Source organism: Tsukamurella sp. M9C (assembly GCF_020169415.1).
In the GTDB taxonomy this organism is placed as follows: domain Bacteria; phylum Actinomycetota; class Actinomycetes; order Mycobacteriales; family Mycobacteriaceae; genus Tsukamurella.
In genome coordinates, this window is sequence record NZ_JAIULG010000002.1 from 57672 (window position 1) to 114366 (window position 56695).

The following is a 56695-nucleotide window of genomic DNA, read 5'->3' on the forward strand; positions in this document are numbered from 1 at the left end:
CGAATGGCCGGTCAGCTCGTCGGTGATCGTGGCGGCGGTGCCCGTGACCTGCGAGGCGGCGCAGTGGGTGAGGATCGCCGCGCCGTGGCTCGCGGCGGTGCGGGCGATGCCCACGGTGAGCCGGGCGTCGTCGGTGAGCTGGCCGTCCCAGTTGAGGAGGCCACCCCGCAGGCCCGCGCGACGCACGGTGGGGGCCATCGCGATGACCTCTCCCGCGGAGATGCGGCGCGACCGGGCCAGCTCGGACGAAGGGGTGTGGGCGGCCAGGCGCAGCGCGTCCCCGGCGAGGAAGCCGACCCGGGTGAGCGCGGCGTCGCGGCGCCGGACGTCGCCGAGGAGTGGAACCAACTGGGGGAGAGGCCGGGTGAGGTGCGGAGCGATCACCCGGATCAGGGCGTCGCGTTCCACGGCACTCTCGTAGGCGATCCCGACTGCGCCGGAGGCGAGGTAGCGCAGGCCGCCGTGCACGAGCTTCGAGGACCAGCGGCTCGTGCCGAACGCGAGGTCGTGCTTCTCGACCAGCGCGACGCGCAGGCCGCGGCTCGCGGCGTCGAGCGCGACGCCGGTGCCGGTGACCCCGCCGCCGATGACAAGCAGGTCAACGGAGGGGTCGGCCGTCAGTGCGGCGAGGTCGGCGGAGCGGCGGGCGGCGGAGAGCCGGGAGGCGGGATCGATCGACTCGACGGTGGCGGTCACGGCGCGAGGTACCGGTCGATGAGGTCGAAGAGCTGGGCGTCGAGCAGGTCGGCGGACTCGGTGAACACGGGCCCGGTGAGCGCGGACGACCACGCGAGCTGCAGCACGACGGCCGCGTGCTCGGCGGGCTCGCCGGCGCGGATGCTGCCGTCGGCCTGGCCGGCGGCGATCCCGCCGGTGATGGCCTCCAGCTGGGCGCGCGACGTCCGGCCGGTGCGGTGCAGCAGGTAGGGCATGAGGAACTCGGGATCGAGCTCGATGATGCGGCGCAGCAGCGGGTGCGAGCGGGCAGCCGCGGTCACGTGCACGACGGTGCGCGCGACGGTCTCGCGGCCGGTGGCGCCGTCGAACAGGCCGACGCCGGTGAGCGCGGCGACGAACTCGCGCGTGGTCACGGCGGCGGCCAGGGCCTGGACGTTCGGGTAGCGGCGGTAGAGCGTGGCGCGGGAGACCTGCGCGGTGCGGGCGACGTCGGCCATCGTGGTGCGGCGGATGCCGATGGTGGCCATCAGGTCGCGCGCGGCGTCGAGGATCAGCTCGTCGTCGACGGCGTTGGCGGGTCCGCGCGTGGACGTTCCCCGAGGATTGAGATCCTGCGACATCATGTGTACAAATGTATCATGACTTCGTCCGAGGTGGATCTGCCCGTCGTCGCTTTCGAGCCCGGCCGCTGGGGTGATCCCGCGAACCCCATGCATCTGTCCGAGTCGGTGCTCGGCGCCCTCACGATGCTCGGCATCGACGGCGGACCCGGCGAGCCCGAGCAGCCCTTCCTCATGCCCTCGCGCGTCTCCGGCCGGGCCCTCGCGGCCCTGCAGAAGACGGGTGTGACCGTCGCCACCGACGACGCTACCCGGCTCGCGCACCTGCGCGGCTTCTCCACGCCGGACCTGCTGAAGTTCCGCGCCGGCGACACCTCCGACGCGCCGGACGCCGTGATCGTGCCGGCGACCGCGGAGCAGGTCGCCGAGGTGCTGGCGGTGTGCGCGGCCAAGGACCTGACGCTCAGTCCGTTCGCCGGCGGCACGTCCGTCACCGGCGGCCTCGCGCCCGAGCGCACCCTCCCCGTCGTCGCGCTGGACCTCCGCGGCCTGTCCGGCCTGATCGACCTCGACGCGGTCTCCCAGATCGCGACCCTCGCGGCGGGCACCCGCCTGCCCGAGGCGGAGCGCCTGCTCGCCGAGCACGGCTACGAGCTCGGTCATTTCCCGCAGTCCTACGAGGGCGCGACCATCGGCGGCTGCGCCGTGACCCGCTCCGCCGGACAGTCCTCGATCGGCTACGGCCGGTTCGACGAGATGGTCGTCGGGCTCACCGTCGCCACGCCGCAGGGCGTCGCCGAGATCGGCACCGCCCCCAAGTCCGCCGCCGGCCCCGACCTGCGGCAGCTCTTCCTCGGCTCCGAGGGCGCCTTCGGCGTCGTCACCGCGGTCCGCGTCCGGGTGCACCCCGTCCCGGCGGTCCGCCGGTTCTACGGCTGGCGCTTCCCCGACTTCGCGGCCGGATCCACCGCCATGCGCGCGCTGGCTCAGAGCTCCGTCCGCCCGACGGTGCTGCGTCTGTCCGACGAGGCCGAGACCGGCCTCAACCTCGCGAACCCCGGCGCCGCCGGCCAGGCCGCGGTCGGCGGCTGCCTCATGGTCGTCGGCTTCGAGGGCGACGAGCCCGACGTCGACTGCCGCGACGGCTACGTCTCCGCCCGCCTGATCGAGCTGGGCGGCGAGTTCCTCGGCGAGGAGCCCGGCGAGGCTTGGCGCGTCGGGCGGTTCCGCGGCCCGTACCTGCGCGATCCGCTGCTCGACGCTGGCGCGCTGGTCGAGACGCTGGAGACCGTGACCTTCTGGTCGAACGTCGAGCGGCTCAAGGCCGACGTGACCGCCGCGCTCACCGGCGCCCTCGGCGAGCAGGGCACGCCCGCCGTGGTCATGTGCCACATCTCGCACGTCTACCCGACCGGCGCCTCGCTGTACTTCACGGTGATCGCGAAGGCCCTGGAGGACCCGCTGGCCCAGTGGGGTGCGGCGAAGGTCGCCGCCAACGCCGCGATCCGCGCCGCGGGCGCGTCGATCACGCACCACCACGCCGTCGGCACGGACCACCGGGCCACCTACCTGGAGGAGATCGGCGACGTGCAGGTCACCGCCCTGCGCGCGGTCAAGGACGCCCTCGACCCGCAGGGCGTGCTCAACCCCGGGATCCTGCTCCCGTGACCGCCACGGACGTCATCGCCGTCCTCAACCCCATCTCGGGCGGCGGGATCGCGCGCACCCGGTGGGCCGCCGTCGCCGAGGAGTTGGCCCGCCGGGACGTCTCCACGGACGTCGTCGAGTCGACGTCGAGCACCGACGCGCGGCGGCTCGCTGAGGAGGCCGCCGCGTCGGGCGCGCTGACCGTCGCGGTCGGCGGCGACGGCCAGATCCGCGAGGTCGCCACCGGCGTCCTCCGCGTGCCGGGCGCACCCATGGGCATCGTCACCGCGGGCCGCGGCAACGACATGGCCCGCCACCTGCGCATTCCCGACGAGGCGTCGGCCATCGCCGACGTGCTCACCGACGGCCGCCGCAAGGACCTCGACGTGCTCACCGTCGGCGGCGAGATCGCCGTCGGCAACGTCTACGTCGGCCTGGACTCGGTGGCCACCGAGCTGATCAACAAGCTGCGCTGGATGGGGCCGCTCGCGTACCGCCTCGCCCCGGCGATCGCCGCGCTCCGCTGGAAGCCCGCCGCCTTCCGGATCGAGGTCGACGGTGCCGTCCACGAGGGCCCGGTGCACATGGTGGTGATCGCCAACTCCGGCTGGTACGGCAGCGGCCTGCACATGGTCCCCGCCGCGGCGTCCGACAACGGCCGCATCGAGGTGCTCGCCGTCGACGGTGCCGGGAACAAGCTCAAGCTCATCAGCGCGATGGGGGAGGCGAAGACCGGCGCCCACGTCGCGCGGGCCGAGGTCCTGACCTTCAGCGGCCAGGAAGTCGTCGTCAGCGCCGACCGCCCGATCCCCGTTCACGCCGACGGCGACTACCTGCAGGAGCTGCCCGTCACCGTCGGGATCCGCACCGCCGTCCTCCCGGTCCTCGTGCCCCGCTGACGCTCAGACGATCGCGGCGCGCAGGGTGTCCAGGCCCATGCCGCCGAGCGCCAGGGCGTCGCGGTGGAAGTCCTTGACCGTCGATCCGGGGTGCGCGGCGAGGTAGGCGTCGCGGGTCTGCTGCCACACGCGCTGGCCCACCGAGTACGACGGTGCCTGCCCGGGCCAGCCGAGGTAGCGGTGGTACTCGAAGCGCAGTTGCTCGTCCGACATGGCGACGTGCGAGCGGAGTAAGGCCCAGCCCTTGTCGTAGGTCCAAGCCCCGCCGCCGACCTCGGCGGGCGCCTCGAAGTCGCAATGCACGCCGATGTCGAGAACGACCCGCGCCGCGCGGAGGCGCTGGGAGTCGAGCATGCCCATGAGGTCGCCGTCGTCGTCGAGGAATCCCAGGTCGCGCATCAGGCGTTCGGCGTACAGCGCCCATCCCTCGCCGTGGCCGGAGGTGAACGAGTAGAGCTTGCGCCACCGGTTGAGCGGCGCGATCACGGCCTGCCCGATCTGCAGATGATGGCCGGGCACGCCCTCGTGATAGACGGTCGTCTTCTCCTGCCAGGTGTGGAACTCGGTGACACCGGGCGGCACGGACCACCACATCGAGCCCGGCCGGGTGAGGTCCGCGGACGGGCCGGTGTAGTAGATCCCGCCGTTGCTGCTCGGCGCGATCCGGCAGTCCAGGTGATGCAGCTCGGCGGGGATGTCGAAGTGCGCGCCCGCGAGCGCGGCCACCGACTCGTCCGACGTGCGCTGCATCCACTCGCGCAGAGCGTCGGTGCCCTGCAGCGCGTACCGCGGCTCGGTGTCGAGCCTCGCCAGGGCCTCCGCGACGGTCGCGCCCGGGTACAGGCGGGCCGCCACCTCGTTCTGTTCGGCGACGATCGAGGCGAGGAGTTGCCGGCCCCAGGCGTAGGTCTCCTCCAGATCGACGGCCGTGCCCAGGAACACTCGTGAGTGGAGCGGGTACGCCTCCCGCCCGACACCGAGGCCGCCGGGCTGGTCCACGGCGATCGCCGAGGGGGCGATCTCGGTCTCGAGCACCTCCGCGAATCGGCTGAAGGACGCGCGGATCTCATCGGTGAGGCCCGGCGCGACGTCGGCCGCCCGAGCGGCGTTGGCCGCGACCTGCTCGCCTGCCTCGCGGGCCTGCGCTAGTACTTCGCGGACCTGGAGCGCGGGGAAGGGCCAGGCCCCGTCGGCGAGGCGGGCCCGCAGGCCGGAGACGGCCGACTCGACCGCCTGCGGCACAGCCGCGAGGCGAGGCGCGAGGCGCGGGTCCCCGTCGGGCATGAGGTCGAAGACGTCGCGGATCGCCTGCAGTGGGGAGGCGATGACGTTGAGGTCGCCGACGGTCCGCCCCGCGTCCGCGAGCTCGATCTCGACGCCGAGCCGCTCGCGTAGCGCGTCCGCGGTGACCCTGTCGGCGTCCGACTCCGGCGTCAGTGTTGCGAGCTCGGCGAGCGTCTCGCGCGCGACGACGATCCTGGCGGCGACGCCCGCAGGGGAGAAGTCGGTGAGCCGGTCGTCGAAGTCGGTGATCCCCACCGCGGTGGCCTCGATCGGATCGACCTCGGCGAGCCGCAGGGCCAGACGGTCCGCCAGGGCGTCGATCGGCGTGGGGGTGGGAGTGGTGTCAGCCATGCCCCGAGGTTAGGGGAATCGTGGCCGGAAGGGGATCGGGTTGTTCGCGCACCGCTCAGTGCCTGCGGTCGCGGCGATCGGAGTACGCCGACGCGGCGCCGTTCAGCGCAGCGATGCAGAGCAGGGCCACGGCCGTGAGCGCCCAGAATCCGGGAGTGCCCCAATGCATGTGGTGCGCGAGCTCGAAGGTCTCCTTGAGCGCGATGAGCGCGGCGCCCGCGGCCACGATCATCCACGCGCGCGCGACCGCGAAGTAGCGGGCCAGGTTCGCCGACTGCGCCGGAGTCAGCACCGTCGTGAGGGTCCCGACGTACGCGGACTGGCGCTTGCGGGCGAGGTAGAGCGCGAGCGGAGGAAAGATCCACCAGACCGCGGACGGCCGCGAGGGCGGCGCCGTCGCGCGGACGGCCTCCCGCACCTCGGCGAGGTGCGAGCGCTCCCGTTCCAGCTCGAGGCGGGACTGCAGCAGCGGCCCCGCGACGAGCAGCCACCCGCCGAGGTAGGCGCCCCAGCGGATCAGCGTTTCGAGCACCGGATCAGATGGTGCCGCTGAAGGTGTCGCACTGCGCGGGGGCGCCGGTGCGGTAGCCCTGCGAGAACCACCGCACGCGCTGCTCCGACGTGCCGTGCGAGAAGGACTCGGGGTTGACGTTGCGGCCCGCGTTGCGCTGGATCGTGTCGTCGCCGATGGCCTGCGCGGTGGTGATCGCGTCGGAGATCTCCTGCTGCGTCAGCGGCTTGAGCATCGCGTCCGCGCCCTTGTCCGCGTGGGCCGCCCAGACGCCCGCGTAGCAGTCGGCCTGCAGCTCGACGCGGACCGAGCCGCCCTGCGCGCCCTTGCCCTGCTGCGCCTTGTTGATGTCGCCCAGCAGCGTCTGCACGTGGTGGCCGAACTCGTGGGCCACGATGTACTCCTGCGAGAACGGCGCGTTGGTGCCGCCCATCTTCTTGATCACGCGGTCCATGAAGTCGATCTGGAACACCGCGACCTGGTCGCCGGGGCAGTAGAACGGGCCGGTGTCGGCGCCCGCCACGCCGCACGCGGTGTTGATGGACTGCGCGCCCACGGGCATGATCTTGGTCCCGCCGCGCGGCGGCTGGTAGCCCCGCAGCACCGTCGGCCACACCTTGTTCAGGGAGATCGTGGTGGCCTTGATGCGGCACGCCGTGTCGCTGTTGGCCTGCTCGTAGGTGCAGTTCTTGAGCTTCTCGTCGAGCTGCTGCTCCGCCTGGGAGAGGCCGGGCCCCGCTTGCTGCGGCGCCTGCGTCATCCCGCCGGTGCTGCCGGTGAGGAAGTAGATGAGCAGGCCGATCACGACCGTGCCGATGCTGCCGCCGCCGATCACCATGCCGCGGCCCATGCCGCCACCGCCGCCGCCCGCACTGACGTTGCCGCCCTCGAGTGGCCCGTTGCCCTGAAAGGTCATGCGCACAGCATTCCATGACAGGGGTGAGATCGTGAACCGGTTCGCCCCGTAGCATGACAGGCGCTCGAAGATTCCCCGTCGAAAGGACACCCCGAAAGTGCTGCGCACTCACCTGGCCGGATCGTTGCGTGCAGAGGATGCCGGCACCGTCGTCACCCTCGCGGGCTGGGTGGCGCGTCGGCGTGACCACGGCGGAGTGATCTTCATCGACCTGCGCGACAGCTCCGGCGTCGCCCAGGTCGTCTTCCGCGAGTCGGACGTCGCCGAGCAGGCGCACCGGCTGCGCTCCGAGTACTGCGTCCTGGTGACCGGCACCGTCGAGAAGCGGCCCGAGGGCAGCGAGAACCCGAACCTGCCGTCCGGTGCCATCGAGGTCAACGTCGCCGAGCTGACGGTGCTCAACGAGTCGGCGCCGCTGCCCTTCCAGCTCGACGAGGAGCCGGGCGAGGAGGCGCGCCTGAAGTACCGCTACCTGGACCTGCGACGCGAGGGCCCCGCCGCCGCGATCAAGCTGCGCAGCCAGGCGAACGCCGTGGCGCGCAACATCCTGGCGCTCAACGACTTCACCGAGATCGAGACGCCGACGCTGACCCGCTCCACCCCGGAGGGCGCCCGCGACTTCCTGGTGCCTGCGCGTCTGCGCCCCGGCACCTTCTACGCGCTGCCGCAGAGCCCGCAGCTGTTCAAGCAGCTGCTCATGGTCGCCGGCATGGAGCGGTACTACCAGATCGCGCGCTGCTACCGCGACGAGGACTTCCGCGCCGACCGACAGCCCGAGTTCACCCAGCTCGACATCGAGATGAGCTTCGTGGACCAGGAGGACGTGATCGCCCTCGGCGAGCAGATCGTCAAGGCCCTGTGGTCGCTCATCGGCCACGAGATCCCCACCCCGATCCCGCGCCTGACCTACGCCGAGGCCATGCGCCGCTTCGGCTCGGACAAGCCGGACCTGCGCTTCGGCCTCGAGCTCGTCGAGTGCACCGAGTACTTCAAGGACACGCCGTTCCGCGTCTTCCAGGCGCCGTACGTCGGCGCCGTCGTCATGCCGGGCGGCGCGAGCCAGCCCCGTCGCCAGCTCGACGCGTGGCAGGAGTGGGCCAAGCAGCGCGGCGCCCGCGGCCTCGCGTACGTGCTGATCGGCGAGGACGGCGAGCTGACCGGCCCCGTCGCCAAGAACCTCTCGGACGACGAGCGCGCCGGCCTGGCCGCGCACGTGCACGCCCAGCCGGGCGACTGCGTGTTCTTCGCCGCCGGCCCCACCAAGACGATGCGCGCCCTGCTGGGCGCGGCCCGCGGCGAGATCGCCGACAAGCTGGGCCTGATCAAGGAGGGCGACTGGGCCTTCACCTGGGTCGTCGACGCCCCGCTGTTCGAGCCGGCCGACGATGCGACCGCCTCCGGCGACGTTGCCGTGGGCGACGGCGCCTGGACGGCGGTGCACCACGCCTTCACCAGCCCCAAGCCGGAGTCGGTCGACACCTTCGACACCGACCCGGGCAGCGCCCTGGCCTACGCCTACGACATCGTCTGCAACGGCAACGAGATCGGCGGCGGCTCGATCCGTATCCACCGCAAGGACGTTCAGGAGCGCGTGTTCGCGATCATGGGCATCGACGAGGAGCAGGCCCGCGAGAAGTTCGGCTTCCTGCTCGACGCCTTCTCGTACGGCGCCCCGCCGCACGGCGGCATCGCCTTCGGCTGGGACCGCGTCGTCTCGCTGCTGGCCGGCGCGCCGTCGATCCGCGAGGTCATCGCGTTCCCGAAGTCGGGCGGCGGCGTCGACCCGCTGACCGACGCGCCCGCGGCCATCACGGTGCAGCAGCGCCGCGAGTCGGGCATGGACGCCAAGCCGAAGAAGCCGGAGCAGGCCGCGGCGGACCAGGGCGCCGAGCAGAAGTAGCCGCGTGCGCCACATCCGGGTGATCAGCCCGCCCGATCGGACCGATGCGGTGCTCGCGCTGCTGCGGTCGCGGCCGGGCGTCACCCACATCACGCTGGCGCCCGGCACGTCGCTCGTCCCCGCGGGCGACGTGCTCAGCGCGGAGGTCACCCGGGAGGCCGCGCACCGCGTGCTGCAGGGCATCGAGGAGCTCGGCATCCCCGCCGACGGCGCCGTCACCGTCTCGACGCTGGACACGGTGCTCTCCGATGCCGCTGAGGCCGCGGAGAAGGCTGTGCCCGGCGACCCGTCGGACGCCGTGGTCTGGGAGGAGCTGACCGCCCGGACCCGCGAGGAGTCGACGCTCAACTCGACCTTCCTGGCCTTCCTGGTGCTCGCGGTCCTGCTGGCCGCCGTCGGCGTGGTGACCAACTCGCCGGTCACCGTGGTCGGCGCGATGGTCGTGGGGCCGGAGTTCGGGCCGCTCGCCGCGATCGCGGTGGCGCTCGCGACCCGTCGCCTGCACTTCGCGGTACGCCCCGTGATCGCGCTGTCCGTCGGTTTCCCCGTGGCGATGCTGTGCACCTGGCTGGGCGCGGAGGCCGCGCTCGCCGCCGACCTGTTCACCGTGGACGTCCTCGACTCCGCGGGCCAGGTCGACTTCATCTACCGCGTCGGGCCGTTCTCGCTCATCGTCGCGCTGCTCGCCGGCGCCGCCGGCATGATCTCGATGGTCACCGCGAAGTCGGCCGCCCTCGTGGGCGTCTTCATCTCCGTCACGACGGTGCCCGCCGCCGGCTACGCCGTGGTCGCCGCGACGGTCGGGGAGTGGCAGCGCGCCTTCGAATCGACGGGGCAGCTCGCGATCAACCTGGTCGGCATCGTCGTCGCGGGGGTCCTCGTGCTGGTCCTGCGGCCCGCCGCGTGGCGCGACATGCGGGAGCAGGTGGGCCTGTGAGCATCGACGCGCTCCGCGACCTCGACGCGGCCGGCCTGCGCCGACTCTCCGCGCGGGTCCGCGGCCTCATCGACGACGAGGGCATCACGTACAACGCCCTCGACGCGCTGCCCCCGGCCCACGACCCGGCCGTCCCCGGGGCGGCGACCGAGCCCGGGCCGTGGCGGCTCGACCCGCTGCCGGTGCTGCTCGGCGCGGAGGAGTGGGACGCCCTCGCCCGCGGCGTCGCGCAACGCTCGCTGTTGCTCGACGCGGTCCTCAAAGACTTCTACGGCGAGCAGCGCACCCTGCGCAGCGGCACCGTGCCGCCGGAGGTGCTCTTCGCGCACCCCGGCTTCATCCGGCGCGCCGTCGGCGTCCCGTCGCCGGGCCCGCGCTCGCTGTTCCTGCACGGCGTCGACCTCGGGGAGGCCGCCGGCGACGAGGTGACCGGCTACGTCGCGGTCGCGGACCGCACCCAGGCCCCGTCGGGCGTGGGTTACGCGCTCGCCGACCGCCGCGTGACCTCCCGAGCGCTGCCGCGCGAGCTCCGGGCCGAGACGCCGCGTCCCGTCGCGTCCTTCGCGGCGGCCCTGCGCGTCCAGCTCGTCGAGGCGGCGCCGCCCGGGGTCGACGATCCGACCGTCGTCGTGCTCAGCCCTGGCTCGTTCTCCGAGACCGCGTTCGATCAGGCCTACCTCGCGTCGGTGCTGGGCTTCCCGCTGGTCGAGGCGTCCGACCTGACGGTGCGCGACGGGGGCGTGTTCATGCGCTCGCTCGGCCGGATGAAGCGCGTCCACGTGATCCTGCGGCGCGTCGATTCCGAGTTCTCCGACCCCCTCGACCTGCGTACGGACTCGCAGCTCGGAGTCGTCGGGCTGGTGGAGATGATGACGCGCGGGGCGGTCACCGTCGTCAACACGCTCGGCTCGGGCGTCCTCGAGAACCCCGCCCTGCACGCCTACCTTCCGCAGCTGTGCCGCGACCTGCTCGACGAGGACCTGCTGCTCCCGTCGACGCCGACGCTCCACGCCGCGACCCCGGCAGGACGCGCCGCGGTCGACGGTCCGCTCGACGACCGGCTCGTGCTGAACTTCGCCACCGGCGAGCGGTTCGCAGGCGCGGCGCTCTCCGAGGACCGGGCCACCGACCTGCGACGACGGATCGCCGCCGACCCGACGGTGTGGTGCGTCAAGACGCTCGTGCCCTTCACCGGCCGGCCAGCCGTCGAGCGTGGCGCCGTCACCGAACGCGGCTTCGCCCTGCGCGCCTTCGCCCTCGCCCAGGAGTCCGGATACACCGTGCTGCCGGGCGGCCTCGGCCAGGTGCTGGTCGACGGTGCCGACGGCGCCCTGCTGCACTCGTCGGCCGCCCGCGACGTATGGGTGCCCTCGTCGGAGGAGCTGCGCGCCCCCGCTCGGGTGGCGACCGCGCCCCGCTCGGGCCGGATCGGCGCCGCCGCGAGCGGCCCCGTCGCGACGCCGCGCGTGCTCTCGGACCAGTTCTGGATCGGGCGGTACGCCGAGCGCGCCGAGGCCACCGTGCGGATGCTGTCGATGGCGCACGACCGGAGCCGCGAGTTCCGGCACCGGCCGTGGCAGGCGGGCGCCGACGTGCTGCAGCCGCTGCTCGACGCCGTCGTCGAGGCCACCGTGACCGATCAGCTCGGCCCGATCGTCGTGGAGGGCACGGAGCAGACGGACGTGCTCGCGCGCCTGCGCCGTCTCACCCTCGACGTCGACGTGCCGGGCAGCGTCGCGCACTCGGGGGTGCGGCTGCGGTCCTGCCTGCGGGCCGTGCGCGACCAGATGTCGACCGACACGTGGCTCGTGCTCAGCGGCGCTGAGCGCTCGCTCGGGCGGCTCGCGGCCGACCGCGACGACGCGGGGGAGCAGCTCGACCAGACGCTCGGCGAGGTCCTGGTCTCGCTGCTGGCCTTCGCCGGCCTCGGCCGGGAGTCGCTGGTGCAGGACCCGGCGTGGCTGATGATGGACGCCGGCCGCCGCATCGAGCGGGCGCTGCAGCTCACGGCGGTGACCCGGGCGATGGTGGTCCCCGAGAATCCCGCCGAGATCGAGGCGGGCCTGCTCGACGCGTACCTCGTGACGTGCGAGTCCGCCGTCACCTACCGTCGCCGGCACCGCGCCGTCCTCCGCGCGGGCGCCGCCGTCGACCTGATGTTCCTCGACGCGACCAACCCGCGCTCGCTCGTCGCCGCGCTCACCGCCCTGTCCGCCGACCTGGCGCAGCTGCCCGACGAGCTGCGCAGCGCGACGTGCGAGCGCACCGTCGGCGAGGTCCTGGCGCAGCTGGGGCGGTTCGACCTCGACGACGCCGAGACGATCGTCGACGGGCGGCGGTCGGAGGTCGAGGCACTGCTGGACGCCGTCGACGAGGGCGTGCGGGAGGTCTCCGACGTCCTCGAGCGGACGCGGTTCGCCCCGCCCGCCGCCGCACGGCCGATCTGGGTGGGGGTGCAGTCATGGGCCTGAGTTTCTCGCGCCGCACCGAGGACTCCCGGACCCGCCGGTACCGCGTGGTGCACGAGACCACGTACACCTACGACGCGGAGGTCACGTCCAGCTTCGGGCGCTGCTACCTCTCGCCGCGGGAGCTGTCCGACCAGCGGGTCGACGAGCACGCCATCATCGTCGGGCCCGAGCCCTCGGACCGCTCCGAGGGCGTCGACGCCTACGGCAACACCGACACCTACTTCCACGTGACCACGCCGCACACCCGGCTCCTCGTCCGCGGCGAGTCCCTCGTCGAGGTGGACCCGCTGGACCGGGCGATCACCGACGAGGGACCGGCGCTCGCGCCGTGGGAGTTGGCCCGGCCCGTCGGCGAGGCGGGAGCGCTCGCCGCGCAGTACCGGCTCGACCAGCGGCCGCCCGAGATCGACGACGCCGTGCGCGCCTACGCCGACGCGATCTTCACCCCCGGGAAGCCGCTGGTGGAGGCCGTCGAGGAGCTGACCACGCGGATCTACACGGACTTCGCTTACAAGTCGGGCGCGACGAACGTCTCGACCCGCGTCGGCACCGTGATGGAACGCCGCGAGGGCGTCTGCCAGGACTTCGCGCGCGTCGCGATCGCCTGCCTGCGGTCCAAGGGCCTCGCCGCGCGGTACGTCTCCGGTTACCTCGCGACCGAGCCGCCGCCCGGCCAGGACCGGGTCGTCGGCGCCGGCGCCACCCACGCGTGGGCCGCCGTATGGCTGCCCGGCGACGCGTGGTTACCGTTCGACCCGACCAACAACAAGTTCGTCGACGAGCGGCACGTGACCGTCGCCTGGGGCCGCGATTACGAGGACGTTCCGCCCCTGCGCGGCGTCATCTACACCGAATCGAAGGGATCGAAGATCCATGTCTCCGTGGACGTCGCGCCCCTGCCCGACTGAGGTAGGTTGGAAGTGATGGTCACCGCGCTGGGGTACGAGACGACGAGGGCGGCCCTTTCCGCGGTGGAGGGCCTGCTGGGTCGCCGGGTCGGCGCCTCCGTCGACCTGGGGGAACCCGAGGATCTGGGTGGTTCCGGCCGCACGCTCGTGATGCGCGTGCGGGTGCTGCACAACAACCCGCTGCTGCCGCGGTCCGTCGTGATCAAGCAGTTGCGCGCCGCCGACCACACTGACAAGGACCACTCGGAGGCCTTCGCCCGCGAGGGCGCCGCCTACAAGTTCGCGACCGCGCTGCCGGTCGACGCGCGGCCCGGTCCGCAGCTCCTGGCGTCCGATGCGGAGCAGCGCATCCTCGTGCTCCAGGACCTCGGCGAGGGCGAGACGATGGGGGACCTGCTGCGGCGCACGCCGTCGTCGGGCGCCGCCACGGTGCTCTCCGCCTGGGCGCAGGCCCTCGGCCGCATGCACGCCGGCACCTACGGCCGCGAGCGCGACCTGTCGGTGCTCGCCCGCCGCGAGCACACGGACTCGCGCCACGACCCGGTCGCCGGCGAGGCCGCCCGCGCCGCCGAGGCCGTGCCGGCCGCTGTCGGCGGGGTCGACGATGCCGCGCGCGCCGTGCTCGACGCCGCGGTCGCCCTCTTCACCGAGGGGCCGTTCCGAGCGTTCAGCCCGTCCGACGTCGGTCCCGACAACACCCACGTCGTGGGTGGCGCCGTGCGCTTCCTGGACTACGAGTGGGCCGGCTTCCGCGACGGCGCGCTGGACGTGGCCTACGCGCTGCTGACCTACCCGGACTGCACCGAGGACGGCCACGACCCCGACCTCGACGTCGCGATCGTGGAGGCCTGGCGCTCGGAGGTCGTGCGGCTGTGGCCGCGCCTCGCCGACGACGTCTCGCTCCGCCGCCACGTGACCACGGCCAAGCTGGCCTGGCTCACCCTGGCCACCTACTGGGCGCTCGGCCTCGATTCCGCCAGCCGGATCGACGCCGGCCACCTCGACAGCCTGCCGGCGTGGTCGTACGACGACCTCGCGGCGCGCTGGGACCGGCTGGCCGCGGCGGATCCGCGGGTCCGCGACTTCGCCGTCGCGGCCGCCGCGAAGGTCCGGGCGCTGTGACCCGCCCCGCGGAGGTCCGCACCCGGTGACCGGCTCCCTGTTCGGCGACGACGGGGACCTCGGAGCGCCACCCGAAGCACCCCCGTCCCGGGGACCGGTCGAGTTCGTCCCCACCCACGCGGGCACGCCGCTCGCGGTCCGCATGCGGCCCCGCGACCTCGACGAGGTGCTCGGGCAGGAGCACCTGCTCGGCCCCGGGACGCCGCTGCGCCGGCTCATCGACGGTGCGGGCGCGGCCAGCGTGATCCTGTACGGCCCGCCCGGCACCGGCAAGACGACGATCGCCTCGCTCATCTCCGGCGCGACGGGCCGCCGGTTCGAGGCGCTGTCCGCCCTCTCGGCGGGCGTCAAGGACGTGCGCGCCGTCATCGAGCTGGCCCGCCGCCGCCTCCTCGTCGACGAGCAGACGGTGCTCTTCATCGACGAGGTGCACCGGTTCTCCAAGGCGCAGCAGGACGCACTGCTCGCGGCCGTGGAGAACCGCGTCGTGCTGCTCGTCGCGGCCACCACCGAGAACCCCAGCTTCTCGGTGGTCTCGCCGCTGCTCTCGCGCTCCCTCATCCTGCAACTGCGCCCGCTCGAGCCCTCACACATCTCCGAGCTCATCGACCGCGCCCTGTCGGACCCGCGGGGCTACGACGGCGCGCTCACCATCGCCGACGAGGCCCGCGAGCACCTCGTGCGCCTGGCCGGCGGCGACGCCCGGCGCTCGCTCACCGCGCTCGAGGCGGCCGCGGACGTGACGCTGGGCGAGGGCGGCGACGAGATCACCCTGGAGGCCGTCGAGTCGTCGATCGACACCGCCGCCGTGCGGTACGACCGGGCGGGCGACCAGCACTACGACGTGATCAGTGCCTTCATCAAGTCGATCCGCGGCTCCGACGTCGACGCGGCGCTGCACTACCTCGCCCGGATGATCTCGGCGGGCGAGGACCCGCGGTTCATCGCCCGCCGCCTCGTCGTGCACGCCTCCGAGGACATCGGCATGGCCGACCCGCAGGCGCTGCTCGTCGCGACTGCCGCGGCGCAGGCGGTCCAGCTCATCGGCATGCCCGAGGCGCGGCTCGCGCTGGCGCAGGCCACGATCCATCTGGCCTCGGCGCCCAAGTCCGACGGGGTCGTCGCGGCGATCGGCGCCGCGATGGGCGACGTGGCGGCCGGCAAGGCCGGGCCGGTGCCGCCGCACCTGCGCGACGGCCACTACGCCGGCGCGGAGAAGCTGGGCAACGCCCAGGGCTACGTCTACCCGCACGGGGTGCCGGGCGGCGTCGCCGCGCAGCAGTACCCGCCCGACGACCTGGTCGGTGTCGACTACTACGCCCCCACCGATCACGGTTTCGAGCGGGAGATCGGCCCGCGGGTGACCCGGCTGCGCGGGATCCTCCGGCGTCGGTGACGCGACGGCCGGACCGGGCCGAGGAACGCACGTGCGCCGGGTGTCGGCGCGTCGGTAAGGTGGTTGGGTCGCTGTAACGCTCGAAGACACTCAGAACGCGAAGGATCGCTGTGCAGACCCATGAGATTCGGAAGCGGTTCACGGACCACTTCGTCAAGGCCGGACACACCCAGGTGCCGAGTGCATCGCTGGTGCTGAACGACCCGAATCAGCTGTTCGTGATCGCGGGCATGGTGCCCTTCGTGCCGTTCTTCCTGGGCCAGCAGACCCCGCCGTACGACCGCGCCACGTCGATCCAGAAGTGCGTCCGCACCCTGGACATCGAAGAGGTGGGCATCACCACGCGGCACAACACCTTCTTCCAGATGGCCGGCAACTTCAGCTTCGGCGACTACTTCAAGCGCGACGCCATCCGGTTCGCCTGGTCGCTGCTGACGAACCCCGTCGAGGACGGCGGCTTCGGGATGGATCCCGAGCGCCTGTGGTCGACGGTCTACCTGGACGACGACGAGGCCCGCGACCTGTGGCTCGAGGTGGGCCAGGTCCCCGAGCGCATCCAGCGCCGCGGCATGAAGGACAACTACTGGTCGATGGGCATCCCCGGCCCCGCCGGCCCGTGCTCGGAGATCTTCTACGACCGCGGCCCCGAGTACGGCGCCCCGGGTGGCCCCGAGGCCGACGAGGACCGCTACATCGAGATCTGGAACCTCGTCTTCATGCAGAACGAGCGGGGCCAGGGCGGCGGCAAGGAGAACTTCGAGATCCTCGGCGAGCTGCCGAAGAAGAACATCGACACCGGCATGGGCGTCGAGCGCGTCGCCTTCCTGCTGCAGGGCGTCGACAACGTCTACGACACCGACCTGCTGCGCCCCGTGATCGATCGCGCGCAGGAGCTCACCGGCCAGCGCTACAACGCCGGCGACGCCGAGCACGACCGCCTGTTCCGCGTCATCGCCGACCACACCCGCACCGCCGTCATGCTCATCCAGGACGGCGTGAACCCCGGCAACGACGGCCGCGGCTACGTGCTGCGCCGCCTGCTGCGCCGCGTCGTCCGCTCGGCCCGCCTCCTCGGCGCCACCGGCGAGACCATGGGCGACTTCGTCGACACCGTCATCTCGACGATGACGCCGTCGTACCCCGAGCTCGCCGACGACGCGCAGCGGATCCGCACCGTCGCCACCGGCGAGGAGCAGGCCTTCCTCAAGACTCTGGAGCAGGGCACCACCCTGTTCGGCAACGCCGTCGACGCCACCAAGTCCTCCGGGAAGACGATGCTCTCCGGCGACGACGCCTTCACCCTGCACGACACCTACGGCTTCCCGATCGACCTCACGCTGGAGATGGCCGCCGAGGCCGGCCTGCAGGTCGACGAGGAGGGCTTCCGCGGCCTCATGGCCGAGCAGCGCCAGCGCGCCAAGGACGACGCGAACTCCCGCAAGTCGGCGCTCGCCGACCTCTCGGTGTTCCGCGAGTTCCTCGACCGTGGTCCCACCGAGTTCACCGGCTTCGACGAGCTGGTCTCCGACGCCCAGGTCCTCGGCCTGGTCAAGGACGGCGTCCGCGTGCCCGTCGTGCACCAGGGCGACGACGTGGAGATCGTGCTCGATCGCAGCCCGCTGTACGCCGAGGCCGGCGGCCAGCTCTCCGACATCGGCACCATCACCACGGCCGCCGGCGCGCAGATCGTCGTCACCGACGTGCAGCGCGTCGCCAAGACGCTGTGGCGCCACCAGGGCACCGTCGCCTCCGGCGAGGTCTCCGAGGGCGACACCGTCACCGTCGCCGCCGACGCGGGCCACCGCCACGGCAGCACCCAGGGCCACTCCGGCACCCACCTCGTGCACGCCGCGCTGCGCCAGGTGCTCGGCCCCAACGCCGTCCAGGCGGGCTCGCTCAACAAGCCCGGCTACCTGCGGTTCGACTTCCGCTGGTCGGGCGGCCTGAACGACGACCAGCGCACCGACATCGAGCGCGTCACCAACGAGGCCGTCCAGGCCGACTACGCGGTGCACACCGACGTCACCGACCTGGAGACCGCCAAGCGGCGCGGCGCGATGGCGCTGTTCGGCGAGAACTACGGCGATCAGGTGCGCGTCGTGGAGATCGGCGGCCCGTTCTCGATGGAGCTGTGCGGCGGCACGCACGTCGCCAGCTCGGGCCTCGTCGGCCCCGTCACCGTGCTCGGCGAGAGCTCCGTGGGCTCCGGCGTGCGGCGCGTCGAGGCGTACGTGGGCCTCGACTCGCAGAAGTACCTCGCCAAGGAGCACGCGCTCGTCTCGGCGCTGTCCAGCTCGCTCAAGGTGCCCTCCGAGGAGGTGCCCGCTCGCGTCGAGTCGCTGGTCACCCGCCTCAAGGACGCCGAGAAGGAGCTCGAGAAGCTCCGCGCGCAGGCCGCCCTCTCGGCGCTGGCCGAGCTGGCCTCGTCGCCGGAGCGCGTCGGTGCGGTCCGACTCGTGGCCGCGAAGGCCCCGCAGGGCGTCACCGCGGGCGAGCTCCGCGGCCTGGTCACCCAGCTCAAAGGCCGGCTCGGCGCCGAGCCCGCCGTCATCGCGCTGTTCGCGGTCGACGGCGACAAGGTCCCGTTCGTGGTGGCCGCCAACGACGCCGCCCAGGACTTGGGCGTCAAGGCCGGTGACGTGGTCAAGGCCGCGGCGCCGTCCGTGGGCGGCCGCGGCGGCGGCAAGGCCGACATGGCGCAGGGCGCCGGCTCGGACGCCTCCGGGGTCGACGGTGCCCTCACCGCGGTCCGGGCCGAGGTCGCGCGGACGGTCGGCGCCTGACGGTGAGCGGCGCGGAACCCGCCTGGGAGCGGGGCCGGCGGCTGGCCCTCGACGTGGGCAAGGCCCGCATCGGCGTGGCCGTCTGCGACCCCGACGGGATCCTCGCGACGCCGGTCGAGACGGTGCGCGCCGCGAAGGACGGGTCGGACCTGCGCCGGATCGCGCAGCTCGTGGTCGACTACGAGCCGGTCGAGATCGTGATCGGCATGCCGCGCACCCTCCGCGGGGAGCACGGGGCGTCGGCGAAGATGGCCGAGGGCTTCGCGCGGCGGCTCGCCGGGGTTCTCGGTGCCGCGAGCACGACGCCGCCCCGGGTATGTTTTTTCGATGAGCGCTTCACCACCGTCACGGCGCAGCGGGCGCTGCGCGAGAACGGGGTGCGGGCGAAGGAGCAGCGAGCGGTGATCGATCAGGCCGCCGCGGTGGCCATCCTCCAGGGATGGCTCGACGAGCGGAGGCCGGTGTCCGGTCCCGAGGAGGTCGACGAGTGAGCGACGGCTGGAACAACGAGCGCGCCGATCCGGTGGCGGTCGGCGAGCAGCGGTCCACCCGCTCGGAGCGGCGCCGTGCGGCGCAACGCGAGCGGATCAAGCGCCGTCGCCGCGTCGCGCTGCTGTCGCTGATCGTCGTCTTCCTGGTCGTCATCGGCGGCGTGCTGTGGACGGTGCGCGGCTCCCTGTTCGGCGGCGGCTCCACGCCCGAGGATTACGCCTCCGGGCAGGCGGGTCCCGAGGTCGTGGTCCACATCGAGGGCCAGAACAACTCCGACTTCGCGCAGAACCTCGTGGACGCGGGCGTGGTGAAGTCCGTGGGCGCGTTCAACCAGGCGGCGGGCGACAAGCCGATCTCCGCGGGCTACTACGAGCTGCGCAAGTCGCTGCCGGCGTCGGAGGTCGTCACGATGCTGGTCGACCCGGCGCGGTCGCACCGCGTGGGCATGCTCAACGTCTCCGCCGGCGCCGTCCTCGACGACAAGCGCAGCAAGGACAACAAGGTCGCGCAGGGCATCTTCAGCCAGCTCTCCGCCGCCACCGCGCACACCGTCGACGGCGTGAAGAAGCAGACTCCGAAGGCCGAGTTCGTCAAGGTCGCCTCCGCCGCGTCGGTCGCCGACCTGGGCGTCCCGGAGTGGGCCGCCGCCACCGTCACCCGGCTCAAGGGCGATCACCGCCGCATCGAGGGTCTCATCGCGCCCGGCGTCTGGGACCAGATCGATCCCGCGGGGACGCCGACCGCCATCCTCAAGCAGCTCATCACCGCGTCGGCCAAGCAGTACGAGGCGCAGGGCCTGCTCACCGCGAGCCGGACGTCTCCCGCGAAGCTGGCGCCGTACCAGGTGCTGGTCTCGGCGTCGATCGTCGAGCGCGAGGTCAACCAGGCCGACGACTACCCGAAGGTCGCGCGGGTGATCCTCAACCGTCTGGCGAAGAACCAGAAGCTCGAGATGGATTCGACGGTCAACTACGGCGAGGCCGTCACCGGCATCGACGTCGCGGGCGAGAAACTGCTCAAGAAGACCGAGTGGAACACCTACGCCAAGACCGGCCTGCCGGCCACGCCGATCGGCGCCGTCGGCACCGACGCGCTGGTCGCGACGGAGAACCCCGCGCCCGGGCCGTGGCTGTACTTCGTCACCGTCGACAGCAAGGGCACCACGCTGTTCACCGACGACTTCGCCCAGCACGAGCGCAATCGGCAGAAGGCGTGCGACACCAAGTTCCTCACCGTCGGCTGCGGTCCGTGACGCGGCGCGCCGCCGTCCTCGGCAAGCCGATCACCCACTCGCTCTCGCCCGTCCTGCACGGCGCGGCCTTCGCCGCGCTCGGCCTGGACTGGACCTACGAGCGGATCGAGTGCGACGCGGAGGCGCTGCCCGGCCTCGTCGGAGGGCTCGGCCCCGAGTGGGTCGGCCTGTCGGTCACCATGCCGGGCAAGTTCGCGGCGCTGGAGTTCGCCGACGAGCGAACCGACCGCGCCGTGACGGTCGGCTCCGCCAACACCCTGGTCCGCACGGAGGTGGGCTGGCTCGCCGACTGCACCGACGTCGACGGCGCCGCCGGCCTCCTCGCCGAGTGCGGCGCAGCGGGGGAGTCCGCGGTCGTGGTCGGCGCGGGCGGCACGGCCCGACCGGTGTTCGCCGCGCTCGCCGAGCGGGGCTTCACCCGCACGACGGTGCTGGCCCGCTCGGAGGAGAGGGCACAGGGCGCGCTCGCGTGCGCCGAGACCTTCGGGCTGACGGCCGCCTGGGCGCCGCTGACCGCGGCGGCGGTTCCGCGGGCCGACGTGGTCGTCTCCACGCTGCCCGGCGCCGCCCAGCCCGACGACTTCCCGCTGATGGACGCGTTGTCGTCGGCGGCGCCCGCCGTCGCGGACGTGGCCTACGACCCGTGGCCGACCCTGCTCGTCGCCGCCGCGGACTCGAAGGGCGCACGCACCGCGGGCGGCCTGACGATGCTGCTGCACCAGGCCTTCCGGCAGGCCGAGTGGTTCACCGGCAGGCCCGCGCCGCGGGAGGCGATGGCGGCGGCGCTGGCCGCCGCGAGGGAGGCATCATGAGCACGGACTTCCGCTACCGCTTCCGGCCGCGGTACTACGAGATCGACCGCCAGGGCGTCATGTTCAACATGTGGTACCTCGGCTACGTCGACACGGCGATCGGCGAGTTCTACGCCGATCGCGGCACGCCGTACGAGGCCATGATCGCCGCGGGCTACGACTCGCAGGTGGTGCACGTCGAGCTCGACTACGCCGCGGGGCTGACCGACGAGGGCGACACCGAGCTCGTCATGCGTACCGGGCGGATCGGCACGAAGAGCTTCACGATCGAGTTCGTCTTCGTCACCGATCTCGACGCCGGCGAGCCGACCGAGGCCGTCGCCGGGCGGATCGTCTACGCCGTGATCGCCGCCGACGGCTCGGGCTCCATCCCGATTCCCGATGCGCTGCGCGAGGCCCTGCAGGCCTGACACACTGGCCCCGTGGAGTGGGGGCTCTTCGGGGGTGTCTTCCTGGCGTGGTGCGCCGCGCTGTGCTGGTTCGACGTGCGGGAACGGAGGCTCCCGAACGTCCTGACCCTGCCCGCCGCGAGCGTCGCTCTCGCCGGCTCGCTCTGGGCCGTGTTCGAGGGTGACTCCGCCCCGCTGGCCGGAGCCGCCGTCTGGACCGCGGTGAACGGCGCCGCCTTCCTCGCGCGCGGCATGGGTGCGGGCGATGTGAAGCTGGCGCCGGCCCTCGGTGCCGCCGTCGCCTGGTCGGGTGGCGTCCCCGCGGTACTCCTGGTGATCCTCGGCGCGCAGCTGCTCACGCTCGCCTGGGCGCTCACCACCCGCGACCGCACGGTGCCGCACGGCCCGCCGATGATCGCCGCCGCGCTGTTCGCGGGGTTCGCGACCTAGGGCCAGCCCGGTGCGGCCGGGACCGTTCCGGCGGCGACGGCGTCCGCCAACTGGGCGTGGTCGCGACTGTTCTGCTCGGCGTACGCGAACGCGAAGTCGGTGAAGGCGTCGGCCACGCGCGGCGCGGCGCCGAGGTAGCCGTCGATCTGCGCGGCGTCGCTGCTACGGGCGTGGGCGCGGGCGAGGACGTGGCCACAGGCCTCGGCGAACGCCGGGAGCCGGGGCGCGATGACGGCGCCGTCGGGGATCACCTTGCCGTCCCGGAACTGCCGGACGTAGTAGTCCATCCCGTCGATCGAGGTCCAGCCGACGAACATGTCCGTGGAGGCCTGGATGAGGCGCTGCCCCTGCACCACCCGCGCCCCGTGGGTCGAGTACCGGCTAGGCCCCAGGAACTGCTCGTAGACGGAGGGGCCGGCCTGTTTGACCTGGAGGAACAGCGCGTCGCCCGTGCGGCGTTCCTCGCTCAGCGTGAGGAACACCCGCATGCCGACGCTGCCGACGCCGACCACCTGCTGGACGGCGTCGACGAGGTCGTAGCGCGACCACAGGTGCGCGATGTGGTCGGCGATGCTCTCGCGGTACTGCGTGACGATCGTGTCGAGCTGTTCCGCGTACTCGCTGAGGGCGTGCGTGCGGTACGGCGGATCCTCGATGATCTGGCGGGTCCCGTCGACCAGCTGTGTGAACTTCTTGAGGGCCCCGCGCTGGGAACGCTTGTCGGCGCGCTTCTCGATCTGCTCCTCCACCCGATGCTCGTCGTCGGGCGCGAGATACTCGGCGAGCTGCGTGACGTCGACGTTGTCGTACCAGATGTCCAGCTCCGGCCACGAGGCGTACGTCGAGATCCACTCGCGATAGCCCTGGTAGCCGCGGCGCACCGCCTCGCGGGCGACCTCCGAGGTGAGCCCGTTGCTCTCGGCGAGGATGACCAGGCTGGTGAGGAACCGCTTGACGTCCCATTCGAAGGGCCCGGGCAGGGTCTCGTCGAAGTCGCGGAGATCGAACAGGAGGTTGCGCTCGGGGCTGCGCCACATGCCGAAGTTGAGGATGTGCGCGTCGCCGCAGAGCTGCACCTGCAGGTCCGTGTGCGGTGCGGACGCGAGGTCCGCCGCCATGACCGCGGCGGCGCCGCGGTAGTAGGTCCAGGGTGACGCCGCCATGCGGCCGTGCCGGATGGGCAGGAGGGCGGTGTCGCGGATCGCGTTCTGCGCGAGGATCGTCTCCAGTGCATCGTGGCCCCGGGTCTCGGGATTCCACATCCCGATGGCGCTGCGGGGCGCCTGCTTCCTGGCTGCCTTGCCCGCTGCAGCGGGTGCCGTCGCGTCTCCGGCGCCGGTGATCGGAGTGTTCATGATCGCAGTGTGCGTCCTCACGGGCCGCGTGCGGCGGCGAATGGCAGGGAATCTTCCTGCGATCTTCATATTCGGCGAACGCCGCCGCGCGATTCCCTTGGATCCACGGTGAGCGCAAGGGGTCACAGACGAAACCGCGCGGCATACCGTCGAATCCGTGACCGCACCGACCTCACGCCCTGTCCTCGGGATAGCCCTGGAGCCGTTCGGCTGGCATCCCGCAGCGTTCGCGGAGGTCGGCGCGGATCCACTGGAGGCCACCTCCGCGGAGCACTGGGTTGGGCTGGCCCGCTCCGCGGAGGTGGCCGCCGCCGACCTCGTGACCTTCGAGGACTCCTTCTCGCTCACCGCCCGCGACCGCCTCACCGGCCGGTTCGACGCCACCCTGCTCGCCGCTCGGGTGGCGCCCTCGGTCCCGCGGATCGGCCTGGTCCCCACGGTGACCGCCACCCATACCGAGCCCTTCCACGCCTCGAAGGCGATCGCGACTCTCGACTACGTCAGCGGCGGTCGCGCCGGGGTGCTCCCCGCCACCACGGGCGACGCGGCCGACGCGGCCCTCTTCGGCCGGAAGGCGCCGCAGGACGCGGCGTCGCGTGCCGCCGAGGCCCGCGAGTACATCGAGGTGCTGCAGGACCTCTGGGACAGCTGGGAGGACGAGGCCATCGTCAAGGACCTCGCCACGGGCCGGTTCGTCGACCGGGACCGGCTGCACTACATCGACTTCCAGGGCGAGAACTTCTCCGTCAAGGGACCGTCGATCACGCCGCGGCCCCCGCAGGGGCGGCCGCCCGTGATCGCGCGGGTCACCGACGCCGCCTCCGAGTCCGTGGCCGCGGGCGTCGACGTCGCGATCGTCCCCGCGGCACCCGACGATCAGCTCGTCGAGACCGCCCGGCGGCTCCGCGCATCCGGGGTGCCGCTGGTCCTCGTCGACGTCACCGTCCATCTCGCCGACTCCGAGCGCACCGCGCTGCGCCGCATCGAGAAGCTGGACCGGCGCGAGCCCGCGGACGACGACACGCACGTCTTCGCCGGCACGGGGGAGTCCCTGGCGCGCACCGTCTCCGAATGGCAGTCCCTCGGCTTCGACGGTGCCCGCCTGCGCCCCGGCGTCAACGCCGTCGACCTGCCCCGCCTGCGCTCCGCGTTCGCGCCGCTCCTCCCCGGAGCCCCGCGGACAGGAACTTTCCGCGAGATCCTCGGCCTCGCACCCGCGGTCAACCGTTTCGCCGCTGTGAAGGGAGCCTGATGACCGGGCTGAACGTCCTCGACCTCGCGCCCATCCCGGACGGCGGCACACCGTCGGACGCGCTGCGCAACACCCTGGACCTCGCGCGCCGCGCCGAGGACTGGGGCTACGGCCGGTACTGGGTCGCCGAGCACCACTTCGCGCACGTCGCGAGCGCCGCCCCGGCCGTGCTGATCGGCGAGATCCTGGCCCGCACCAGCCGGATCCGCGTCGGATCTGCCGCGGTGCTCATCGGCTTCACCACCGCGCCCGCCGTCGCCGACGCCTTCGGGGTGCTCGCCGCGCTGCATCCCGGCCGGGTGGACATCGGCCTCGGGCGGACGGGGCAGCGCCTGCGGACGCCCCCGCCGGGAGCGCCCGCGCCGAACCCCGCGATCGTCGCCGGCTACGAGCAGCTCTACCACCCGAAGGCGGAGCCCCCGAGTTACACCCAGCAGGTCGAGGACGTGCTCGACCTGGTCGGCGGCACGTTCAGCGCCGACGGGCACGCGCTGCGCTCGCCCGTTGCCGAGGCGGCCCGGGACGCGCCCGTGTGGATCTTCGGCAGCAGCGCGGGGGAGAGCGCGCAGCTCGCCGGTGCCCGTGGCCTGCCCTTCGTCGCCAACTACCACGTCAGCCCCTCCAGCACGCTGGAGGCGGCGCGGGCCTACCGCGAGGCCTTCCGGCCCTCCGACCGCCTCGCGGCGCCGCACCTCGTGGTGAGCGCCGACGTGGTGGTCGGCGACACCGACGCCCAGGCGCGGGAGCTCGCCGCCGGCTTCCCCGCGTGGGTGCACTCGATCCGCTACGGCACCGGCGCGATCGCCTACCCGCGCGACAGCGCCGGCCTCAGCGACGAGGAGCGCGCGAAGGTCGCCGACCGGACCGACACCCAGTTCGTCGGCGAGCCCGGCCGCGTCGCCGACGGGCTGCGTGCCCTCGTCGAGCGCACCGGCGCCGACGAGCTGGTGATCACCTCGGTCACCCACGACCACGCCGCGCGGCTGCGCAGCCACGAACTCCTGGCCAAGGAATGGGGCCTCCTGTGACCGCCGACCGCGCCGACGTCCCCGTCCGAGAGGGCGTGCACCGCAAGCCGATCCACCTCGCCGCGCATTTCCCCGGCGTCAATCACAACACCGTGTGGTCGGATCCCGCGGCCCGCAGCCAGGTGGAGTTCGACTCCTTCGTCCACCTCGCGCGCGCCGCCGAGCGCGCCAAGTTCGACTTCTTCTTCCTCGCCGAGGGGCTGCGGCTGCGCGAGCACCTCGGGCGCATCCACGACCTCGACGTGGTGGGCCGGCCCGACACGTTCACGGTGCTCGCGGCGCTGGCCGCCGTCACCGACCGGATCGGCCTCGCGGGCACCATCAACACGACCTTCAACGAGCCCTTCGACGTGGCGCGGCAGTTCGGCACGCTCGATCACCTCAGCGGTGGCCGTGCCGCCTGGAACATGGTCACGAGCTCCGACGCCTTCACCGGAGAGAACTTCCGCCGCGGGGGATACCTCGCGCACGCGGATCGGTACCACCGCGCCGACGAGTTCGTGACCGTCGCGCGGAAGTTCTGGGACGGGTGGGGCGACGGCGACGTCGTGCACCACGGGACGCAGTTCGACGTGCGCGGTTCGGCGCCGCTCCCGCCGTCGCCGCAGGGGCACCCCGTCCTGCTGCAGGCGGGGGACTCCGGCGAGGGACGCGACTTCGCCGCGGCGCAGGCCGACGCGATCTTCACCCGACACGGCTCGCTCGAGAGCGGACGTACCTTCTACGCCGACGTCAAGCGTCGTGCCGCCGATCGCGGCCGGACCCCCGACCATCTCAAGGTCTTCCCAGGTGCCGCCGCCGTCGTCGGCGATACGCCGGACGAGGCGCAGGAGAAGGCGCGCGACATCCGGCGCCGGCAGGTGAGCCCGCAGACCGCGCTCAATTTCCTCGAGCAGGTGTGGGGCCGGGAGCTGCAGTCCTTCGATCCCGACGGTCCGCTGCCCGACGTGGATCCGGTGTACGACGCCCCGGCGGTGCAGGGCCGCGTGCTGCACGCCGATCCCCGCGAGATCGTCGCCACCTACCGCGCCCGGGCCGAGGCCGGCGGCCTCTCCATCCGCGAGCTGGTCATCGAGCTCAACACCCGGCCCCAGTTCGTGGGGACGGCCCAGCAGGTGGCCGACGAGATCGACACCTACATCCAGGCCGACGCCGCCGACGGCTTCATCCTGGTTCCGCATCTCACGCCCACCGGGTTGGACGAGTTCATCGACGGCGTGGTCCCGCTGCTGCAGGAGCGGGGGGCCTTCCGTACCGAGTACGCGGGCACCACCCTCCGCGATCACCTCGGCCTGCCCGTCCCGGGGACGGCGTCGGGGGCGCAGCGCGCCGGTTAGCGCCTCTTCACTGGATTGCCTCGCGCGCCCGGCTGGAACCGGTTAGCGTGCGGCCATGAGCCGTGCGATGCGTCCCGATCTGTCCGGTGTCGACCCCCTCGTGGTCAACCTCACCCACCGCGTGTGCCTGGGCGACCTGCCCACCCGCGCCGCCCGCTCCTTCGGCGATCGCATCGCGCTCGTCGACGGCGGCACGACGGTGACCTACCGCGAGCTGGAGAGCCGCTCGAACGCCCTCGCCCGGGGCCTCCAGGCACGCGGGTACGGCCGCGGCGACGCGATCGCCCTGCAGCTGCAGAACCGGTGGGAGTTCGTGGTCTCCCTGTTCGCGTGCGCGAAGCTCGGCGTCGTGGCGATGCCGCTGAACCTGCTGCTCGGCCCGGGCGACGTCGCGTACCAGCTCGGCGACAGCGGCGTCCGCGCCGTCATCACCGAGGACGTCTTCGCGCCCGCACTCACCGCGGCCCTGGACGCCGCCGACCACCGGGTCGAGGCCGTCCACATCGTGGCCAACGGCGGCGGCGTGCTGCCCGCCGAGGTGGGCGGCGTCCCGTCGACCGCCTTCGCCGACCTGCCCGACGCGGACGACGCCGTCGTGGAGACGATCGTCGAGGACCGGGACATCCTGCACTGCCTGTACACCTCGGGGACCACGGCCCGGCCGAAGGGTGTGGTCACCAGCCATGTTGCGGTGCACATCTCGGCGCTGTCCTCCGCGGTCGCGCTCGGCGTGCGGCCCGACGTGCAGCCGGCGGTGCAGCCGATCGCGCTGCCGCTCTTCCACGTCACCGCCCTCGACGCCCTGCTCATGCCGATGCTCGTCACCGGTGGCACCGCGGTCCTCCTGCGCGGCTTCGACCCGGCCGCGATCGCGGGCGCCTTCGTCGACCACCGGGTCACGCACCTGACGCTGCTGCCGATGATGTGGGCGGCCCTGCTCACCCGCCCCGAACTCACCGACGAGAACACCGCGTCGCTCCTCACCGGCCTGTACGCGATGGCGCCGATGCCGGCCGAGCTGCTGACGGCGTTGCGGGCCCGGTTCCCCGGCGCCGCCATCATTCTCGGTTCCGGGCAGACGGAGACGACCCCGGCGTCCGAGGTGCAGTGGACCGGCCACCAGGGCGTCAAGGACGACTCCTGGGGCCCGGCGACCGTCTCGACCGACGTCGCGATCATGGGCGACGACGGTGCGCTGCTCCCGCCGGGTGAGGTCGGCGAGATCGTCTACCGCGCACCGCAGCTCATGGAGGGTTACTGGAACAACGCCGCGGCGAACACGGAGGCCTTCGCGCACGGCTGGTTCCACGGCGGCGACATCGGATACCTGGACGACGAGGGCGTCGTCTACTTCACCGACCGCGCGAAGGACATCATCAAGTCGGGCGGCGAGAACGTCTCCTCGGTGGAGGTCGAGCGCGTCCTGCTCGGCCACGACGCGGTCGCCGAGGTCGCCGTCGTCGGTACCCCGCACGAGCGCTGGGGCGAGGCGGTGACGGCCTTCGTCGTGACGTCTCCGTCGGGCGAGGCCGACGGTGACGCCCTCCTCGACTACGCCCGGCAGAACCTCGCGGGGTTCAAGGCGCCCAAGGAGATCGTCTTCGTCGACGCCCTTCCGAAGACCGCGACCGGCAAGATCCAGAAGAACCTCGTCCGGACCCTTCGGGAGACGCACACGTAGTCCACTTGCGCCAGTCGGACTAGTAGCACTGGTCCGACAGGTGTAAGATGAGCTCATGCGCACCATCACCAGCACTGAGGCGAAGGCCAAGCTGAACGCCGTGCTCGCCGAGGTCGAGCGGACAGGCAGTCCGATCACCGTCACCTCGCACGGCCGCGCGGTGGCGGTCATCTCGCCCGCGAGTCCTCGGACGCGCACGTTCGGACAGTTCCCCGGCCTCACCATCCCTGACGACTTCGATGAGCCCCTTCCCGACGATGAGCTCGACGCCTGGGATTCCGCTTCGTGACCGCCGTCCTGCTCGACACCAACGCTCTTCTGTGGCTGGTCAAGTCGCCTGAGCTGGTCGCCCCACAGGCGCTCGCCGTGGTCGGGGATCCCGGCAACGACCTGTTCGTCTCGGCCGCTTCCGCCTGGGAGATCGCGATCAAGACTCGCCTCGGTCGCCTCGACGGATCGGGAATCCTCTCGAGCTGGAAGGAGACGCTGGAGTCCATGGCGGCGCAGGAGCTGGCGATGGACTCGGCGGACGCAACCCTGGCAGGGCAGCTCAATTGGGAGCATCGAGACCCGTTCGACCGCATGATCGTCGCCCAGGCCACGCGTCGGGGGCTGGCGATCGCGACCAGCGACCGCGTCATCAGGCAAGGTGCCATGACACCGATCATCGCCACCACGTAGCGCCTAGGGCCTGTGACCGATCCGGTCAGGCCGCCGACGACAGGGCGGGCAGCAGGCCGCGTGCGTCGGTGAGGATCTGCTCGTAGTCGCGCACGTCGAACTCGTACGGCAGTTCCAGACGGAACTCGGTGACCGGCCCGGATTCCGGGGAGAACGCGGGGTCGGCGCCGAGCCGCTCGGCGATCTCCGCGATCGGCCCCACGAGATCCTCGGCGAACAGCGTGCGCTTGTCGCCGTGCGGCGTCAGCGTGCGGTCGTAGCGCGACCGCGCGTACTCCCGGTAGCGCGCGACGGTGGCGCGGTCGGCGCTGTCCGTCGGCACGATCACCCGCCCGACGGCGACCCGCTTGCCGGCCCCGCCGGCGGCACGGAAGGCGTCGATGAGGGTGGCCTGGACCGTGCCGAAGTCATCGGAGTCGATGCCTGCGGCCGAGACGATGTTGCCGGTCAACAGGTGTAAGCCGGCCTCGCCGGTCCACCGGGACGAGCCGAGCGAGGTTCCGCCGTACCAGGAGCGGTCCGCCAGGCCGGGGGTGTGCGGCTGCAGCCGGGGCCGCTGCACGTTGCCGGGGGACTCGATCCGTGCGGTCTCGTCGCCGAGGTACGCGCCGCGCAGGTGCTCGACGGTGCGCGCCACCCGCGCGTGCCCGAACTCGAAGGTGCGCCACTCGCCCTCGAAGACGACGTCGGCGAGCAGGTCCGCATGCGGCATCCCGGTGGAGAAGCCGGGCTGCAGCCTGCCCCGGGAGAGGGCGTCCGCGAGCGACAGGTCCTCGGCCAAGCGGAACGGGTTCTCGTAGCCGATCGGGATCACCGCGGTGCCCAGCTCGATGGTCGACGTGCGCTGCGAGGCCGCCCCGAGGAACACGGCCGCGGAGGAGATGCCGTGCTCGAGGTGGCGCTGGCGCACCCAGGCGCCGCGGTAGCCCAGGCGCTCGCCGAATTCGATGAGGCGCAGCGTGTCCTCGAGACCGGAGGCGGGATCGTCGTCGACGTAGTTGCCCGGCGTGAGGAAGGCCAGCGACTCGATCGCCATCGGTCAGAACCCCGCGGTCGGGTTGATCTCGGACTTCGGCAGTGCCGAGGTCGGGACCTTCCACTTCTCGAAGAGCCGCTGGTACTCGCCGCGCGCGATGAGCGTGTTGATCGCCTGCGAGATCGCGGGCGCGATGGGGGAGCCCTTGGCCGTCACGAAACCGACCACGGTGGTGGAGTACTCACCGAGGAACTTCGTGCCGGGCACCTTGTCCACCAGGTAGCGCAGCGAGAGCGTCGGCCCGAAGTAGGCGTCCACCTTGTTGTTCTGCAGGCTGAGGATCACGGCGCCCTGGTCGTCGAGGTACTGGACGGTGTACGCGGGCTTGCCCTTCGACGTGCACTGGTCGACGCCCTTCTCCAGGATCTGCTGGAAGGTGGTGCCCGAGCCCGTGACGATCTTCTTGCCGCACAGGTCCTCCAGCGTCTTCACGCTCGTCAGACCGGAGTTCGACGAGCCGACGAAGGACTGGCCGTCGTTGAGGTAGGTCGCGAAGTCGACGACCTCGAGGCGCGGCTTGGTGACGCCGAAGTTGCCCTGGCCCACCTGGTACCGGCCGTTCTGGACGCCCGGGATGATCGTGGAGAAGGTCCCGATCTCCTGCTTCCAGGTCACGCCGAGGGCCTTGGCGACGGCGTTGCGGAGGTCCACGTCCAGGCCCACCGGGTTGCCGTCGGGGACCTCCCCGGCGTGCGGCAGGTTGTTGATGCCGGGCTGCCGGGTGAGCCCCAGCGTCAGCTCCTTCGTGCCGGCCGGCAGCAGCGCCTGGGAGGCGGGGTCCACCGCGACGGACGACACGACGTCCTGCGTCGGGATCGGGTAGCTCGAGCTCTGTGCCGCCGGATCGGACGAGCCGCCGCACGCCGAGAGGAGCGTGGCGGCGGCGATCAGGGGCAGGGCGAGCAGGGCGCGGCTGCGCATGGGGTCTCCTTGGACTCGGATCTAGCGGGGGATCAGCGCACGGCCGCGAGGAATTCGCGGGTGCGGGGGTGCTCGGCATCGGCGAAGATCGCGTCGGGCCGGCCGGTCTCGACGATGCGGCCGTCGTCCATGAAGATCACGGTGTCGGCGACGTCGCGGGCGAAGCCGATCTCGTGCGTCACCACGACGAGGGTCATGCCCGACTCCGCGAGGTCCCGGATCACGGCCAGCACCTCGCCGACCAGCTCCGGGTCGAGCGCCGAGGTGGGCTCGTCGAAGAGCACGACGTCGGGACGCATGGCCAGGGTGCGGGCGATCGCGACGCGCTGCTGCTGGCCGCCCGAGAGCTGCGACGGGTACGCCTTTTCGCGGCCCGCGAGCCCGACGCGGGCGAGGAGCTCGCGTCCGCGCTCGGCGGCTTCGGCGGGGGAGACGCCGGTGGCGAGCTGCCCCTCGGTGAGGTTCTCCAGGACGGTGAAGTGCGGGAACAGGTTGAACTGCTGGAAGACCATGCCGATGCGGCGGCGTTGGCGCGCCACGTCCCGGGGGTGCAGTTCGCGGAGCACGGTGGCATCGCCGCGGAGGCCGGCCTCGCGGTAGCCGATCAGGTCGTCATTGACGCGGACGTACCCGTCATCGGGGCGCTCCAGGTGGTTGATGCAGCGGAGCAGCGTCGACTTCCCGGACCCGGAGGGGCCGAGGATGATGGCGACCTCGCCCTGCGCGACGTCCAGGTCGACGCCGCGCAGCACCTCGGTGCCGCCGAAGGACTTCCGGAGCCCGCGGACCTCGATCGCGCTCATGCCCGGTCTCCCGTCGTGCGGACGGTGCGGGGGAGCCGGGGCCGCAGACGGGCCGCGTCGGCGAGGATCTCGCGGAACGGTCGGGCGTCCCGTCGGCCCCGGTTGAACCGGCGCTCGATGAAGTACTGGCCCACGGCCAACACGGAGGTGATCACGATGTACCAGATGGTCGCCACCAGCAGCAGCGGCATCACCTTGAAGTTCTGGTTGTAGACCAGCTGCACCGAGTAGAGCAGATCGGTCACGGCGATGACGCTGACCAGCGACGTGGACTTGAGCAGCCCGATCAGCAGGTTGCCGGACGCGGGGATGATGGCGGGCATCGCCTGTGGGAGGACGATCCGGCGGAAGATGCGGCGCGGGCTCAGGCCCAGCGACCGCGCGGCCTCCGTCTGGCCCGGGTCCACCGAGACGAGGCCGCCGCGCACGATCTCGGCGGCGAACGCGGCCACGTCGATGGTGAGCGCGATGAACGCTGCGACCAGCCCGCCGATCAGGTGGGTGGTGTTGAACGTGACGAACTCGGGCCCGAACGGGATGCCCAGCGACAGTTTCGGGTACAGCGAAGCGAGCTGGAACCAGAAGAGCAGCAGCACCAACGGCGGGACGGACCGCACGAGCCAGACGAAGACGAAGGACACCGTCTGGAGCACCGGGCCGCCCCACAGCCGCATCGCCGCGAGCCCGATCCCGAGCACGAAGCCGGCAGCGAAGGTGATCGCGGTGAGCCACAGCGTGAGCCACAGGCCCTTGAGAACCGCCTCCTGCGTGAAGTAGTGGGCGACCGTGGGCCATTCGAAACGCTCATTGGTGACGAGCGTGTTCACCAGCATCGCGCCGAGGACGGCCACGACGGCGGCCGCGATCCATCGTCCGGGGCGGCGCCGCGGCACGAGACGCACCGGTGCCGCGGAGGTGTCCGTCGGCGGGCCCTGTGCGGCCCGCGACGGGGAGAGAATCGTTGTCGCCATGATGTCCGACCGTAAGTCGTTGGCGCGCAGAGAAGAAGGTTTTCAATCGCCCTGACCGGATGCGGCGATCCCGGAATCGAAGGCGAAGCGGACGGCGTGCGCACGGTCCCGGAGCTGCGCCTTCGCGAACAGATTGTTGATGTGCGTCTTCACCGTCGACTCGCTCACGAACAGCCGCGCGGCGATGTCGCGGTTCGCGAGACCGTCGGCGATGAGCCGCAGCACCTCCGTCTCGCGGGGCGTCAGGTCGGCGGGCGTGACCGCCGGGGGCGACGGTGCCCGCCCGGCCCCGGAACCCCCGGTCGCCGACGCCAGCAGCCGCTGCTGCACCTGCGGGTCGAGCACCGACTGTCCCGCGGCGGCAGCGGTGATCGCGGCGGCGATCTCCGCCCGCCCCGCGTTCTTGGTGAGGTAGCCGCGCGCGCCCGCCTGGAGCCCGCGCAGGATCGACTCCTCGTCGTCGAACGTGGTGAGCAGGACGACGGCGGTGTCCGGTGCGTCGGCGAGGACGCGCTCGGTGGCGCCGGCGCCGTCGAGGTTCGGCATCCGCAGGTCGGTGAGAAGCACGTCGGGGCGGTGCTCGCGGACCAGCGCGACCGCCTCGACGCCATCGCCGGCGGCCCCGACCACCGCGATCCCGGGCATCAGGTCGAGCATCGCGGCGAGCGCCTCGCGCACCGCGGCCTGATCGTCGGCGACCACCACTCGGATGTCGTTCACTCACAGCTCCTTGATCGGATCGGACGGGCGGGGCAGGACCAGGCGGACCGCCCAGCCGCCGTCGCCGGTCGGCCCGGCGTGCAGCGAGCCGCCGGCCTCGGCCGCGCGCTCACGCATGCCGATCAGCCCCATGCCGGAGCCGTGCACGGCGGTCGCGGTCCCGGCCCCGTTGGTCACGGTGAGCTCGGCACCGTCGGGCACGGGGGAGAGGCGGACGGCGACGGGCGCGCCCGCGGCGTACCGTCGGGCGTTCGTGATCGCCTCCTGGGCGACCCGCAGGACCGCCCGGGCCTGTACGTCCGTCAGCTCGACCGGTTCGGTCGCGACGGTCTCGTCGGGGCCGTCCGCGAGGGCGGCGAGCGTCGCGGGCAGATCGACGGTGTCCTCCCGCAGCGCGTGGACGGCGCCGCGGGCCTCGGTGACGCCGTCCGCGATCGCGCCGCGGGCACGCTGGACGGCGGCGCGGGCGTCGTCGGGCCGGTTCGCCTCCAGGAGGGCGTCGGCGAGCTCGAGCTGCATACCCGCGCCGGAGAGGGTGTGGGCGAGGACGTCGTGCAGGTCGCGGGCGATGCGGGCGCGTTCGGCGAGCGCGCTGCTGCGCGACTCGGACTCCGCGGTCAGCTTCGTCTGTTCCACGAGCTGTTCGAGCGCCCGGGTGCGTTCGCGGCGGCTGCGACCGGCGATGCCGGCCCACACCGTCGCGGTGACCGAGACGCCGATCCAGATCGCGTTGAAGTCGGTGGGGCCGGTGAGCGATGCGGTCGCGGTGACGCTGGCGCCGGCGAGCACCGCGAGCGGGACGGAGATGCGGGCCGGGAACGCGCCGCCCAGGTGGACCGTCGAGATGTAGAGCAGGACACCGAGCGCGCCGTTCGGCTGGAGCGCGAACAGGACGCCGGCGGCGACCACCGTCGCAGCCTCGGTCGCGACCCGCGCGGGCAGCGGGACCCGGTCCTCCGGAAGGCACCGGACGACGACGCCGGCCGCGGCGATCGTGAACAGGATGGCGGTCCACGGGCTGTCGCGGTGGAAGTCGAGGGTCGCGCCGGCGACCACGACGCCGGCCACCGCGATGACGAGCGTGATCCTCGTCCGCAACCCGTCCAGCACCTCGTCATGATGGCACGCGATCGTGCGCGGTGCTTCCGACCCGCCCGTCGTTCGGCGGACCGGGCGATTCGCGATGACTAACATCGAGTGTGTGCGCGTGACCCTGACCCTGGCGGCCCTCGCGGTCGTCTTCGCGGGTGCGTGGTTCGCCTTCCTCGGGTGGGATCACGAGTACTACGAGGTCGACGGTGTCGCGCAGGGCCCGTACCAGCCGTGGCAGGTGATCGCCTGCGGCGCCGTGATCGTCCTCGCGTGCACCGCGGCGTTCGCGTATCTGCGGCGCGTCTGGCTGCTGGCGGTGATCCCCGTGGTCGCCGTCGTGGGCTTCGCGGTGCCGTGGGCGGCGCGGGCGTCGCAGGACGACACGGGCCTGTGGGTGGTCGGGCTGCTGTTCCTCCTGGTGGGCGGGACGATGGGGCTCACCGTCTGGCTGGCGGTGGGCTACGCCGTCGTGGAGACGGTGCGCGCGGTTCGCGCCCGGCGCCGCGGTCCTGGAGTGGCGCCAGCGCCTCGGACGTAGGCGGGTGACGCCGCGCCCGGCGCGAGTGGGAAAATGGCCCGCATGTCTACGTCATCGATGTCCAGTGCCGCCGCCGACCTGACGGTGCACTCGATTATCGATGCCCGCGCGCGGCTCGCCGGGGTGGTGTCGGTGAGCCCGCTGCAGCACTGCGAGCGGCTCTCCGCGCTGACCGGGGCCAAGGTCTACCTCAAGCGCGAGGACCTGCAGGTGGTGCGGTCGTACAAGATCCGCGGCGCGTACAACCTCATGGCGCAGCTCACCGAGGCGGAGAAGGCGGCCGGGGTGGTCGCGGCCTCGGCCGGTAACCACGCGCAGGGCGTCGCCTTCGCGTGCCGGGCGATGGAAGTGCACGGCCGGATCTACGTGCCGACCACCACGCCGAAGCAGAAGCGGGACCGCATCCGCGCGCACGGCGGCCGGTACGTCGAGCTGATCGCCACCGGCGAGACCTACGACGCCGCGGCAGCCGCCGCCCAGGAGGACGTCGCGTCGACGGGGGCCACCTGGGTCCACGCCTTCGACGACCCGCGCACCACGTCGGGGCAGGGCACCATCGGCGTCGAGCTCGTCGAGCAGCTCGACGGGGTCGTCCCCGACGTGACCGTCATGCCCGTCGGCGGCGCCGGCTGCTTCGCCGGGGTGACGCGGTACCTGCGCTCGCAGTCCCCGTCGGCCACGATCGTCGGCGCCGAGCCCGCGGGCGCACCGTCGCTGGCGCGCGCGCTCGAGGCCGGCGGGCCCATCGACCTGCCCACCATCGACCCCTTCGTCGACGGTGCCGCCGTCAAGCGGATCGGCTCCATCGGCTACGACGTCGCGGCGTCCGAGGGTGGGGTCGTGTGGCCCGCGCACGCAGTGCACGACGTCGCGGCCGGCGAGCTCGGCATCATCGAGGTCGACGAGGGCGCGATCTGCACCGCGATGCTGGACCTGTACCAGAACGAGGGCGTCATCGCGGAGCCCGCGGGCGCGCTGTCGGTGGCCGCGCTGGCGCAGCTGCGGTTCGAGCCCGGCGCCACGGTCGTGTGCCTGCTCTCCGGCGGCAACAACGACGTCTCGCGCTACAACGAGGTGATCGAGCGGTCACTGGTGCATCAGGGCCTCAAGCACTACTTCCTGGTCGCCTTCCCCCAGGAGCCCGGCGCGCTGCGCCGCTTCCTCGACGAGGTGCTCGGGCCTGACGACGACGTGACGCTCTTCGAGTACGTCAAGCGCAACAACCGCGACACCGGCGAGGCCCTCGTGGGTGTGGAGCTGGGCCGCGCCGGCGATCTCGGCGCGCTGCTGGAGCGGATGGACTCCTCGCGCCTGCACTGCGAGCGGCTCGAGCCCGGTTCGCCCGCGTACCGCTACCTGACGTAGTCGCCCACGTATGCGCCTTGATGCACAATGACATCGAGGAGGTGCACTATGGCGAAACTGGAGCACGCTTTCGTGGGCGACTTCGACAGCGCGTTGGAGGTGCTCGACGCGCACATCATGGGTGGCAGTGCCTCGGCCACGTTCGAGGACGGAAGCACGATCGCGGCGGGTGGGGTTCGCGTCGCCGTGCGGGTGTACGAGCGATACAGCTACACCGGCTCCAACCGGGTGAGCCTGAGTCTCACGCTCGTGGGGCACGGGGAGGATCTGTATCTGACCGGGATCACGTCCGGCGGCAGTCAGGCGATGTTCTTCAAGGTCAACCGCTTCGGCGAGGACGCCTTCCTGAAGAAGCTCCAGCACGCGCTCGCTCAGCTCTGACGGGCGCGGGCCGCGATCATCAGGCGACCGAGACCGCGTGCTGCGCGCGGTGCGCGGCGACGCGCTGCTGCAGGAACCAGGTCTGCGCGTAGAGGGTGACGCCGATGAAGAGCATCGTCGTCACGCCGGCGAAGCCGCGGCCGGTGTGATCGCCCATTGCCATCGGCACCAGGACGTCGACGCCGATGTGCAGCGCGATCGCGACGATCCACAGGCCGATGGTGGCGGCGGTGCCCTGCCGCAGGTAGCGGCCGTCGGGGCCGGGGAAGACCTTCGTGGTCAACGCCCGCGGGTAGGCCAGCGCGACGGCGATGATCAGGCCCAGGACCGCGGCGACGACATGGCCCGCGCCGACCTCGCCGCCGCCCGAGACGTACTGCACGGTCTGGTAGAGGCCGACCGCGGCGAGGACCAGCGCGATGCGGGCGGTCTTGTCCTTGAGGGGGCGGGCCTGCAACTGGCGGTAGAAGATCCAGCCGACGGCGAGGACGGCGATGACGGCGGTGGTCGCTGTGTTCATGCCGATGACTCTGCCGCGATCGTCGCCGCGGCGGATCGACCGACGGGTGGAGATCCGGGTGGAGACGTAGCCTCGACCCATGCAGATCAGCGACACCCTCACGCCCGCCGTCGTCGATTTCCTCTCCGCGGGAACGCGCACCGGCCACCTCGCCTACCTCGCCGGGGACGGCCGCCCGCTCACCGCGCCGGTCTGGTTCGTCGTGGACGACGGTGCCCTCGTCTTCGCGACCGGCCGGGACACCCCGAAGGGTCGGCTGCTGGCGAAGGATCCGCGGGTCGCGGTGTCCGTGGACCTGCAGGAGCCGCCCTACGCGTTCGCGCAGGTGCAGGGCGTCGCGGAGCTCGTCGACGACTCCGACTACCTGCTGAAGATCTGTACCGCGTGCGGCGTCCGGTACATGGGCGCCGAGCGCGGCGAGGAGTTCGGCCGGCGCAACGCCGTCCCCGAGGAGATCGTCGTGCGCGTGCGCCCCACCCGCGTCCTGTTCAACGGCGACGTGACGGCCTGAGGCTCAGTCGAGCTCGTCGACGGCGCCCTTGATCAGCTCGAGGCTGCGCTTGCGCTCCGCGAGGCCGGGGATCATGCCGGAGATCATCAGCTCCTGCGGCTGGGTGCGGGTGAGCAGCTCGCGGAGCTCGTCGCGCACCGTCGCCTGCGAGCCGACGATCCACGCCGACGTGGTCGGGGCGATCGCGTGCTCCTGCTCGGGCGTGAGCGGCTGCGCCGCGGCCTGCTCGTAGGTCATCATCCGGCCGGGGTTGCCGGTGCGCACCCGGTACATTGACGCCTTCGCCGGGCCGGCGATGCGCTGGGCCTCCTCGTCGGTGTCCGCGGCCACGACGGTGACCGTCAGCATCGCGTTGGGGGCGTCGAGGTCGCCGGGGCGGAAGGTCTCGCGGTACTCGGCGAGCGCGGGCAGGGTGGCCTGCGGCGCGAAGTGCCGGGCGAAGGCGAAGGGCAGGCCCAGCAGGCCGGCGAGCTTCGCGCTGAACGTCGACGAGCCGAGCAGCCACATCTGCGGGTTCGAGCCGACGCCGGGGGTCGCGGTGATCGCCACGTACGGGTGGTCGGCGGGGAAGTCGTCGCGCAGGAACGCCCGGAGATGCGCGAGTGCCTGGGGGAAGTCGTCGACGGACTCGCTGACCTTGCCGCCGCGCAGCGCATGGGCGGTGAGCTGGTCGGTGCCCGGCGCGCGGCCGATGCCCAGGTCGATGCGATCGGGGAACAGCGCGTCGAGCGTGCCGAACTGCTCGGCTACGACGAGCGGCTGGTGGTTCGGCAGCATGACGCCGCCGGAGCCCACGCGGATCTTCTCGGTCGCCGCGGCGATCTGGCCGATCAGCACCGCGGGGGCGGAGCTGGCGATGCCCGGCATCGAGTGATGCTCGGCGACCCAGACCCGCTCGTAGCCGAGGCGTTCGGCCTCCTGCGCGGTCGCGATGGTGTCGCGGAGGGCGTCGCCGAAGGACGCACCGTCGACGACGGGGGCGAGCTCGAGCAGGGACAGGCGAGGGCGGGGGAAGGGGGCTTCGGTCACAGAAGAGACAACCGGGGGCGACCCGGAAATCATCCCGGACCGCCCCCGTCGACGTTGTGGCGGTTGCTACACGAGCTCGCGCAGCGCCTCGATCTGCTTCACCCGGCCGGCCGCGTCCTCCGCGATCGGCACGACGTTGAGCACGGTCGCGCCGGCCTCCTCGAACGCGGCGACCCGCTCCTTGACGTAGCCCTTCGGGCCGATCAGGGAGACGCTGCGGGCCAGCTCGTCCGGCACAGCCTCCACCGCGGCGGCCTTGTCGCCGGCCAGGTACAGCTCCTGGATCCGGTCGGCCTCGGCGCCGTAGCCGTAGTTGGTGGCCAGCGTGTGATAGAAGTTCTTGCCCTTGGCGCCCATGCCGCCGATGTACAGCGCGAGGTGCGGCTTGACGAAGCCGAGCAGGTGGTCGACGTTCTCGCCGATCGCCATTGCGGGCCCGGCGTAGACGTCGAGCTCGCCCAGCGCGGGATCGCGCTTGGCCTTGCCTTCGGCGACCGCGTCGCCCCACACGTCCTTGGCCTTCTCCGGCAGGAAGAAGATCGGCTGCCAGCCCTCGGCGACCTCGGCGGCCAGCGCCACGTTCTTCTGGCCGAGCGCGGCGAGCAGGACCGGGATGCGCTCGCGCACCGGGTGATTGATCAGCTTGAGCGGCTTGCCCAGGCCCGTGCCGCCGTCCTCCTGGGTGAGCGGCATCGTGTAGAACTTGCCGCGGTGCTCGAGCCGCTCGCGGCGCCACACCTTGCGGCAGATCTCGATGATCTCGCGGGTGCGGCCGATCGGCGCGTCGTACTTCACGCCGTGGAAGCCCTCGATCACCTGCGGGCCCGAGGCGCCCAGGCCCAGGATGAACCGGCCGTCGGACACGTTGTCCAGGCCCGCCGCGGTCATCGCGGTCAGCGTGGGCGTGCGGGTGTAGATCTGCAGGATGCCGGACGCCAACTGCACGCGCTCCGTCTTCGCGGCGAGGTAGCCCAGCGCGCTGACCGCGTCGAACGAGTACGCCTCGGGGACGAAGACGATGTCCAGCCCCGCCCGCTCCAGGTCGAGGACCTCGTCGGCCGTGGCCTTGAACCCGTCCGTGTAGTTGATGCCCAATCCGATTCGCATAAGCGTTAGGTTCTCACAAAGCAACCGCTTAGCGACAGAGTGCCCGCGGATTGTGGTCAGGTACCGCGGCGGAGCACGACGAAGGAGTGGCCCGGCACCGTCGTCGCGCCGTCCCGGACCGACGGTGCCTCCCAGGACAGCACGGGCGAGCCGCCGAACGGCGCCGTGACGGGCGCCGCGGTGAAGTTCACGAGGAGCGTCAAGTCGCCCCGGTGCACCGCGAACCAGGTGGCCGCGCCCGGATGGTCGCAGGCGATCGCGCGCAGATCGTCGCCGGCGAGGGCCGGGTCGCGGCGCAGCGCGATGAGATCGCGGTACACGCCCAACAGCCGCGCGTGGCCGGGCCGCGCGGGCTCCGACCAGTCGAGATGCGAGGCGGCGAAGGTCGCCGGATCCTGCGGATCGGGCACGTCGCCCGGCGGCCACCCGTGCTCCGCGAACTCCGCCTTGCGGCCCTCCGCGGTGGCGCGGGCCAGCTCCGGCTCGGGGTGGCTGGTGAAGAAGCGGAAGGGCGTCCGGGCGCCCCACTCCTCGCCCATGAACAGCATCGGCGTGAACGGGGAGAACAGCACCAGCGCGGCCTTCACCGCCAGCTGGCCGTCGGTCAGGTACTCCGACGGACGGTCGCCCCGCGCCCGGTTGCCCACCTGGTCGTGCGTGCAGGTGTAGGCCAGGAGCTGCGACGGGGCCACCCGCGCCGGATCGATCCGCTCACCGTGGATCCTGTCGCGGAACGAGCTGTAGGTGCCGGCGTGGAAGAAGCCCTCGGTGAGCACCGTCGCCAGGCACTCGGGGCTGCCGAAGTCGGCGTAATAGCCCTGCCGCTCGCCGGAGACGATGGTGTGGATCGCGTGGTGCGCGTCGTCGTTCCACTGCGCCGCGAGCCCGAAGCCGCCCAGCTCGGTGGGCGTGACCAGGCGCGGATCGTTGAGGTCGGACTCCGCGACGAGGGCCAGCGGTCGGCCGAGCTCCGCGGACAACGCCGCGGCGAGCGCCGCGGCGTCCTGCAGGAGGTGTCGATCCGATTCGTCGACGAGGGCGTGCACGGCGTCGAGCCGGAGCCCGTCGGCGCCGTAGCGACGCAGCCACCACGCGATGTCGTCGAGGATGAATTGCCGGACCTCCGCGCTGCCCTCGCCCGACAGATTGATGGTGCGGCCCCAGGTGTTCGCGCCATCGGTCTCGTACGGGCCGAAGCGCCCGAGGTAGTTGCCCGACGGGCCGAGGTGGTTGTGCACCACGTCGAGCAGGACGCCGAGGCCCAGGTCGTGGGCGGCTGCCACGAAGCGCTCCAGCCCCGACGGTCCGCCGTAGGGCTCGTGCACGGCGAACCACCCGACACCGTCGTAGCCCCAGCCGTGCTGGCCGTTGAAGGCGTTGACCGGCATCACCTGGACGAAGCCGATGCCCAGGTCCCGCAGGTGCGGCAGCCGCTCGATGGCCGCGTCGAACGTGCCCTCGGGGGTGAAGGTGCCGATGTGCAGCTCGTAGACGACGGCGCCGCGCAGCTCGCGGCCCGCCCACCGCGGGCCCTCCACCTCCGGGATCAGCGCCGACGGCCCGTGCACCCCGTCGGGCTGGCGGGGCGACCGCGGATCGGGGAGCACCGTCTCGTCGTCATCGAGGAGGAAGCCGTACCGCGCGCCGGGCGCGGCCGGCGCGGTGCCCCGCCACCAGTCGTCCGCGTCGCGGCGCATCGCGTGCACGGCACCGTCGAGCCAGAGGCGGACCCGCCGCGGGCGCGGCGCCCACACCTCGAAGACGTGGTCGACTGCGGCGGCGGGCGAGGTGGGCATCGGTTCGCAACGATAGCGTCAGTGCAGGCCCTCCCACTCCGTGGTGCGGGCGCGGTGCAGTTCCAGCGCCGCGAGCGCCGACTCCGCGGTCTCGTGCCGGCCGCCCGTGATGCAGCCGATGGCGCGGTAGTCGTGCTGGTCGAGCGAGCGGAACCGCCACACCTCGTCCAGCGAGTGCGTGCAGACGTGCGTCGTGAGGGTGACCAGCGCCGGCGCGCCGAGGCAGGCGCTCGCGTCCTCCGCGAAGATCTCCGCGAACGTGCGCTCGCCGAGGCGGACGTAGAGCGTGTCGCTCATCGGCACCTCGCTGAGCACCGTGCGGTCACCGGCGAGGATCAGCCGATCGTGGATGTCGGCGGTGAGTTCCCAGGCCGAGGCCATGCCGGCGCAGCGGATCAGCAGGTGTGCGACCTCCTCCGCGTCCTGGAGCAGGCCCAGGATGGAGTTGCGGCCCTCCCGCTGGGCCCGCACCTCGATGGCGCCGCCGGGCACCATCTGCGCGGTGAGGCGCGACGTGCCGGCGACCGTCACCAGGCGCCCGGTGGGCAGCAGATCGGCGGACAGGCCGTGTTCGCGCAGCGATTCCGCGACGCGCGCCAGCGAGGAGGCGCGGATGCGGTTTCCGCTGACACCGGCGCGCGCGGTGGCGGACTGGGCGAGTGCCGTGGAGACCGGCCGCGGGGTTTCGCTGTTCATGGCCCGAGTGTGCGCGGACCCACTGACAAGTTTTCTAGTCGCGCACCAGGAGGGCGACAGGGTGTTCGAGGAAGAGCTCGGCGAGCGGCACCTGACCTGTGACGATCTGCCCCGTCAGGCGGTCCGTCCACGCCGACGCGCCGAGGTCCACCCGTGTGTCGTGCCAGCCGCCGGAGCGCTCCAGGCCCAGCGAGCGCCGCGTCGCGAGCGCGGCGACATCGGGCGCGCCGCCGTCCGGGCCACGACGGAAGCCGAGCAGGTGGTCGGCGGCCGGCCCGGCGGCGAGAACGGGGGAGTAGGAGCCCCCGACGAAGCTGCCCGGCCGCTCGCGCCGCAGCCGCAGCGCCGTCCTGACGAGCCGCTGCTTGGGGTGGGCGTCGTCGGCGGCATCCCAGTCGACGGGGCGGCGGTTGTCCGGGTCGACGAGCGAATCCTCCCACCGCTCCGTGCCCTGGTAGACGTCCGGCACGCCCGGTCCGGCGAGCTGCAGCAGCTTCTGCGCGAGGGCGTCCGACCGGCCGTGCGGCGCGAGCGCACCGACGAGGTCCGTCATCGTCGCGGCAACGGCACCGTCGAACAGCGCGTCGAGGAAGGCGTGCCCGGCCGCCTCGAAGGCACCGTCGGGCGCGGTCCACGACGTGCCGACGAGCCCCTCCCGCATCGCCTTCTCGGCGTACGCGTGCAGGCGTGTCCGGAGTGCGTCGGTGATCGCGCCGTCCTCCGGCCAGACCCCGAACGCGGTCTGCAGGAGGAACAGGCCCGTCATCGGATCGGGCGGTGAGGGGAGCAGGGGCACCGACCGGTCGACGAACGCCGCCCAGTCGTCCGGGCACTGGCTCAGCACCCCGATCCGGGCGCGCACGTCCTCGCCGCGCTTGGTGTCGTGGGTCGACAGCGTCGTCATCGCCGCGGGCCACTCCGCGGCGCGGCGGGCGAGGGCCGGGTGCGGATCGCTCGGCCCGAGGTCCGACGGTGCGCCACCCACCTCCTGCAGCGAGACGAGGCGCGCGGAGCGGTAGAAGGCGGTGTCCTCGAGCGACTTCGCCGTCAGTGCGCCTGTGAGCTGCGCGAAGCGGGCCGCGCTCTCCGCGCCGCGGTCGATCGCCGCGGCCACCGCCTCGATCGCCCGATGCTCGGCCGAGGTCTCGGGCCCCGCGGCGTCGATGAGGCGGCGCCGGACGGCCTCCGCCTGTGCGCTGAGCACGGGGTAGTCGTCGCGGTAGTAGGGGATCTCGTTCATCCAGAACAGGGCGGCGTCGGCGAGGTCGTCGATCGGGACGGCCGTCCCGGTCTCGACGCGAATCGCCCGGGCCAGGCGCAGGAACTCCGGGCGGAGGTCCCGGGCCGCAAGCTCGTCCCGCAGACGCAGCGTCGCGCCGGAGTTCCGGCGGACGGCACCGTCGTCTCCGGTCCAGCGTTCGTGGAGCGCGCTCAGTCCCGGCTCCCCGGCGGGGTCGAGCAGCGCATGACCCAGCTCGCGGAGCGCGTCGTAGCCCGTGGTCCCCGCGACCGGGAGGATCGGGTCCAGGGGTTCGTCCGACTCCAGGATCTTCTCGATCACGATCCACGCGCCGGGGCCGGCGAGCTCGCGCAGCCTCCGCAGGTAGCGGACCGGATCGGCCAGCCCGTCGGGGTGGTCGACGCGCAGGCCGTCGGCGATGCCGTCGGTGAACCAGGCGCCGATCTCGGCGTGCGTCGCGGCGAAGACCTCGGGGTCCTCGACGCGGACCGCGGCCAGGTCGTCGACCGTGAAGAAGCGACGGTACGAGCGGATCGGGGCGTCCCACGGCACCAGCCGATAGGGCTGCGCGTAGTGGACCCGTTCGGCGTCGCCGCCGCCGACCTCGCGGCCGATCGGGAAGACCCGATCGTGGTAGCGCAGCACCGGCTCGGCGCCTGACCGGTCGACGGTCAGCGCCGCGGCGTCGGCTTCGGAGCCGAGGACGGGGAGCGCGAGCTTGCCGCCGGCGCCGTTGCGCGGGTCCCAGTCGATGTCGAAGTAGTGCGCGAACGCCGACTTCCGGCCGTGCTTCAGCACGTCCCACCACCACGGGTTCTGCTCCGGGCGCCCCACACCGAGGTGATTGGGGACGATGTCGATCACCAGCCCGAGGCCGTCGACGTGGGCCGAATCGGCGAGCCTCTCGAGGCCCTTACGTCCGCCCAGCTCGGCGCGCACCGTCGTCGGATCGGTGACGTCGTAGCCGTGCGTGGAGCCGCGGACGGCCTCGAGCACGGGGGAGAGGTAGATGTGCGTCACGCCGAGATCGGCCAGGTAGGGCACGCGGCGGGCGGCGTCATCGAAGGTGAACGACGGGCCCAGCTGGAGGCGGTAGGTCGCGCCGACGGGGCGCGGGTCGCCGGATGCCATGTCGCCGATCATGCCATCCGCCGCAGCCGCCACTGGGCCGCAACACCCGCCCGGCGGATGACGACACCGCGCGGGCCACCGCTAACGTGGCCCGACATGACGCCCGACGAGATCCTCGCCCTGGACACCCGGACGCTGTGGCACCCCTACAGCGCCGTCGGCGGCGCGGGGGCGCGGGTGGTCGCCTCCGCGGAGGGTGTGCACCTCACCCTCGGCGACGGGACACGGGTCGTCGACGGGATGAGTTCGTGGTGGGCCGCGATCCACGGCTACCGCAACCCCGTCCTCGACGCGGCCGCCAAGGCCCAGATCGACACGATGTCGCACGTCATGTTCGGCGGCCTCACCCACGAGAGCGCCGCCCGCCTCGGCGAGCTGCTGGTGCGGATCACGCCCGACGGCCTCGATCGCGTCTTCCTCGCCGACAGCGGCTCCGTCTCCATCGAGGTCGCGGTGAAGACGGCGCTGCAGTACTGGCGCGCCCGCGGCGTCGACGGCCGGAACCGCCTGCTCACCTGGCGCGGTGGCTACCACGGAGACACCTTCACCCCGATGAGCGTCTGCGACCCCGACGGCGGCATGCACTCGCTGTGGAGCGACGTCCTCGCCACGCAGGTCTTCGCTCCCGCGCCGCCCGCCGAGTACGACGAGGCCTACGTCGCCGAGCTGGATCGGCTGGTGGCCGAGCACGCCCACGAGCTGGCCGCCGTCATCATCGAGCCCGTCGTGCAGGGCGCCGGCGGCATGCGCTTCCACCCGCCCGCCTACGTCGCCGCGCTGCGCGAGATCACCCGGCGGCACGGGGTGCTGCTCATCTGCGACGAGATCGCCACCGGCTTCGGCCGCACCGGCACCCTCTTCGCCTGCGACGCCGCCGGGATCACCCCGGACATCCTGTGCGTCGGCAAGGCCCTGACCGGCGGCTACCTGACCCTCGCCGCGATGCTCTGCACCGACGAGGTGGCGCTCACCATCTCGAACTCGGAGCAGGGCGCGCTCATGCACGGCCCCACGTTCATGGGGAACCCGCTGGCCTGCGCCATTGCGGTCGCCAGCACCGAACTGCTGCTCGCGCAGGACTGGGCCGCTCGTGTCGCCGAGATCGAACAGGGGCTGCGGGAGGGACTCGCGCCGCTGTGCGAGCTGCCCGGCGTCGTGGACGTCCGGGTGCTCGGCGCCATCGGCGTCGTGCAGCTCGACCGACCCGTCGACATGACCGCCGCGACGGACGCGACGGTCGCGGCGGGCGTGTGGCTGCGCCCCTTCCGGGACCTCGTCTACACGATGCCGCCCTTCATCAGTTCGCCCGCCGATGTGGCAACGATCTGCGGAGGGGTCTCGGCCGCGGTGCGCGCGGCGCTACAGTGAGGGCATGAACGGTGTTCAAGTAGATGTGCTCGGGTGGCTCGACGGCTACGCCGCCGATCGCGCCGACGCGGGTCTCCGCCGGTCGCTCCGCGCGCGCCGACCCGGCGAGCCCGGCCTCGACCTGGCGTCCAACGACTACCTGGGCCTCAGTCGCCACGCCCGCGTGCTCGACGCCGCCGCCGATGCGCTCCGCGTCTGGGGCGCCGGCGCCACCGGATCGCGGCTGGTCACCGGCACCACGGAGCTGCACGAGTGGTTCGAGCGCAACCTGGCCGACTTCCTCGGCGCCGAGGCGGCCCTCTGCTTCTCCTCCGGCTACCTCGCCAACCTCGGGGTCGTCACCGCCCTTGCCGGGCGGGGCGCCCTCGTCGTCTCCGACGGCGGCTCGCACGCCTCCCTCGTCGACGCCTGTCGGCTCTCCCGCGCGCGCGTCGTCGTCACTCCGCGGGGCGACGTGAACGCTGTTCGAGAAGCACTCGAGGGTCGCGTCGAGGAGCGGGCGATCGTCCTCACCGACTCGGTCTACAGCGCCGACGGAATGCTCGCGCCCGTCGCCGAGCTGCACGCCGCGACCCGCGCGCACGGCGCGGTACTCGTCGTCGACGAGGCCCACGGCCTCGGCGTCCGCGGCGACGGCGGCCGCGGCCTGGTCCACGAGCTCGGGCTCGCCGGCGCGCCCGACCTGGTCATCACCGCGACCATGTCCAAGGCCCTCGGCTCCCAGGGCGGCGTGGTCGTCGGCCCCGAGCGGGTGCGGGCACACCTGATCGACGCCGCGCGGCCCTTCATCTTCGACACCGGCCTCGCCCCCGCGGCGGTGGCCGCCGCGGACGCCGCCCTCGCGGAGCTGCGCGCCGAGCCCGCGCTCGCCGGCCGGGTCCTGGACCGGGCCCGCGCCGTGGCCGCCGGGATCGGCGCGCCCGAGCCGACCTCCGCAGTGGTCTCGCTCGTCCTCGGCGATCCCGAGCGCGCCGTCGCAGCCCGGGACGCCTGCGCGGCGCAGGGGGTGCACGTCGGCTGTTTCCGGCCGCCGTCGGTCCCGGAGGGCACCTCCCGCCTGCGGATCACCGTGCGCGCCGATCTCACGGACGCCGAGGTGGCGACCGCCGTCGCCGCGATCCGACGGGCCGTCGCGTGATCCTCTGCGTCACCGGCACGTCGACCGGCGTCGGCAAGACCGTCGCGACGGCGGCACTGGCCGCCGCGCTGCTGCGGAGCGGGCCGGTCACCGTGGTCAAGCCCGCGCAGACCGGCTTCGCCGACGGCGCCGAGCGCGACGAGGACGGTCAGCTCTCCGACGCCGCCGAGGTCGCGCGCCTCGCGCCGGGCGCGGTCACGGTCGAACATCTGCGGTACCCCGAGCCCCTCGCGCCACTGACCGCCGCCCGTCGGGCGGGCCTGCCGCCGCTCGGGCGCGACGAGGCGGTGGCCGTCGTCCGGGAGGCCGAGGGGGCGGTCCTGGTCGAGGGCGCGGGCGGCGCCCTCGTGCGCCTCGGGGAGGACGATTCTCGAACGCCGTTCACCCTCGTCGACCTCGCGGCCGACCTCGCGGCGCCGGTCGTCGTGGTCGCCGACCCGGCGCTCGGCACGCTCAATCACACCGAGCTGACGGTCCGTGCCCTGGAGGCGGGCGGCGTCGCGTGCGCGGGCATCGTGCTGTCCCGCTGGCCGGACGAGCCCGGGCTCGCCGAGCGCTGCAACCTGATCGACCTCCCGGAACTCACGGGCGTGCCGATCGTCGGGCGGATCCCCGACGGTGCCGCCGCGCTCCCGCCGGAGCGGTTCGCGGCGGCGGCGCCGTCGTGGTTCGACGCGGGCTGGCTCAGCGCGCGATCCAGGCGCTGAGCAGGTCGATCCGCTGCCATCCGCCCTGCACGTCGAGGGGGTAGCCGGCGGGCCCCGCGGTGCCGGCGATCCGCTCGCGCAGCTGGGCGTCCGTCAGGTCGGGGTGCGCGGCGCGCAGCAGGGTGATCGCGCCGGCGGGAACCCGGACCGGTGCATCGCCCCCGACGCGCGGCAGGCCCCAGGCCAGGTCGCGACGGTACGCCGCGGCCGCGGCCGCGGTCTCGACGTAGTTCTGCTGGCAGGCCACGACCTGCGCGATTCCGCCCCCGGCTCGCGCGCTCAACGCGGCCCGGAGCTCGGAACGCGCGGCGGCGACGGCGCCCGCGAATCGCGGGTCCGCCAGCGCGTCCGCCACCGCGGCCTGCGCCAGGATCCGGCCGCCGATCACGTCGAGCGGGTAGTGCACGCCGAGCACCACGCGATGCCGGCCGTAGTCGGCGCCCCGCGCCAGCAGCTGCGGGCCGAGCTCGGGGAGCAGGGTGGCGATGACGAGCGCCTCGGCGTAGCCCCACGCGGTGTGGCCGGACGGGTACGAGCCCGACCCGCGCACCGATTCGTACAGGTCGGCGCGGCCGTCGCCGTACTTCGCGATCCGGTCCGGGGCGACCTCGAAGGGCCGCTGGTACTGGAAGTGCTTCTTCGCGGCGGAGGTGTCGACGTAGGAGTTGATCAGCGCCTTCTTGCCGACGAGGAGCGCGGTGGTGTTCGGGAGCTCGCCCGCCTTCTCGGCGGCGCGGAACGCCGGGGCCAGACGGCTGCCGAGGGCGTTGAAGATCGAATCGTCGAGGATGCCGTAGTTGTCGTTCACCGCGTACTGCCGCTCCGCGGCGGTGGCGGCCCGGTTCGTCGCGACGGCCGTGTCCAGGTTCGCCGTGAGGACGGACTTCGGCAGGCTCGAGAACGCGGCCAGCTGATCGATGTACGAGTTCGGCGCGGCCTTCGTGGCGCTCGCAGCGCCGGTTGCGGGCTCCGCCGACGGTGCCGCCTTCGGCGTGAGGACGCAACCGCCGGTCGGCGCGGCCGCCGCCGGGCCGGCCGTCCAACCGAGAGGTGTGACCAGGGAGGCCGCGGCGACCGTCGCGACCAGGATCTTCTTCGAGCGCAGCTTCATGGGGACACTGTCCCGTCGATACCTAGAAAAGGGAAGGAAACGATTCCGGTCGAGTCGGTGAACGTTTCCCGCCCGCGCCCGGCGGGCCTTGAACACCGTTCATGAATTGAACGCTGTACAGTGCTCGGTAGCCGCGGCGCCGTAGGTGTCGCAGACCACAGCCGACCGACCACAGCCGATGAGGGAGATCACATGACCGGGGTCCTGGCCGACATCATCGAGGTCGCGCGCGAGCAGGTGCTCGAGCGCGGCGAAGGGCTCAGCCAGGAGCAGGTGCTGGCCGTGCTGCAGCTGCCCGACGAGAAGCTCGACGACGTGCTGCAGCTCGCGCACGAGGTGCGCATGAAGTGGTGCGGCCCGGAGGTCGAGGTCGAGGGCATCATCAGCCTCAAGACCGGCGGCTGCCCCGAGGACTGCCACTTCTGCAGCCAGTCGGGCCTGTTCGAGTCGCCGGTGCGCTCGGCGTGGATCGACATCCCGTCGCTGGTCGAGGCCGCGAAGCAGACCGCCAAGACCGGCGCCACCGAGTTCTGCATCGTCGCGGCCGTCCGCGGCCCGGACAACCGCCTGATGAGCCAGGTCGCCGCCGGCATCGCGGCGATCCGCAACGAGGTCGACATCCAGATCGCCTGCAGCCTCGGCATGCTCACCCAGGAGCAGGTCGACGAGCTCAAGGCGATGGGCGTGCACCGCTACAACCACAACCTCGAGACCTCGAAGTCGCACTTCCCGAACGTCGTGACCACGCACTCCTGGGAGGAGCGCTGGGGCACGCTCCAGATGGTCCGCGAGGCAGGCATGGAGGTCTGCTGCGGCGGCATCCTCGGCATGGGCGAGACGCTGGAGCAGCGCGCCGAGTTCGCCGCGAACCTCGCCGAGCTCGAGCCCGACGAGGTGCCGCTCAACTTCCTCAACCCGCGTCCGGGCACGCCCTTCGGCGATCTCGACGTCCTGGAGCCGAACGAGGCGCTCCGGGCGATCGCCGCCTTCCGCCTGGCGCTGCCGCGCACCATCCTCCGCTTCGCCGGCGGCCGCGAGATCACGCTCGGCGACCTCGGTGCGGAGAAGGGCATCCTCGGTGGCATCAACGCCGTGATCGTGGGCAACTACCTCACCACGCTCGGTCGCCCGGCCGAGACGGACCTCGACCTGCTCGGCGAGCTCAAGATGCCGATCAAGGCCCTGAACGACACCCTGTGACCGTCATGGCCGACAAGGAGCCGGTGTACGACGTGTACACCGGCAAGCCGCTCGCCGAGGGGGCGCCCGTCTTCGCGGCGGCGCTCCTCGGGCTGGAGCCGCCGCGCTACTGCGCGTACTGCGCGCGCCGGATGATCGTCCAGGTCAGCCCCCACGGGTGGACCGCGCGCTGCTCCCGACACGGCGAGTTCGATTCGTCGAGCGGCGAACGCTGACCGGCGGTCCCAACCGCACTCGCTAGGCTTCGTGCCGATGACTACTGCAGCCCCGGCTCGGACCGCGTCGGACATCGTCGTGCCGGGCGTGATCGCCGCCGTCCTCGGTGCCGCAGGCGGCCTGCTCTGGGGCCTGACGGTGCCGGGCGTCCGCGGCGTCCTCACCCGGTCCGGCGTCATCTGGCGCGAGGGCCAGCTCGACAACATCTTCTTCGCGACGGTCCTGTTCGTGGCGGTCTCGGCGGTCGGCGGGCTGCTCACGGGCGCGCTGGTCTTCGTCGGGCGACGGCGCACTCCCCGGGGCGTCGCGGTCACGCTGACCGCTGCGGCGTTCGCGGTGCTGGTCGCGACACCACTCGGTCAGGCCGTCGTCGACGCGCGGTTCGCCGGGCCGGGGGAGCCGGGCCTGGACTTCACCGCGGCGCCCTCGATCCGGCTCGACGGTGCGAACGTCTTCGCCCTCGCCGATCACTCCGGCGGACGGCTCGGCGACCTGGCCTCGTGGGTCCTGGTTCTCGTGTGGCCGGCATGCGCCGCGCTGTGGTGCGCCGTGTCCGCCCTGGTCGGCCGGCTCCCGGAGGAGTCAGTCGCCGGTGTGCCCGCGGAGCAGGTCCGCGAAGTCGGCGACGGGGCCCAGGTCGAGGGCCTTGCCGGAGCGCCTGGGGGCGCCGAGGTCCGACGGTCCGCCGAAGCCGGCCACGGCACCGTCGGCCTGGACCAGCGCGCCCGCGAGCTCCGCCCCGGCCCGTGAGATCCGGGTCGCGAGCTCGGCGGAGCCGAAGTCCTCGGTCGCGGCGAAGACGCCGGTCGGCAGGATCTGCGCGCGCAGGTAGCTTAACAGCGGCCGCAGCGCGTGGTCGAGGACCAGCGAGTGCCGGGACGTGCCGGCGGTGGCCGCGACGAGCACCGGGACGCCGGTCAGGGCGTCGGGGTCGAGGGCGTCGAAGAACATCTTGAACAGCCCGCTGTAGCTCGCGGTGAACACCGGCGAGACCGCGATCAGGCCGTCCGCGGCGGCGATCGCGTCCTTGGCGGCGCTGAGTGCGGGCGTGGGCACGCCGGTCGTCATGACGGTCGCGAGGTCGCGGGCGAGTTCGCGCACCTCGATCACGGTCACGTCGACCGCCTCACCGCGGGCCGACACCGCGGCCCGGGTGGCGTCGGCCAGCTGATCGGCCAGCAGGCGGGTCGACGACGGCTCGGACACACCGGCCGCGACGACGACGAGGGAGCGGGTCATGTCAGGCCTCCTTCGCGGCGACGAGGTCCTGGGCCGGCACGACGAGGTGGTGCGGCGACTCCGGGCCGGCGGCGACGAGCGAGGCGTGGCTCGGCGGGTCCGACGGGACGTGCGCCGGCCGACGCAGCTCGAACTCCTTGCGGAGCACCGGGACCACCTGGGTGCCGAGGATCTCGACCTGCTCGAGGACCTGCTCCAGCGGAAGGCCCGCGTGGTCGAGCAGGAACAGCTGGCGCTGGTAGTCGCCGGCGTAGTCCGCGAAGGCGAGCGTCTTCTCGATCACCTGCTCGGGCGTGCCGACGGTGAGCGGGGTCATCTGCTCGAAGTCCTCCAGCGACGGGCCGTGCCCGTACACGGGTGCGTTGTCGAAGTAGGGGCGGAAGCGGCGCTTCGCCTCCGCCTCGGTCTCGGCTATGAAGACCTGACCGCCGAGGCCGACGATCGCCTGGTCCGCGGAGCCGTGGCCGTAGTGCTCGAACCGCTGGCGGTAGAGGCGCACCATCTGCTCGGTGTGCTCCTTGTTCCAGAAGATGTTGTTGTGGAAGAAGCCGTCGCCGTAGAAGGCGGCCTGCTCGGCGATCTCGGGCGAGCGGATCGAGCCGTGCCACACGAAGGGCGGCGTGCCGTCCAGCGGCGCTGGCGTCGAGGTGTAGCCCTGCAGGGGCGTGCGGAACTCGCCCTCCCAGTCGACGACGGGCTCACGCCACAGGCGGCGCAGGAGGTGGTAGTTCTCGATGGCCAGCGGGATGCCCTGACGGATGTCCTTGCCGAACCAGGGGTACACCGGGCCCGTGTTGCCGCGGCCCAGCGTGAGGTCGACGCGGCCCTCGGCGAGGTGCTGCAGCATCGCGTAGTCCTCGGCGATCTTCACCGGGTCGTTCGTGGTGATGAGCGTGGTCGCGGTGCTCAGCGTGAGGTGCTGCGTCTTGGCCGCGATCCAGCCGAGCAGTGTGGTGGGGGAGCTGGGCACGAAGGGCGGGTTGTGGTGCTCGCCGGTGGCGAACACGTCGAGCCCCACCTCCTCGGCCTTGAGCGCGATCTTCGTCATCGCGGCGATGCGCTCGTGCTCGCTGACGGTGGTGTCCGTGGTCGGATCCGTGGTGACGTCGCCGACGCTGAAGAGTCCGAACTGCATGTCGATCCTTCCCGATCGGGCCCCGGTCGGGCCCTTCACGAACTGTAACGGACTGCGGTCCGATTATGTTCCGCGGGGTGGATCGTGGGGTCAGAGGGGCTCGCGCCGGAGGACGTCGGAGGAGTTGAGGATCAGCACCTCGCGGTCGGATTCGGTGAGGGCCGTGACGAATCCGGACTCGACCTTGAGCACGTGGGCGGTGACGACGCCCGTCTTGGTGTGCAGGCGCTCGGCCGGCGACCAGGGCGTGCGCTCGACCGCGGCGAGGATCAGTACGGCGACCGCCGCGATCGACCCCACCTCGCGGACGGCGAAGTCGACGGTCCGTCCGCTGAAGCCGTCGGCGAACCAGTGCTTCACCGCGAGGATCGCCAGGGCGATCGCCGCGGCGCCGATCGGTACCCACACGTAGTGATAGGTCGCGGTCAGCGCGATGCAGGCGGACGCCAGGACCGCGACGAGGAGCGCGGACCACACGCTGGTGGTCGACTTGGTGTGCATGCGCCACGCCAGGCGCAGGGCCGACAGCGGCAGCAGGACCATCACGAGGGCGCTGGTGAACTCGGGGTCGCTCATGAGAGTGCCGAGCACGATCGTCAGCGCGCTGTTGACGTCGGTGACGGCCATCATCCGCGACGCCACGCGCCAGTCCCATTCCGCGACGACCAGGAGCCGGAGGACGACGAACAGCACGGCGACGCTCGCGCCCGTGCCCAGTGTCCGCACGATCCGGGCATCCGTGGCGTCCGCCAGCTTCTTCGCGATCGCGCGATCCTGCGAGGCCTCGTCGGTCTGTGCTTCGCTCACACGCGGATCGTAATCACAGGCGGGTGTCTCGTGCTTGCGATCACGCAGCTCCGGCGACGGTGGCCGTGCGGCCGGCTCAGCCCGGCGGGCGGAGGGTGGCGAACTCGTCGGTGATCCGCAGGTAGGAGTCGGTGTACCGGTACAGCGCGGGCGGGCGGCCGCGGGTCGCCTGTCCGGTCTCGCCGGTCGCGGTGATCACCGACCGTCGGGAGAGGATGCGCAGCAGGTTGGTGGAGTCCACCGGGTAGCCCAGGACGGCGACGTAGATGTCGCGCAGCTGTGAGACGGGGAAGGCGCGAGGGGCGAGCGCGAACCCGATGTTCGAGTAGGAGAGCCGGGCCGCCAGCCGGGCGCGGGCGCGGTGCACCATCGCGGCGTGGTCGAACGCCATCGTCGGCAGGGCTTCGACGGGGTGCCACGTCGTGTCGTCCGGGAGGCGCGGATCGGTGCCGGACCGGACGAGGCCGAGGAAGGTCGAGGCCAGCGTGCGGTCCGCGTGTTCGCTCGCCGGCACCCGGTGCGGATCCGAGAACTCGGCGAACTGCTCCAGGTGTGCCACCTCGGTGAGGTCGACCTTCTCCGCGAGCAGTCGGCGGGCGCTGGTCGGGAGGTCCTCGCGGGCGTCGAGCAACCCGCCCGGGAGCGACCATGCGCCCTGGTCGGGGGCCATCGCGCGCTGCCACAGCAGGACCTCGACGGTGCCCTCGCTCACGCGGAACACGACGGAAAGAACTTCGTGCGCGACGTGGTGCGGGGGAGCGGTGCTAGCATCGGCCATATATCGATCATAGGTCGATAAATCATCGGATCGAGAAAGGGAGGCGAGATGACCACAGCCACGTCCGCCACCATCACGGAATTCAGCTCGCCGCTCTCCGAGCGGATCGTCGAGGGCGGTGGCATGTACACCGGTGTCGACGGCGACCGGGAGTGGGCCGCCGAGGTCAAGCGTCTCGCCAAGCTCCGCGACGCCACGATCCTCGCCCACAACTACGAGCTGCCCGCGATCCAGGACGTCGCCGACTTCGTCGGGGACTCGCTGGCGCTCTCCCGGATCGCCGCCGACGTCTCCACGTCGACGATCGTCTTCTGCGGCGTCCACTTCATGGCCGAGACGGCGAAGATCCTCAGCCCCGAGAAGACCGTGCTGATCCCGGATCAGCGCGCCGGCTGCTCGCTGGCCGACTCCATCAAGGCCGTCGAGCTGCAGGAGTGGAAGGACGAGCACCCCGGCGCCGTCGTGGTCTCCTACGTCAACACCACCGCGGAGGTGAAGGCCCTCACCGACATCTGCTGCACGTCGTCGAACGCCGTCGAGGTGGTGCAGTCGATCCCCGAGGACACCGAGATCCTGTTTCTCCCCGACCAGTTCCTCGGCGCGCACGTCAAGCGCGTCACGGGCCGGCAGAACATGCACATCTGGGCGGGCGAGTGCCACGTGCACGCCGGCATCAACGGCGACGAGCTCGCCGCGCAGGCGAAGGCGCACCCGGACGCCGATCTCTACGTGCACCCGGAGTGCGGCTGTGCCACCTCCGCGCTGTACCTCGCGGGCGAGGGCGCGGTCCCGGACGACCGGGTGAAGATCCTCTCCACGGGTGGCATGCTCGACGCCGCCCGCGAGACCGGCGCAAAGGAGGTCCTCGTGGCCACCGAGGTCGGCATGCTGCATCAGCTGCGGATGGCCGCCCCCGGCGTCGAGTTCCGCGCCGTCAACGACCGCGCCTCCTGCAAGTACATGAAGATGATCACGCCGGCGGCACTGCTCCGCTGCCTGGTCGAGGGCAAGGACGAGGTCTTCGTCGACGCCGCGATGGCGGACGCCGGCCGCAAGGCCGTCACGCGCATGATCGGGATCGGGCAGCCCGGCGGCGGAGAATGACCACCACCGCCGTCGCCGATCTGCTCGTCGTCGGCGCGGGCGTCGCCGGCCTGACCGCCGCGGTCGCCGCGGCGGACGCGGGCCTGACCGTCACGGTGCTGTTCAAGCCCTCGACCGGCAGCGCACCGTCGACCTCGACGGCGTACGCGCAGGGCGGGATCGCGGTCGTCGACCCGTCCGATCCGGACGACTCGATCGACCGGCACGTCGCCGACACCGTCGGCGCGGGCGGGCCGCTCGTGGACGTCGTCGCGACCCGGTCGATCCTGGCCGACGGGCCTGCCGCGGTGGACCGGCTGATCTCCTGGGGCGCCGCGTTCGACAGGCGCCCCGACGGGCGACTCAAGCGCACCCGCGAGGGCGGGCACACCGTCTCGCGGATCATCCACGCCGGCGGCGACGCCACCGGCGCCGAGGTGCAGCGCGCCCTCACCGCCGCCGCGAAGACCCGTCCCACCCTGACCGCGCGCCCCGCCCAGGCGTACGCGCTGCTCGCCGACGGTGACCGCGTCGTCGGGGTCCGGACGGCCGAGGGCGACGCCTTCGGGCGGACCGTCCTGCTCGCGACCGGCGGTGCCGGACACCTGTTCTCGAGCACCACCAACCCGTTGGGCGCCACCGGCGACGGCATCGCTCTGGCCGAGGCGGCGGGCGCCGACGTCCGCGAGCTCGAGTTCGTGCAGTTCCATCCGACGATGCTCTACACGCCGGGTGCCCGCGGCCGCCGGCCCCTGATCTCCGAGGCCGTCCGCGGCGAGGGGGCGCACCTCGTCGACGCGAACGGCGACGCCGTCATGGACGGCGTGCACCCGATGGGTGACCTCGCGCCCCGCGACGTCGTGGCCCGCGCCGTGACCGACGCGATGGAGCGCACGGCGGCGCCGTGCGTCTACCTGGACGCGACGATGATCCCCGATGTGGCGGACCGTTTCCCGACGGTGAC

General features: G+C 72.5%; 54 protein-coding genes (2 of these 54 only partly in view). 31 read left to right on the plus strand and 23 right to left on the minus strand.

Annotated elements, in window-relative coordinates; genetic code table 11:
- Together LB823_RS01565 and LB823_RS01570 are read right to left on the minus strand one after the other, a co-directional pair.
- A protein-coding gene (locus LB823_RS01565) for a glycerol-3-phosphate dehydrogenase/oxidase (protein ID WP_224645002.1) crosses the window boundary here: on the minus strand, positions 1–696 show its beginning. The gene continues 855 nt to the left of window position 1, outside the view; 696 of the gene's 1551 nt are visible here — the first part of the coding sequence; it begins with the start codon at positions 694–696; its stop codon lies off the left edge, out of view.
- On the minus strand, positions 693–1301 hold the full coding sequence (locus LB823_RS01570) for a TetR/AcrR family transcriptional regulator (RefSeq protein ID WP_224645003.1): 609 nt from the start codon (positions 1299–1301) through the stop codon (positions 693–695). Before LB823_RS01570 ends, LB823_RS01565 begins: the two co-directional genes overlap by 4 nt.
- Before the next feature lie 15 nt (positions 1302–1316).
- Here LB823_RS01570 and LB823_RS01575 point away from each other — a divergent pair, with 15 nt between their 5' ends.
- Both LB823_RS01575 and LB823_RS01580 read left to right on the plus strand, forming a co-directional pair.
- Positions 1317–2906: an FAD-binding oxidoreductase gene (locus LB823_RS01575; protein ID WP_224645004.1), complete on the plus strand. Its 1590-nt coding sequence runs from the start codon at positions 1317–1319 to the stop codon at positions 2904–2906.
- The gene (locus LB823_RS01580) at positions 2903–3784 is read left to right on the plus strand and encodes a diacylglycerol kinase family protein (RefSeq protein ID WP_224645005.1); all 882 of its coding nucleotides are present in this window, start codon (positions 2903–2905) and stop codon (positions 3782–3784) included. The genes LB823_RS01575 and LB823_RS01580 overlap by 4 nt, the downstream gene beginning before the upstream one ends.
- 3 nt (positions 3785–3787) lie before the next feature.
- Here the strand turns inward: LB823_RS01580 and LB823_RS01585 are convergent, their stop codons facing one another.
- From LB823_RS01585 to LB823_RS01595, 3 genes are read right to left on the minus strand one after another with little or no spacing between them, the layout of a single operon-like run.
- Entirely contained in the window at positions 3788–5419 is a 1632-nt protein-coding gene (locus LB823_RS01585; RefSeq protein ID WP_224645006.1) for a DUF885 domain-containing protein, read from the minus strand.
- Positions 5420–5474: 55 nt separating this feature from the next.
- Positions 5475–5951, minus strand: a complete 477-nt coding sequence (locus tag LB823_RS01590) for a hypothetical protein (RefSeq protein ID WP_224645007.1) — start codon at positions 5949–5951, stop codon at positions 5475–5477.
- A 4-nt stretch (positions 5952–5955) separates the two neighbouring features.
- Positions 5956–6846: a neutral zinc metallopeptidase gene (locus tag LB823_RS01595; RefSeq protein WP_224645008.1), complete on the minus strand. Its 891-nt coding sequence runs from the start codon at positions 6844–6846 to the stop codon at positions 5956–5958.
- A gap of 97 nt (positions 6847–6943) precedes the next feature.
- Here LB823_RS01595 and aspS point away from each other — a divergent pair, with 97 nt between their 5' ends.
- The 12 genes from aspS (at position 6944) to LB823_RS01655 (ending at position 21758) form a co-directional block, all read left to right on the plus strand.
- On the plus strand, positions 6944–8746 hold the full coding sequence (gene aspS / locus LB823_RS01600) for an aspartate--tRNA ligase (RefSeq protein WP_224645009.1): 1803 nt from the start codon (positions 6944–6946) through the stop codon (positions 8744–8746).
- 4 nt (positions 8747–8750) lie between these two features.
- Complete coding sequence (locus LB823_RS01605; RefSeq protein WP_224645010.1) at positions 8751–9683, plus strand: DUF389 domain-containing protein; 933 nt, start codon at positions 8751–8753, stop codon at positions 9681–9683.
- Positions 9680–12154 (plus strand): circularly permuted type 2 ATP-grasp protein, encoded by a 2475-nt coding sequence (locus LB823_RS01610; protein ID WP_224645011.1) that lies wholly within the window; start codon positions 9680–9682, stop codon positions 12152–12154. The genes LB823_RS01605 and LB823_RS01610 overlap by 4 nt, the downstream gene beginning before the upstream one ends.
- A complete protein-coding gene (locus LB823_RS01615; protein ID WP_224645012.1) occupies positions 12145–13062 on the plus strand; it encodes a transglutaminase family protein in 918 nt (305 codons plus the stop codon). The genes LB823_RS01610 and LB823_RS01615 overlap by 10 nt, the downstream gene beginning before the upstream one ends.
- Before the next feature lie 15 nt (positions 13063–13077).
- Positions 13078–14184 (plus strand): hypothetical protein, encoded by a 1107-nt coding sequence (locus LB823_RS01620; protein WP_224645013.1) that lies wholly within the window; start codon positions 13078–13080, stop codon positions 14182–14184.
- Positions 14185–14209: 25 nt separating this feature from the next.
- Positions 14210–15580, plus strand: a complete 1371-nt coding sequence (locus tag LB823_RS01625) for a replication-associated recombination protein A (protein ID WP_224645014.1) — start codon at positions 14210–14212, stop codon at positions 15578–15580.
- Positions 15581–15690: 110 nt separating this feature from the next.
- Positions 15691–18363: an alanine--tRNA ligase gene (alaS, locus tag LB823_RS01630; protein WP_224645015.1), complete on the plus strand. Its 2673-nt coding sequence runs from the start codon at positions 15691–15693 to the stop codon at positions 18361–18363.
- A gap of 2 nt (positions 18364–18365) precedes the next feature.
- Positions 18366–18854 (plus strand): Holliday junction resolvase RuvX, encoded by a 489-nt coding sequence (gene ruvX / locus LB823_RS01635; RefSeq protein ID WP_224645016.1) that lies wholly within the window; start codon positions 18366–18368, stop codon positions 18852–18854.
- Positions 18851–20107, plus strand: a complete 1257-nt coding sequence (gene mltG, locus LB823_RS01640; RefSeq protein ID WP_224645017.1) for an endolytic transglycosylase MltG — start codon at positions 18851–18853, stop codon at positions 20105–20107. The genes ruvX and mltG overlap by 4 nt, the downstream gene beginning before the upstream one ends.
- Positions 20095–20919, plus strand: coding sequence for a shikimate dehydrogenase (locus LB823_RS01645; protein ID WP_224645192.1), 825 nt, complete (start codon positions 20095–20097; stop codon positions 20917–20919). The genes mltG and LB823_RS01645 overlap by 13 nt, the downstream gene beginning before the upstream one ends.
- Positions 20916–21329, plus strand: coding sequence for a thioesterase family protein (locus LB823_RS01650; RefSeq protein ID WP_224645018.1), 414 nt, complete (start codon positions 20916–20918; stop codon positions 21327–21329). The genes LB823_RS01645 and LB823_RS01650 overlap by 4 nt, the downstream gene beginning before the upstream one ends.
- A gap of 12 nt (positions 21330–21341) precedes the next feature.
- Entirely contained in the window at positions 21342–21758 is a 417-nt protein-coding gene (locus tag LB823_RS01655; RefSeq protein WP_224645019.1) for an A24 family peptidase, read from the plus strand.
- On the opposite strand, the gene LB823_RS01660 is transcribed toward LB823_RS01655, so the two are convergent.
- The gene (locus LB823_RS01660; protein WP_224645020.1) at positions 21755–23113 is read right to left on the minus strand and encodes a DUF2252 domain-containing protein; all 1359 of its coding nucleotides are present in this window, start codon (positions 23111–23113) and stop codon (positions 21755–21757) included. The two genes, LB823_RS01655 and LB823_RS01660, sit on opposite strands and share 4 nt — an antisense overlap.
- Positions 23114–23270: 157 nt before the next feature.
- Here LB823_RS01660 and LB823_RS01665 point away from each other — a divergent pair, with 157 nt between their 5' ends.
- Genes LB823_RS01665 through LB823_RS01690 form a run of 6 tightly spaced genes read left to right on the plus strand, consistent with a single transcriptional unit; the run spans position 23271 to position 29092 of the window.
- The gene (locus LB823_RS01665) at positions 23271–24365 is read left to right on the plus strand and encodes an LLM class flavin-dependent oxidoreductase (RefSeq protein WP_224645021.1); all 1095 of its coding nucleotides are present in this window, start codon (positions 23271–23273) and stop codon (positions 24363–24365) included.
- Positions 24365–25393, plus strand: a complete 1029-nt coding sequence (locus LB823_RS01670) for an MsnO8 family LLM class oxidoreductase (protein ID WP_224645022.1) — start codon at positions 24365–24367, stop codon at positions 25391–25393. Before LB823_RS01665 ends, LB823_RS01670 begins: the two co-directional genes overlap by 1 nt.
- Complete coding sequence (locus LB823_RS01675) at positions 25378–26730, plus strand: LLM class flavin-dependent oxidoreductase (RefSeq protein ID WP_224645023.1); 1353 nt, start codon at positions 25378–25380, stop codon at positions 26728–26730. The genes LB823_RS01670 and LB823_RS01675 overlap by 16 nt, the downstream gene beginning before the upstream one ends.
- A 55-nt stretch (positions 26731–26785) precedes the next feature.
- The gene (locus tag LB823_RS01680) at positions 26786–28411 is read left to right on the plus strand and encodes a class I adenylate-forming enzyme family protein (protein WP_224645024.1); all 1626 of its coding nucleotides are present in this window, start codon (positions 26786–26788) and stop codon (positions 28409–28411) included.
- A 55-nt stretch (positions 28412–28466) separates the two neighbouring features.
- On the plus strand, positions 28467–28700 hold the full coding sequence (locus tag LB823_RS01685) for a type II toxin-antitoxin system Phd/YefM family antitoxin (RefSeq protein WP_224645025.1): 234 nt from the start codon (positions 28467–28469) through the stop codon (positions 28698–28700).
- Positions 28697–29092 (plus strand): type II toxin-antitoxin system VapC family toxin, encoded by a 396-nt coding sequence (locus tag LB823_RS01690; RefSeq protein WP_224645026.1) that lies wholly within the window; start codon positions 28697–28699, stop codon positions 29090–29092. Before LB823_RS01685 ends, LB823_RS01690 begins: the two co-directional genes overlap by 4 nt.
- 25 nt (positions 29093–29117) lie before the next feature.
- Here LB823_RS01690 and LB823_RS01695 read toward each other — a convergent pair whose 3' ends face one another.
- The 6 genes from LB823_RS01695 to LB823_RS01720 are packed head-to-tail and all read right to left on the minus strand — an operon-like array spanning position 29118 to position 34653.
- Positions 29118–30128, minus strand: a complete 1011-nt coding sequence (locus tag LB823_RS01695; RefSeq protein ID WP_224645027.1) for an LLM class flavin-dependent oxidoreductase — start codon at positions 30126–30128, stop codon at positions 29118–29120.
- A 3-nt stretch (positions 30129–30131) separates the two neighbouring features.
- Positions 30132–31049, minus strand: a complete 918-nt coding sequence (locus tag LB823_RS01700) for an ABC transporter substrate-binding protein (RefSeq protein WP_224645028.1) — start codon at positions 31047–31049, stop codon at positions 30132–30134.
- Positions 31050–31081: 32 nt separating this feature from the next.
- Complete coding sequence (locus LB823_RS01705; RefSeq protein ID WP_224645029.1) at positions 31082–31852, minus strand: amino acid ABC transporter ATP-binding protein; 771 nt, start codon at positions 31850–31852, stop codon at positions 31082–31084.
- The gene (locus LB823_RS01710; protein WP_224645030.1) at positions 31849–32823 is read right to left on the minus strand and encodes an amino acid ABC transporter permease; all 975 of its coding nucleotides are present in this window, start codon (positions 32821–32823) and stop codon (positions 31849–31851) included. Before LB823_RS01710 ends, LB823_RS01705 begins: the two co-directional genes overlap by 4 nt.
- Positions 32824–32865: 42 nt before the next feature.
- Entirely contained in the window at positions 32866–33543 is a 678-nt protein-coding gene (locus LB823_RS01715) for a response regulator transcription factor (protein ID WP_224645031.1), read from the minus strand.
- Entirely contained in the window at positions 33544–34653 is a 1110-nt protein-coding gene (locus LB823_RS01720) for a histidine kinase (RefSeq protein WP_224645032.1), read from the minus strand. It lies immediately after the preceding gene.
- A gap of 91 nt (positions 34654–34744) precedes the next feature.
- Between LB823_RS01720 and LB823_RS01725 the strand changes: the two genes are divergently transcribed.
- From LB823_RS01725 to LB823_RS01735, 3 genes are read left to right on the plus strand one after another with little or no spacing between them, the layout of a single operon-like run.
- Entirely contained in the window at positions 34745–35173 is a 429-nt protein-coding gene (locus tag LB823_RS01725) for a hypothetical protein (RefSeq protein WP_224645033.1), read from the plus strand.
- A gap of 42 nt (positions 35174–35215) precedes the next feature.
- Positions 35216–36538, plus strand: a complete 1323-nt coding sequence (gene ilvA, locus LB823_RS01730; protein ID WP_374201261.1) for a threonine ammonia-lyase IlvA — start codon at positions 35216–35218, stop codon at positions 36536–36538.
- A 48-nt stretch (positions 36539–36586) separates the two neighbouring features.
- Positions 36587–36919 (plus strand): DUF6054 family protein, encoded by a 333-nt coding sequence (locus tag LB823_RS01735; protein WP_224645034.1) that lies wholly within the window; start codon positions 36587–36589, stop codon positions 36917–36919.
- A gap of 19 nt (positions 36920–36938) precedes the next feature.
- Here LB823_RS01735 and LB823_RS01740 read toward each other — a convergent pair whose 3' ends face one another.
- Entirely contained in the window at positions 36939–37439 is a 501-nt protein-coding gene (locus tag LB823_RS01740; RefSeq protein ID WP_224645035.1) for a hypothetical protein, read from the minus strand.
- Between the two features lie 79 nt (positions 37440–37518).
- Between LB823_RS01740 and LB823_RS01745 the strand changes: the two genes are divergently transcribed.
- Positions 37519–37950, plus strand: coding sequence for a PPOX class F420-dependent oxidoreductase (locus LB823_RS01745; protein WP_224645036.1), 432 nt, complete (start codon positions 37519–37521; stop codon positions 37948–37950).
- A gap of 3 nt (positions 37951–37953) precedes the next feature.
- On the opposite strand, the gene LB823_RS01750 is transcribed toward LB823_RS01745, so the two are convergent.
- From LB823_RS01750 to treY, 5 genes are all read right to left on the minus strand, one after another.
- A complete protein-coding gene (locus tag LB823_RS01750; RefSeq protein WP_224645037.1) occupies positions 37954–38979 on the minus strand; it encodes an LLM class flavin-dependent oxidoreductase in 1026 nt (341 codons plus the stop codon).
- Positions 38980–39045: 66 nt separating this feature from the next.
- Positions 39046–40086 carry an LLM class F420-dependent oxidoreductase gene (locus LB823_RS01755; protein ID WP_224645038.1) on the minus strand — a complete coding sequence of 347 codons (1041 nt, stop codon included), beginning with the start codon at positions 40084–40086 and terminating at the stop codon, positions 39046–39048.
- A gap of 56 nt (positions 40087–40142) precedes the next feature.
- On the minus strand, positions 40143–41882 hold the full coding sequence (treZ, locus tag LB823_RS01760; RefSeq protein WP_224645039.1) for a malto-oligosyltrehalose trehalohydrolase: 1740 nt from the start codon (positions 41880–41882) through the stop codon (positions 40143–40145).
- Between the two features lie 18 nt (positions 41883–41900).
- Positions 41901–42578, minus strand: coding sequence for a hypothetical protein (locus LB823_RS01765; RefSeq protein ID WP_224645040.1), 678 nt, complete (start codon positions 42576–42578; stop codon positions 41901–41903).
- Positions 42579–42612: 34 nt separating this feature from the next.
- The gene (gene treY, locus LB823_RS01770) at positions 42613–44949 is read right to left on the minus strand and encodes a malto-oligosyltrehalose synthase (RefSeq protein WP_224645041.1); all 2337 of its coding nucleotides are present in this window, start codon (positions 44947–44949) and stop codon (positions 42613–42615) included.
- Between the two features lie 96 nt (positions 44950–45045).
- Between treY and LB823_RS01775 the strand changes: the two genes are divergently transcribed.
- The 3 genes from LB823_RS01775 to bioD are packed head-to-tail and all read left to right on the plus strand — an operon-like array spanning position 45046 to position 48162.
- The gene (locus LB823_RS01775) at positions 45046–46317 is read left to right on the plus strand and encodes an adenosylmethionine--8-amino-7-oxononanoate transaminase (protein ID WP_224645042.1); all 1272 of its coding nucleotides are present in this window, start codon (positions 45046–45048) and stop codon (positions 46315–46317) included.
- Positions 46318–46321: 4 nt separating this feature from the next.
- Entirely contained in the window at positions 46322–47455 is a 1134-nt protein-coding gene (locus LB823_RS01780) for an 8-amino-7-oxononanoate synthase (protein ID WP_224645043.1), read from the plus strand.
- On the plus strand, positions 47452–48162 hold the full coding sequence (gene bioD, locus LB823_RS01785) for a dethiobiotin synthase (protein ID WP_224645044.1): 711 nt from the start codon (positions 47452–47454) through the stop codon (positions 48160–48162). The genes LB823_RS01780 and bioD overlap by 4 nt, the downstream gene beginning before the upstream one ends.
- On the opposite strand, the gene LB823_RS01790 is transcribed toward bioD, so the two are convergent.
- Positions 48140–49273: a phosphatase PAP2 family protein gene (locus tag LB823_RS01790; protein ID WP_224645045.1), complete on the minus strand. Its 1134-nt coding sequence runs from the start codon at positions 49271–49273 to the stop codon at positions 48140–48142. The genes bioD and LB823_RS01790 overlap by 23 nt on opposite strands.
- A 192-nt stretch (positions 49274–49465) precedes the next feature.
- Here LB823_RS01790 and bioB point away from each other — a divergent pair, with 192 nt between their 5' ends.
- Together bioB and LB823_RS01800 are read left to right on the plus strand one after the other, a co-directional pair.
- Positions 49466–50473, plus strand: coding sequence for a biotin synthase BioB (gene bioB, locus LB823_RS01795; RefSeq protein WP_224645046.1), 1008 nt, complete (start codon positions 49466–49468; stop codon positions 50471–50473).
- Positions 50474–50478: 5 nt separating this feature from the next.
- On the plus strand, positions 50479–50688 hold the full coding sequence (locus tag LB823_RS01800; RefSeq protein WP_224645047.1) for a hypothetical protein: 210 nt from the start codon (positions 50479–50481) through the stop codon (positions 50686–50688).
- Between the two features lie 583 nt (positions 50689–51271).
- On the opposite strand, the gene LB823_RS01805 is transcribed toward LB823_RS01800, so the two are convergent.
- The 4 genes from LB823_RS01805 to LB823_RS01820 form a co-directional block, all read right to left on the minus strand.
- Positions 51272–51928 carry an FMN reductase gene (locus LB823_RS01805; RefSeq protein WP_224645048.1) on the minus strand — a complete coding sequence of 219 codons (657 nt, stop codon included), beginning with the start codon at positions 51926–51928 and terminating at the stop codon, positions 51272–51274.
- A 1-nt stretch (position 51929) separates the two neighbouring features.
- Complete coding sequence (locus LB823_RS01810) at positions 51930–53063, minus strand: LLM class flavin-dependent oxidoreductase (RefSeq protein ID WP_224645049.1); 1134 nt, start codon at positions 53061–53063, stop codon at positions 51930–51932.
- Between the two features lie 90 nt (positions 53064–53153).
- Complete coding sequence (locus LB823_RS01815; protein ID WP_224645050.1) at positions 53154–53870, minus strand: hypothetical protein; 717 nt, start codon at positions 53868–53870, stop codon at positions 53154–53156.
- Between the two features lie 76 nt (positions 53871–53946).
- A complete protein-coding gene (locus tag LB823_RS01820) occupies positions 53947–54648 on the minus strand; it encodes an NUDIX domain-containing protein (RefSeq protein ID WP_224645051.1) in 702 nt (233 codons plus the stop codon).
- Between the two features lie 48 nt (positions 54649–54696).
- Here LB823_RS01820 and nadA point away from each other — a divergent pair, with 48 nt between their 5' ends.
- Together nadA and nadB are read left to right on the plus strand one after the other, a co-directional pair.
- Positions 54697–55752, plus strand: a complete 1056-nt coding sequence (nadA, locus tag LB823_RS01825) for a quinolinate synthase NadA (protein ID WP_224645052.1) — start codon at positions 54697–54699, stop codon at positions 55750–55752.
- Positions 55749–56695: the 5' portion of an L-aspartate oxidase gene (gene nadB / locus LB823_RS01830; protein WP_224645053.1), read on the plus strand. Its footprint extends 529 nt past the window's final position; 947 of the gene's 1476 nt are visible here — the first part of the coding sequence; the start codon lies at positions 55749–55751; its stop codon lies off the right edge, out of view. The genes nadA and nadB overlap by 4 nt, the downstream gene beginning before the upstream one ends.

Excerpts from the sequence above, each read along its gene's own strand:
- LB823_RS01595 (WP_224645008.1), bottom strand. The coding sequence starts at position 6,846 with ATGACCTTTCAGGGCAACGGGCCACTCGAGGGCGGCAACGTCAGTGCG.
- LB823_RS01710 (WP_224645030.1), bottom strand. The coding sequence starts at position 32,823 with ATGGCGACAACGATTCTCTCCCCGTCGCGGGCCGCACAGGGCCCGCCG.
- nadA (WP_224645052.1), top strand. The coding sequence starts at position 54,697 with ATGACCACAGCCACGTCCGCCACCATCACGGAATTCAGCTCGCCGCTC.
- LB823_RS01765 (WP_224645040.1), bottom strand. The coding sequence starts at position 42,578 with ATGAACAGCGAAACCCCGCGGCCGGTCTCCACGGCACTCGCCCAGTCC.
- treZ (WP_224645039.1), bottom strand. The coding sequence starts at position 41,882 with ATGCCCACCTCGCCCGCCGCCGCAGTCGACCACGTCTTCGAGGTGTGG.
- LB823_RS01780 (WP_224645043.1), top strand. The coding sequence starts at position 46,322 with ATGAACGGTGTTCAAGTAGATGTGCTCGGGTGGCTCGACGGCTACGCC.
- LB823_RS01700 (WP_224645028.1), bottom strand. The coding sequence starts at position 31,049 with ATGCGCAGCCGCGCCCTGCTCGCCCTGCCCCTGATCGCCGCCGCCACG.
- LB823_RS01575 (WP_224645004.1), top strand. The coding sequence starts at position 1,317 with ATGACTTCGTCCGAGGTGGATCTGCCCGTCGTCGCTTTCGAGCCCGGC.
- LB823_RS01755 (WP_224645038.1), bottom strand. The coding sequence starts at position 40,086 with ATGCGAATCGGATTGGGCATCAACTACACGGACGGGTTCAAGGCCACG.
- treY (WP_224645041.1), bottom strand. The coding sequence starts at position 44,949 with ATGGCATCCGGCGACCCGCGCCCCGTCGGCGCGACCTACCGCCTCCAG.
- LB823_RS01585 (WP_224645006.1), bottom strand. The coding sequence starts at position 5,419 with ATGGCTGACACCACTCCCACCCCCACGCCGATCGACGCCCTGGCGGAC.
- LB823_RS01705 (WP_224645029.1), bottom strand. The coding sequence starts at position 31,852 with ATGAGCGCGATCGAGGTCCGCGGGCTCCGGAAGTCCTTCGGCGGCACC.
- LB823_RS01695 (WP_224645027.1), bottom strand. The coding sequence starts at position 30,128 with ATGGCGATCGAGTCGCTGGCCTTCCTCACGCCGGGCAACTACGTCGAC.
- LB823_RS01805 (WP_224645048.1), bottom strand. The coding sequence starts at position 51,928 with ATGACCCGCTCCCTCGTCGTCGTCGCGGCCGGTGTGTCCGAGCCGTCG.
- LB823_RS01820 (WP_224645051.1), bottom strand. The coding sequence starts at position 54,648 with ATGGCCGATGCTAGCACCGCTCCCCCGCACCACGTCGCGCACGAAGTT.
- LB823_RS01670 (WP_224645022.1), top strand. The coding sequence starts at position 24,365 with ATGACCGGGCTGAACGTCCTCGACCTCGCGCCCATCCCGGACGGCGGC.
- LB823_RS01810 (WP_224645049.1), bottom strand. The coding sequence starts at position 53,063 with ATGCAGTTCGGACTCTTCAGCGTCGGCGACGTCACCACGGATCCGACC.
- LB823_RS01800 (WP_224645047.1), top strand. The coding sequence starts at position 50,479 with ATGGCCGACAAGGAGCCGGTGTACGACGTGTACACCGGCAAGCCGCTC.
- ilvA (WP_374201261.1), top strand. The coding sequence starts at position 35,216 with ATGTCTACGTCATCGATGTCCAGTGCCGCCGCCGACCTGACGGTGCAC.
- LB823_RS01570 (WP_224645003.1), bottom strand. The coding sequence starts at position 1,301 with ATGATGTCGCAGGATCTCAATCCTCGGGGAACGTCCACGCGCGGACCC.
- LB823_RS01680 (WP_224645024.1), top strand. The coding sequence starts at position 26,786 with ATGAGCCGTGCGATGCGTCCCGATCTGTCCGGTGTCGACCCCCTCGTG.
- LB823_RS01675 (WP_224645023.1), top strand. The coding sequence starts at position 25,378 with ATGGGGCCTCCTGTGACCGCCGACCGCGCCGACGTCCCCGTCCGAGAG.
- LB823_RS01790 (WP_224645045.1), bottom strand. The coding sequence starts at position 49,273 with ATGAAGCTGCGCTCGAAGAAGATCCTGGTCGCGACGGTCGCCGCGGCC.
- bioB (WP_224645046.1), top strand. The coding sequence starts at position 49,466 with ATGACCGGGGTCCTGGCCGACATCATCGAGGTCGCGCGCGAGCAGGTG.
- LB823_RS01735 (WP_224645034.1), top strand. The coding sequence starts at position 36,587 with ATGGCGAAACTGGAGCACGCTTTCGTGGGCGACTTCGACAGCGCGTTG.
- LB823_RS01650 (WP_224645018.1), top strand. The coding sequence starts at position 20,916 with ATGAGCACGGACTTCCGCTACCGCTTCCGGCCGCGGTACTACGAGATC.
- LB823_RS01745 (WP_224645036.1), top strand. The coding sequence starts at position 37,519 with ATGCAGATCAGCGACACCCTCACGCCCGCCGTCGTCGATTTCCTCTCC.
- LB823_RS01615 (WP_224645012.1), top strand. The coding sequence starts at position 12,145 with ATGGGCCTGAGTTTCTCGCGCCGCACCGAGGACTCCCGGACCCGCCGG.
- LB823_RS01740 (WP_224645035.1), bottom strand. The coding sequence starts at position 37,439 with ATGAACACAGCGACCACCGCCGTCATCGCCGTCCTCGCCGTCGGCTGG.
- LB823_RS01775 (WP_224645042.1), top strand. The coding sequence starts at position 45,046 with ATGACGCCCGACGAGATCCTCGCCCTGGACACCCGGACGCTGTGGCAC.
- LB823_RS01660 (WP_224645020.1), bottom strand. The coding sequence starts at position 23,113 with ATGAACACTCCGATCACCGGCGCCGGAGACGCGACGGCACCCGCTGCA.
- LB823_RS01620 (WP_224645013.1), top strand. The coding sequence starts at position 13,078 with ATGGTCACCGCGCTGGGGTACGAGACGACGAGGGCGGCCCTTTCCGCG.
- LB823_RS01685 (WP_224645025.1), top strand. The coding sequence starts at position 28,467 with ATGCGCACCATCACCAGCACTGAGGCGAAGGCCAAGCTGAACGCCGTG.